The 56,178-nt window shown below is 65.2% G+C and carries 53 protein-coding genes and 1 pseudogene (1 of these 54 only partly in view); 34 read left to right on the plus strand and 20 right to left on the minus strand.

Translation table 11 applies throughout. The features are described from left to right. Positions 1 to 221 precede the first annotated feature (221 nt). The gene (locus tag HWX25_RS26110; RefSeq protein ID WP_175911296.1) at positions 222 to 1,079 is read right to left on the minus strand and encodes a putative phage abortive infection protein; all 858 of its coding nucleotides are present in this window, start codon (positions 1,077 to 1,079) and stop codon (positions 222 to 224) included. Positions 1,080 to 1,208: 129 nt separating this feature from the next. Beyond that, positions 1,209 to 2,111, minus strand: coding sequence for an HNH endonuclease signature motif containing protein (locus HWX25_RS26115; protein WP_175911298.1), 903 nt, complete (start codon positions 2,109 to 2,111; stop codon positions 1,209 to 1,211). A gap of 74 nt (positions 2,112 to 2,185) precedes the next feature. On the opposite strand from HWX25_RS26115, the gene HWX25_RS26120 reads away from it, so the two are divergent. Beyond that, positions 2,186 to 2,365, plus strand: a complete 180-nt coding sequence (locus tag HWX25_RS26120) for a hypothetical protein (protein WP_175911299.1) — start codon at positions 2,186 to 2,188, stop codon at positions 2,363 to 2,365. Positions 2,366 to 2,440: 75 nt separating this feature from the next. Here the strand turns inward: HWX25_RS26120 and HWX25_RS26125 are convergent, their stop codons facing one another. The 4 genes and pseudogenes from HWX25_RS26125 to HWX25_RS26135 form a co-directional block, all read right to left on the minus strand. Beyond that, the gene (locus HWX25_RS26125) at positions 2,441 to 3,313 is read right to left on the minus strand and encodes a hypothetical protein (RefSeq protein WP_175911300.1); all 873 of its coding nucleotides are present in this window, start codon (positions 3,311 to 3,313) and stop codon (positions 2,441 to 2,443) included. A 261-nt stretch (positions 3,314 to 3,574) separates the two neighbouring features. Then, positions 3,575 to 3,963: pseudogene (locus tag HWX25_RS33515) on the minus strand (integrase); the annotation flags it as partial. Between the two features lie 60 nt (positions 3,964 to 4,023). Beyond that, positions 4,024 to 5,115, minus strand: a complete 1,092-nt coding sequence (locus HWX25_RS26130; RefSeq protein WP_175911301.1) for an FkbM family methyltransferase — start codon at positions 5,113 to 5,115, stop codon at positions 4,024 to 4,026. 702 nt (positions 5,116 to 5,817) lie between these two features. Next, entirely contained in the window at positions 5,818 to 6,282 is a 465-nt protein-coding gene (locus tag HWX25_RS26135) for a hypothetical protein (protein WP_059818131.1), read from the minus strand. Positions 6,283 to 6,598: 316 nt separating this feature from the next. On the opposite strand from HWX25_RS26135, the gene HWX25_RS26140 reads away from it, so the two are divergent. After that, positions 6,599 to 7,006 carry a hypothetical protein gene (locus HWX25_RS26140; protein ID WP_175911302.1) on the plus strand — a complete coding sequence of 136 codons (408 nt, stop codon included), beginning with the start codon at positions 6,599 to 6,601 and terminating at the stop codon, positions 7,004 to 7,006. 811 nt (positions 7,007 to 7,817) lie between these two features. On the opposite strand, the gene HWX25_RS26145 is transcribed toward HWX25_RS26140, so the two are convergent. Beyond that, positions 7,818 to 8,561, minus strand: a complete 744-nt coding sequence (locus HWX25_RS26145; RefSeq protein ID WP_059691771.1) for a DUF695 domain-containing protein — start codon at positions 8,559 to 8,561, stop codon at positions 7,818 to 7,820. Between the two features lie 203 nt (positions 8,562 to 8,764). Between HWX25_RS26145 and HWX25_RS26150 the strand changes: the two genes are divergently transcribed. Beyond that, complete coding sequence (locus HWX25_RS26150) at positions 8,765 to 9,073, plus strand: phosphatidylserine/phosphatidylglycerophosphate/cardiolipin synthase (protein WP_175911303.1); 309 nt, start codon at positions 8,765 to 8,767, stop codon at positions 9,071 to 9,073. Positions 9,074 to 9,194: 121 nt separating this feature from the next. Continuing rightward, positions 9,195 to 9,668, plus strand: coding sequence for a VOC family protein (locus HWX25_RS26155; RefSeq protein ID WP_175911304.1), 474 nt, complete (start codon positions 9,195 to 9,197; stop codon positions 9,666 to 9,668). 76 nt (positions 9,669 to 9,744) lie between these two features. On the opposite strand, the gene HWX25_RS26160 is transcribed toward HWX25_RS26155, so the two are convergent. After that, entirely contained in the window at positions 9,745 to 10,716 is a 972-nt protein-coding gene (locus HWX25_RS26160) for a sensor domain-containing diguanylate cyclase (protein WP_175911305.1), read from the minus strand. An 82-nt stretch (positions 10,717 to 10,798) separates the two neighbouring features. On the opposite strand from HWX25_RS26160, the gene HWX25_RS26165 reads away from it, so the two are divergent. Together HWX25_RS26165 and HWX25_RS26170 are read left to right on the plus strand one after the other, a co-directional pair. Next, on the plus strand, positions 10,799 to 10,975 hold the full coding sequence (locus HWX25_RS26165) for a hypothetical protein (protein WP_175911306.1): 177 nt from the start codon (positions 10,799 to 10,801) through the stop codon (positions 10,973 to 10,975). Between the two features lie 33 nt (positions 10,976 to 11,008). Beyond that, entirely contained in the window at positions 11,009 to 11,227 is a 219-nt protein-coding gene (locus HWX25_RS26170) for a hypothetical protein (protein WP_175911308.1), read from the plus strand. Positions 11,228 to 11,407: 180 nt separating this feature from the next. Here the strand turns inward: HWX25_RS26170 and HWX25_RS26175 are convergent, their stop codons facing one another. Then, positions 11,408 to 12,031, minus strand: a complete 624-nt coding sequence (locus tag HWX25_RS26175) for a phospholipase D family protein (RefSeq protein ID WP_175911310.1) — start codon at positions 12,029 to 12,031, stop codon at positions 11,408 to 11,410. Between the two features lie 207 nt (positions 12,032 to 12,238). Then, positions 12,239 to 12,709, minus strand: a complete 471-nt coding sequence (locus HWX25_RS26180) for a helix-turn-helix domain-containing protein (RefSeq protein WP_175911311.1) — start codon at positions 12,707 to 12,709, stop codon at positions 12,239 to 12,241. Between the two features lie 169 nt (positions 12,710 to 12,878). Here HWX25_RS26180 and HWX25_RS26185 point away from each other — a divergent pair, with 169 nt between their 5' ends. Then, complete coding sequence (locus HWX25_RS26185) at positions 12,879 to 13,316, plus strand: PaaI family thioesterase (protein ID WP_175911313.1); 438 nt, start codon at positions 12,879 to 12,881, stop codon at positions 13,314 to 13,316. A gap of 202 nt (positions 13,317 to 13,518) precedes the next feature. Then, positions 13,519 to 14,571: an NADP(H)-dependent aldo-keto reductase gene (locus HWX25_RS26190; protein WP_175911314.1), complete on the plus strand. Its 1,053-nt coding sequence runs from the start codon at positions 13,519 to 13,521 to the stop codon at positions 14,569 to 14,571. Between the two features lie 64 nt (positions 14,572 to 14,635). Here HWX25_RS26190 and HWX25_RS26195 read toward each other — a convergent pair whose 3' ends face one another. Then, positions 14,636 to 15,922, minus strand: coding sequence for an MFS transporter (locus HWX25_RS26195; protein WP_175911315.1), 1,287 nt, complete (start codon positions 15,920 to 15,922; stop codon positions 14,636 to 14,638). 35 nt (positions 15,923 to 15,957) lie between these two features. Further along, positions 15,958 to 17,379, minus strand: a complete 1,422-nt coding sequence (locus HWX25_RS26200) for a M20 family metallopeptidase (protein ID WP_175911316.1) — start codon at positions 17,377 to 17,379, stop codon at positions 15,958 to 15,960. 165 nt (positions 17,380 to 17,544) lie between these two features. Between HWX25_RS26200 and HWX25_RS26205 the strand changes: the two genes are divergently transcribed. The 4 genes from HWX25_RS26205 (at position 17,545) to HWX25_RS26220 (ending at position 21,391) form a co-directional block, all read left to right on the plus strand. After that, entirely contained in the window at positions 17,545 to 18,498 is a 954-nt protein-coding gene (locus tag HWX25_RS26205; protein WP_059818151.1) for a LysR family transcriptional regulator, read from the plus strand. Between the two features lie 64 nt (positions 18,499 to 18,562). Further along, complete coding sequence (mnmH, locus tag HWX25_RS26210; protein WP_175911317.1) at positions 18,563 to 19,690, plus strand: tRNA 2-selenouridine(34) synthase MnmH; 1,128 nt, start codon at positions 18,563 to 18,565, stop codon at positions 19,688 to 19,690. Continuing rightward, positions 19,687 to 20,745: a permease gene (locus HWX25_RS26215; protein WP_059818156.1), complete on the plus strand. Its 1,059-nt coding sequence runs from the start codon at positions 19,687 to 19,689 to the stop codon at positions 20,743 to 20,745. The genes mnmH and HWX25_RS26215 overlap by 4 nt, the downstream gene beginning before the upstream one ends. Before the next feature lie 223 nt (positions 20,746 to 20,968). After that, a complete protein-coding gene (locus HWX25_RS26220; RefSeq protein ID WP_059691758.1) occupies positions 20,969 to 21,391 on the plus strand; it encodes a hypothetical protein in 423 nt (140 codons plus the stop codon). Between the two features lie 51 nt (positions 21,392 to 21,442). On the opposite strand, the gene HWX25_RS26225 is transcribed toward HWX25_RS26220, so the two are convergent. Together HWX25_RS26225 and nodI are read right to left on the minus strand one after the other, a co-directional pair. After that, positions 21,443 to 22,276, minus strand: coding sequence for an ABC transporter permease (locus HWX25_RS26225; RefSeq protein ID WP_175911318.1), 834 nt, complete (start codon positions 22,274 to 22,276; stop codon positions 21,443 to 21,445). Positions 22,277 to 22,282: 6 nt separating this feature from the next. After that, positions 22,283 to 23,197: a nodulation factor ABC transporter ATP-binding protein NodI gene (gene nodI, locus HWX25_RS26230; protein WP_244135223.1), complete on the minus strand. Its 915-nt coding sequence runs from the start codon at positions 23,195 to 23,197 to the stop codon at positions 22,283 to 22,285. Positions 23,198 to 23,527: 330 nt separating this feature from the next. Here nodI and HWX25_RS26235 point away from each other — a divergent pair, with 330 nt between their 5' ends. Further along, positions 23,528 to 24,025 (plus strand): universal stress protein, encoded by a 498-nt coding sequence (locus tag HWX25_RS26235; RefSeq protein WP_044843612.1) that lies wholly within the window; start codon positions 23,528 to 23,530, stop codon positions 24,023 to 24,025. Between the two features lie 90 nt (positions 24,026 to 24,115). Here the strand turns inward: HWX25_RS26235 and HWX25_RS26240 are convergent, their stop codons facing one another. Genes HWX25_RS26240 through lexA form a run of 3 tightly spaced genes read right to left on the minus strand, consistent with a single transcriptional unit; the run spans position 24,116 to position 25,853 of the window. Beyond that, a complete protein-coding gene (locus tag HWX25_RS26240) occupies positions 24,116 to 24,811 on the minus strand; it encodes a DUF2939 domain-containing protein (RefSeq protein WP_175911319.1) in 696 nt (231 codons plus the stop codon). A gap of 29 nt (positions 24,812 to 24,840) precedes the next feature. After that, the gene (locus HWX25_RS26245) at positions 24,841 to 25,179 is read right to left on the minus strand and encodes a hypothetical protein (protein WP_040144136.1); all 339 of its coding nucleotides are present in this window, start codon (positions 25,177 to 25,179) and stop codon (positions 24,841 to 24,843) included. Between the two features lie 26 nt (positions 25,180 to 25,205). Next, a complete protein-coding gene (gene lexA / locus HWX25_RS26250) occupies positions 25,206 to 25,853 on the minus strand; it encodes a transcriptional repressor LexA (protein ID WP_006754655.1) in 648 nt (215 codons plus the stop codon). Positions 25,854 to 26,117: 264 nt separating this feature from the next. On the opposite strand from lexA, the gene HWX25_RS26255 reads away from it, so the two are divergent. From HWX25_RS26255 to HWX25_RS26325, 15 genes are all read left to right on the plus strand, one after another. Then, on the plus strand, positions 26,118 to 27,155 hold the full coding sequence (locus HWX25_RS26255) for a sulfate ABC transporter substrate-binding protein (RefSeq protein WP_059818160.1): 1,038 nt from the start codon (positions 26,118 to 26,120) through the stop codon (positions 27,153 to 27,155). Positions 27,156 to 27,292: 137 nt separating this feature from the next. Then, a complete protein-coding gene (cysT, locus tag HWX25_RS26260) occupies positions 27,293 to 28,189 on the plus strand; it encodes a sulfate ABC transporter permease subunit CysT (RefSeq protein WP_175911320.1) in 897 nt (298 codons plus the stop codon). Then, positions 28,186 to 29,133 carry a sulfate ABC transporter permease subunit CysW gene (gene cysW / locus HWX25_RS26265; protein ID WP_175911322.1) on the plus strand — a complete coding sequence of 316 codons (948 nt, stop codon included), beginning with the start codon at positions 28,186 to 28,188 and terminating at the stop codon, positions 29,131 to 29,133. Before cysT ends, cysW begins: the two co-directional genes overlap by 4 nt. 13 nt (positions 29,134 to 29,146) lie before the next feature. Next, positions 29,147 to 30,205, plus strand: a complete 1,059-nt coding sequence (locus HWX25_RS26270) for a sulfate ABC transporter ATP-binding protein (RefSeq protein WP_059818164.1) — start codon at positions 29,147 to 29,149, stop codon at positions 30,203 to 30,205. A gap of 80 nt (positions 30,206 to 30,285) precedes the next feature. Next, positions 30,286 to 31,212: a CysB family HTH-type transcriptional regulator gene (locus HWX25_RS26275; RefSeq protein ID WP_059524472.1), complete on the plus strand. Its 927-nt coding sequence runs from the start codon at positions 30,286 to 30,288 to the stop codon at positions 31,210 to 31,212. A 375-nt stretch (positions 31,213 to 31,587) separates the two neighbouring features. Further along, positions 31,588 to 32,538, plus strand: coding sequence for a sugar ABC transporter substrate-binding protein (locus tag HWX25_RS26280; RefSeq protein ID WP_175911324.1), 951 nt, complete (start codon positions 31,588 to 31,590; stop codon positions 32,536 to 32,538). 139 nt (positions 32,539 to 32,677) lie between these two features. Next, a complete protein-coding gene (locus tag HWX25_RS26285; protein WP_175911326.1) occupies positions 32,678 to 34,291 on the plus strand; it encodes a sugar ABC transporter ATP-binding protein in 1,614 nt (537 codons plus the stop codon). Next, positions 34,288 to 35,307, plus strand: a complete 1,020-nt coding sequence (locus HWX25_RS26290; protein WP_059524466.1) for an ABC transporter permease — start codon at positions 34,288 to 34,290, stop codon at positions 35,305 to 35,307. The genes HWX25_RS26285 and HWX25_RS26290 overlap by 4 nt, the downstream gene beginning before the upstream one ends. Positions 35,308 to 35,345: 38 nt before the next feature. Beyond that, positions 35,346 to 36,377 carry a LacI family DNA-binding transcriptional regulator gene (locus HWX25_RS26295; RefSeq protein WP_175911328.1) on the plus strand — a complete coding sequence of 344 codons (1,032 nt, stop codon included), beginning with the start codon at positions 35,346 to 35,348 and terminating at the stop codon, positions 36,375 to 36,377. Continuing rightward, complete coding sequence (rbsK, locus tag HWX25_RS26300) at positions 36,374 to 37,303, plus strand: ribokinase (RefSeq protein WP_175911330.1); 930 nt, start codon at positions 36,374 to 36,376, stop codon at positions 37,301 to 37,303. Before HWX25_RS26295 ends, rbsK begins: the two co-directional genes overlap by 4 nt. A 277-nt stretch (positions 37,304 to 37,580) precedes the next feature. Next, complete coding sequence (locus HWX25_RS26305) at positions 37,581 to 39,347, plus strand: methyl-accepting chemotaxis protein (protein WP_175911332.1); 1,767 nt, start codon at positions 37,581 to 37,583, stop codon at positions 39,345 to 39,347. A 509-nt stretch (positions 39,348 to 39,856) separates the two neighbouring features. After that, positions 39,857 to 41,779 (plus strand): PrkA family serine protein kinase, encoded by a 1,923-nt coding sequence (locus tag HWX25_RS26310; RefSeq protein ID WP_059524460.1) that lies wholly within the window; start codon positions 39,857 to 39,859, stop codon positions 41,777 to 41,779. A 125-nt stretch (positions 41,780 to 41,904) separates the two neighbouring features. Then, entirely contained in the window at positions 41,905 to 43,173 is a 1,269-nt protein-coding gene (locus HWX25_RS26315) for a YeaH/YhbH family protein (protein ID WP_059524458.1), read from the plus strand. Then, positions 43,170 to 44,849 carry a SpoVR family protein gene (locus HWX25_RS26320; protein ID WP_059691750.1) on the plus strand — a complete coding sequence of 560 codons (1,680 nt, stop codon included), beginning with the start codon at positions 43,170 to 43,172 and terminating at the stop codon, positions 44,847 to 44,849. Before HWX25_RS26315 ends, HWX25_RS26320 begins: the two co-directional genes overlap by 4 nt. A 235-nt stretch (positions 44,850 to 45,084) precedes the next feature. Further along, positions 45,085 to 46,389 carry an MFS family transporter gene (locus tag HWX25_RS26325; protein WP_175911334.1) on the plus strand — a complete coding sequence of 435 codons (1,305 nt, stop codon included), beginning with the start codon at positions 45,085 to 45,087 and terminating at the stop codon, positions 46,387 to 46,389. Positions 46,390 to 46,688: 299 nt separating this feature from the next. Here the strand turns inward: HWX25_RS26325 and HWX25_RS26330 are convergent, their stop codons facing one another. Beyond that, a complete protein-coding gene (locus tag HWX25_RS26330) occupies positions 46,689 to 46,847 on the minus strand; it encodes a hypothetical protein (RefSeq protein ID WP_159085655.1) in 159 nt (52 codons plus the stop codon). Between HWX25_RS26330 and HWX25_RS26335 the strand changes: the two genes are divergently transcribed. The 3 genes from HWX25_RS26335 (at position 46,846) to HWX25_RS26345 (ending at position 49,215) form a co-directional block, all read left to right on the plus strand. Continuing rightward, positions 46,846 to 47,661 (plus strand): ABC transporter substrate-binding protein, encoded by an 816-nt coding sequence (locus HWX25_RS26335; RefSeq protein WP_175911337.1) that lies wholly within the window; start codon positions 46,846 to 46,848, stop codon positions 47,659 to 47,661. The genes HWX25_RS26330 and HWX25_RS26335 overlap by 2 nt on opposite strands. A gap of 106 nt (positions 47,662 to 47,767) precedes the next feature. After that, complete coding sequence (locus HWX25_RS26340; protein ID WP_175911339.1) at positions 47,768 to 48,490, plus strand: amino acid ABC transporter permease; 723 nt, start codon at positions 47,768 to 47,770, stop codon at positions 48,488 to 48,490. A gap of 2 nt (positions 48,491 to 48,492) precedes the next feature. Then, complete coding sequence (locus HWX25_RS26345; RefSeq protein WP_175911341.1) at positions 48,493 to 49,215, plus strand: amino acid ABC transporter permease; 723 nt, start codon at positions 48,493 to 48,495, stop codon at positions 49,213 to 49,215. A 110-nt stretch (positions 49,216 to 49,325) separates the two neighbouring features. Here HWX25_RS26345 and HWX25_RS26350 read toward each other — a convergent pair whose 3' ends face one another. Both HWX25_RS26350 and HWX25_RS26355 read right to left on the minus strand, forming a co-directional pair. After that, positions 49,326 to 50,591 carry a M23 family metallopeptidase gene (locus HWX25_RS26350; protein ID WP_244138795.1) on the minus strand — a complete coding sequence of 422 codons (1,266 nt, stop codon included), beginning with the start codon at positions 50,589 to 50,591 and terminating at the stop codon, positions 49,326 to 49,328. A 323-nt stretch (positions 50,592 to 50,914) separates the two neighbouring features. Next, on the minus strand, positions 50,915 to 51,580 hold the full coding sequence (locus HWX25_RS26355; RefSeq protein ID WP_175911346.1) for a TetR family transcriptional regulator: 666 nt from the start codon (positions 51,578 to 51,580) through the stop codon (positions 50,915 to 50,917). Between the two features lie 150 nt (positions 51,581 to 51,730). Here HWX25_RS26355 and HWX25_RS26360 point away from each other — a divergent pair, with 150 nt between their 5' ends. The 3 genes in view from HWX25_RS26360 to HWX25_RS26370 are tightly spaced (at most 19 nt apart) and all read left to right on the plus strand, a layout consistent with a single transcriptional unit that may run on beyond the window. Continuing rightward, a complete protein-coding gene (locus tag HWX25_RS26360; protein ID WP_175911348.1) occupies positions 51,731 to 52,918 on the plus strand; it encodes a MexX/AxyX family multidrug efflux RND transporter periplasmic adaptor subunit in 1,188 nt (395 codons plus the stop codon). Between the two features lie 19 nt (positions 52,919 to 52,937). Then, complete coding sequence (locus tag HWX25_RS26365; protein ID WP_175911350.1) at positions 52,938 to 56,075, plus strand: multidrug efflux RND transporter permease subunit; 3,138 nt, start codon at positions 52,938 to 52,940, stop codon at positions 56,073 to 56,075. Then, positions 56,072 to 56,178, plus strand: partial view of an efflux transporter outer membrane subunit gene (locus tag HWX25_RS26370; protein WP_175911352.1) — the 5' portion only. 1,360 nt of this gene lie beyond the right edge of the window; 107 of the gene's 1,467 nt are visible here — the first part of the coding sequence; its start codon is at positions 56,072 to 56,074; its stop codon lies beyond the right edge, outside the window. Before HWX25_RS26365 ends, HWX25_RS26370 begins: the two co-directional genes overlap by 4 nt.

The raw sequence follows: 56,178 nt of genomic DNA on the forward strand, positions 1-56,178 counted from the left end.
TCATGGTCATCGGGATCATCCCCAAACACCCTGCCTGAAAAACTAGCAGGATAGGTTGATTGCCCGGCTCAGTTTTCAGTCGGCGCGATCCCTACAAGTGGCTCAATTTCCGGTCGGCGTAAACATACAATTGAAACGGCCTTAAAATCTAGTCAGGTATCCCCGCATTCGCATGGTTCCAAGCGCAGGTTAAATTTCCGGGCTCGGCAGGGGCGAGCGGGTCAGGCGTCCTTGAAGATTTGAATAAATATCCTTCTTTTCCAAAGTTTAATTTCTTTGGTGGATAGTTTTTTGATTGTGCTCTGCCACTCAAATGATATTTCTGGAAATAGGGTGTCTATTGATGTTGGCTTGTCGAGCGTAAAAAACATTTTTGGAATATTTTTTATGACATCGTATTTTGATAGTAGGCCGCTCTCACTCCACGCTCGCCCAAGGTGCGATATGGAATTCATTGCTAGAAGCCCTTGCTCGTGATTGCTGAGTTTTGTTCGAACGACTTTGGCAAGAATTTGTTTGTCTCTCTTGTCGATGTTGGATGAGTCAATGAAACTATATATTCCATATAGATTTCTGTAATAATTTGAAAGTCGACTCTGATGACCTCTTAAGGAGGTTTGACGGTTTTCTGTCGACTTATCGCGCGTACGGGCAATTTCGTTCGAGATCAATCCGATCGATGAGTCATCGTAATTGGAGAGTTCCGCCCGAGCTAACCATGTTGGACCCAGTAGCATAAACGTATAGGCGATATCTATCTTCGAATGAAGATCCCATGGCATTGCCTTTGTGGACGATATTTTCGAAACAATTTTATACGCATAGTTAAACTCGCTTAAGAAAATCTTGAAAACATCTCTTCCGATGCAGTTGGAGTATGTTAGTGATTCAACTATTGAATCATGAGTTTTTGTCATTTCCGAAAATATGGAAAATATTCTTGACCTGTCCTCGGTTTTTCGTGTCAAAGAGAATGTTCTGTAGACGAAGAAAATCGTGATGGCCGTTCCGATAAGACTTATAAGTGTTCCCCAATATCCGCCGATGTAGTCCCCGATTGCGCCGAACTTGGCGGTCACCTCCGGGCTGTCCGTGTTGTTTGGGAAATGCGTAATAAAATCCGGGAGTGTCATAATTCTTATTTGATTTAAGTATTTGTTGGATCGTTTTTTGAAAATCGCCCGTATGTAAATTTAATTCGGGATGGTCTAGGCAAACTTGTACCGGGTGCGATGGCGGGCGAGGAAGATTCGGTTGCCCCTCGTGAGACTCCGCAGCGATGTATACCTGTCGAGCCCCAGGAGTTGTTGATCTCGTTCAGATAGGTTTGGCCCAATCAATAGACCACCGCCCTGGTCAAACGAGATCAGGCCTTTGTCAAAAAGCCGATCAATATGCGGGGCGAGCAACAATCCATTGTCAGGATCGATCCGCTCGTCGTTCGTGCTGAGGCTCCAGGCGTGGATATGTGAGGCGACGAGAAGGTCGGTGTTTGCAAGGCCCGTAAGCGAACATTGGTTGTTCCATCTCTTAAGCAGATCTGTCCGAAATTTTCCCTGGCCGACCCGGGCTTTCACAATTGCATCTCGGGTCGTTTTCGACACCTTCTTTCCGTTTCCACCATCGGTCACGAGCGCCTCTTCGAAGCGTTCGATCATCTGCGACGACTCGAGCAGGTACGTGCCGGCATCTTGCGGCAAACGCGCCATATAAATTTGCTTGAGCGTTCCGGCGCTTGTGAATAGAGGGGGTGACGTGCGGTGGTCGAACCGGGATATGAACTCACCCGAGACTTCGTCACGAAACACAGGCGTCTTTAGTTCCGTCAGTTCGACATCGACTCGGTGCCCACTGGCATTCCATTCGGAGAAGGAGCGGCTCGGGGGACGCGGAGCCAAATATGAATCCTTGACCGCCCTAGCGATATGAGAAATCCGTTGGCTATGGCAGCAGAAGATCAAGTCACCCGCTTTAACAGCCGCCACGTTGTCCCAGTGCTCTAAGCGCTGTTCCTTCCCGGACTGAGTGATCGTGTGTTGTGGTGCCCAGAGGAAATTACCGCTGAGAACTTCATTGATGGTCAGCCCGACGTTTACCCAGTAGAACTTCATTGCCCCGTAGCCCTGATTGTTGTGTTCGTGAGACGTTACCTCTCTTTACTCGAGAGTGGAAGGGGGCGGGCGGAATGAATGGCAACGTTCAGGCGGGTCGTTCGCCGCGTAATGCCCCGAATCCCATCACCCGATCGATCGGGATCCTGTGGCCGAAAGACTTGGAGGAAAGGCTGATGGCGTCGAACGCCGAAGTGGCTAGGGCGACGCTGCAGCTTTACCCGGCGGACGATACGGTGTTCGAGTCGAGCTGATACAGATTTATGCCGAATCCAACGGGACGCAAATTGTACATGTGGCGCTCGTTCGGCTGCGATAGCAAGAAATTATCACGCGCCGTTCTGCTGTGCCTGAAACTGCGCCTCAAATTTCGCTATCATTTCTGCGAGAAAGCGCTCTGCATTCGCTGCGTTTTGCGCGTATACATGTTGGAGTGTGGCCGGGTTGTCACCAGCAATAGAGAACTCTGCGCGGATAGCAGCGATAGCGGCTATGACCTTCCTAGCCACGTCGGGCTGAAATTGAAGTAACGATTTAAGAAACTCTATCTGAGCAGCACTCAATCTCAACGCTGATGCTTCGCGCCGAGCAGTCCAATGGTTGATCTGCTCCTGCGTGAAATTGATCTGTGCTTCGAGAAAACTGGCTTTCTGAGGATCCAGCGGCCCTTGAAACAACATGTCAGTCTGCATTTGCACCCAGCGTCCATGGTCGCCGATAGCCCGCTCGACAATTGAATTGTCAGCGACCATCTGATCGTGAGCTTGTAATAGCGGCTGACGGCTCACGAGAAGTTGGGTGAACATCAAACGCATAGCGTCGGCCAGACTGCCAAGTGCGGTGACGGTGTCGTGACTGCCGATAGCACTCGCCTTTGAAGTTTTCGCGACCATTTCGCTATACGAGTCTGTGACCTTCGCTTGCAATACAGCGGGATCGGACATTGACCCCATCGTGGTAAACGCTAATGAAATGGACTCGATAGCTGGAATGTAAATGTCTCTTCGCAACTGCATCTCGCGTTCAATCGCCTTCTGCCTGGTGTCGTGATCGAGTTGCTGTGTATGTCGCCGTGACAGGCCGAAGTTTGTTATCAAAACGCCCAGCACTGTGATGAGGGAGCCAACAATTCCTGACCAGACTACGTCGGGGATTGACGTCAGGGAACTATGGGCAGTGGCGATTGTTGTGCAGTCAGGCATCTACATTCCCCAATGACGGCAGCTTTTTCCGGATTAGATGGATCATATCTGAACCTTGGAGACAGGGGAAATCGATGGCTATTTTTGCTGGAAGATGGCCGAACTAGCCTACGCTACACAAGACTGAGCGATGGTCGCACGTTCCAACGTCCTTGCGTAATGCATTGATTTTTCGTGGGAATGTATAAGGATTGTGATTCCTGTTGTCGTGGGTTCGAGTCCCATCAGCCACCCCACCGAATGCATTAACAAAACAGGCGCTTAGGCGCCTGTTTTGCTTTGCGGGGGACAACTCGGGGACAATAGCGTCGATTCGAGCCTCGCCATCTCTAGAGCGTTCTGCTCACCATCCATCCATTTCGCGTACGTTGTCAGGAACATCCCGATGCTGTGCCCGAGCTGTTTCGCGCAAAAGGCTGAAGTCATTCCTGCCATCAGCATTGCCGTCGCGTAGCGATGCCGCATGTTGTAGGCCGGCGGTAGCGCATTCCGAGCCGTTTCAGAATCGGCGTCCAGAAACTTCGCCGGAATGCGCGCTCCTCTTCCCAACGGATGTTGTACCGCGGATCATGAAAGATTGCGGCGCCGGCGATCTGAGTGAATGAGTGCTGGCGGGTCAATACGGCCAAGGCCCGACTGTTTAGACGAACCGTGGTCGTCGCGACGATCGCGTATATCGGGCTGCAGGCGTACTATCGCCGCCGACGTAATCACGTGGATGAACCCGACTCCGCAGCGGCAGAGCTTTTTGTCGCAAAGAACCGTTTTATCGAGCGCAACGGTTGCGTGACTCGCCAACTTGATGACGTGAGAAGTGCGTTCCTCTCGCGCTCGAGTTCAGCGATTCGCTGCGAGTCTGCGACAACTTGCCTGCTGAGACAATCCCGTTCAGCTTCGAGCGAAGAGAGTTGCTGTCGAAGCTGATTCGAGTTGGCATCTACCGCCGCGGTGCGTGCCTCGGAATCAGCTGCAATGCGATGCGCCTCAGCGAGCACGTGTGCAGCGCGATCGAGAGTTGAAAGTCGCGCGATAAGATCGGACCGGTCGAATCCCGCAACGAGATTCGGGAATCGGAATTGCAGGGTGTGCTCGTAGCCGACAACGTACGCGTCGTTTTCCGAGGTCAGATCTAGATAACGCGTACCGTCGACGGCATATACGTAGGGGAAGATGCGCAGAAGTCGCTCACGAAACTCCGGATAGGTGATGCGCCGGAACATATTGAGGCAGAAATGGTTCATTTCTAGCACAACACGTGGCTTGAAGCGCTGCAGCGTCTCGCGACCACCTTCGAATACGTCGAGTTCGAATCCTTCCACGTCGATTTTAATAAAATCAATGTGGTCAAGTCCGAGCGAGGGGAATGCTTCGTCGAGTGTGCGCACCGGGACTTCAACTTGGAAATACCCGGCATTGGCGATTTGAAATTGATTGGCGACGAACGCGCCAGCTGAATCTCCTTCGGAGCCTTGCATGGGCACTGTTCCAGCCTGACTGCCGAGAGCGAAATTGTGTATTGCCACGTTGGAAAGCATGCCAACGTTCTTGGACAGATTCGCGAATGTGCGCGGCACCGGCTCGAAAGCGACTACTTTACCTTCACCGACTATCTGCGAAAGTGCGAGCGCAGTACAGCCGATATTGGCACCTATATCAAGCACCTGTGCGCCGTTGTCACACAGGACCGCGAGCATTGACACAAGCTGCGGTTCGAACGGGTCTGTCAGCTTTGCAATATAGCTGTCGTTCTCGTTGCCTTGGACGAGCCATCGCCGTCCGCCAATGCCAACACTGCGTTCCATAGATATCTCTCGAAAGAAATCGTTTGTGGACTGCCGTTGAAGCCGCTCGAAAGTATAACCTCAACACCGCCTCAAGCCGCCTCAAGGCGGCTTTTTCATTGCGGGCAATCAATGACGAGCGATCTCGCGGCGAGCGCTGCGAAGGTGGCGCACACAGTAGGCTGCAATTTTTGGCTGTGGCTGATCATCCACAGCGTCAATTGGTGGGTAGCCGTCGCGACGATCGCGTACGTCGGGCTGCAGGCGTACTACGTAGTCAAGAACAGTGGGAAGAGGGCATTGCTCGACGAGGCAACTGGACCGACCTGCAGATTGGCGGAATAGGCCAGTGTCTTGGCGCTAACCGCCAAAGCCTCACAGTCTTACGTTCATGTAATATTTCATTTCCTCGTGCCCTCAGCTTTGCAGGGCCGTTCGGTCCCGACAACCCGGAAGGCGTCGGGACATTTTTTTGCCTGCATGGCCGTCGTGCGACATCGCTCGCGACGCACGATTGCCGCACTTTCCCGGCCTCCATTACACATTGGTGAGCGACCTGCGCGTGCCGGCAACCCGAACCGTCACGCTGCGCAGCGCGACGTCACATGACGCGGAGCACATCGCTGGCGTGTGCACGTTGAACTGACAGAGCGCACATCGCCGCATCTTTCCGGCGGCATATTCGTCACGACCCGTTCCGCACAGGGTCGGGCGTCGCGTCCGTTATTCGCCGCAATACCGCACGAGCAAATCCGCCTCCGTTTCATGCACCTCGACCGGCAGGCTCGTCGCCCCGGCATACGCAAGATAGCGTGCGCGATGCTGACCGTTCCGGAACGACGCGACGCCGACTTTCGACAGGCCCGGAATGCCGAGGAGCGTCCGCGTTCTCGTCTCGCGAAAGGTGATGAAGGGCATCTCGGGAATACGGGGTTCGGCCGGGTCGAGGAAAGCGCGGATGCCGGCGGCCTTGCCGGGTGCCCAGTATTCAACCGAAGGCAGCACATAATCGGTCGTGTCGCGATCGGCGCAGGCGAGCAGCTTCGTCAGGTCGACCGTCACGACGCGATGGCGCGAGTCGTCGGAGGCGAATACCCGCTTGAGATGCGTGGAGGCATAGGCGGCATGTCCCGAAAGCGGGATGATCCAGACATCGACACCATCATGTTGTGCCCGGGCGAGTGACATTGTTTCCTTGGGTGGCGCAGTGATTATTGTGGCCCGAGTGTAGCAGCGCGACCGCGGCCGCGGAGCAGGCGGATACTCGGAATCGACAGGGCAAAATCGTGCGCGAAAAACCTCGGTGCGGAATCGATCGCGCAACGGATACCGGACGGGACGGCGGTGTATTTTCAGTCGAGATCGACAGCTCGCGAGAATATCGCGATACTGCCTGCCGGAATGACTTGCAGCCCCGAATTCACACAAGATTCACGCAGCGCGTGACGCCGGACTGGCGCAGCGCATCACAAGAAGCGAGAGGGCGGATTGGCCGGAGAAAGTCATGTCACCGGAACTTGAGATCGAATATCTCGATTACCGCTTCACGTCGACACTCGAAACGCGGGAAACGGGGCGGGTCGCCGTGGTCGACTGGCAACTGGATTCCATTTCGCGAGGCAAGACGTTCGCGTGGGTCGTGCTCGACCGTTTCCTTAAACGCAACGATTTCGCTGACGAGGACGACGCACGCGCCAATATCGTCGACTGGCTGGAGCAGCTGGTCAGCCCAAAGGGCGCGCCACTCGTCGAAATCCCCGCGTCGCAGGCGGCTGCCGCCGGTGCTGCAACCAGGGCAGTCGACAGCGATACTTCAACCGCAGAAGTCGTCAGCGATGTCGTCGTTGAAATCGTCAGCGATCTCGACTGGATCGACATGATTGCAGGATGGTTCACGGCCGACCCGGAGTAACGTCAGGTTCGCGCCGTTCCAAAGCGGGTGATTTCGATCGTGAAACGTCGTGTCACGAAAATCCGGAAAGAAAATCCGCTCATTCAAGGGAAGGCGGAATGACGCAACTTTGACGAGGTGCGCGTTGCCGGAGATTGACGCGCGATTAAAAAATCGCCGATATAAATCAAAAAATCCGGACTCGAAACATAAAAGGAAGAACGCTGCTGACTGCCGGCGTAATCGTCGCCGCCGTCATTCAGGTCGACGATTGCCTCACGAAGGGCGGCAAGGCCGTGCGCGTGCTCGCGACACCCGTCCCGCTGGCGGCCGACGGCGTGATGATGATCGGTGCCATCGTGTCGTTTCCGTGATCGTCGTGATCGCCGCACCGGCCGCCGGCGTCGCGCTCGGACCGTGACGTGCCGCACGCGGGACCAGGCACGCGAGCTTTCCGCTTGAAAGGGTGAGTTGCCGCACAGACGGTCGCACGGGCCACGATCACAATCTGGCCGGTTGACCGTTCTACCCCGGCCCGGTCAACCATTTCCCCGCTCGCTCGCGCAGGAGCGGGGGCTTTTTCCCCGCACGACGCATGCAAGCCGCGTCGGCGGAAACGGACAGGCGTTCGGCAGGCGGCGTTTCGCGCCACGGCATCCGTTCGCCTGATCCGCATGAATCGCTTTCCTCGTGCCTGGGCGGTTGCCTGGGCCCATCGCCGGTTACGGCCGGCGATGCCTTGGTCCCGGCGGCGCGCCGTCGCGCTACCGGGATGCTTTTTGTACCGAACCCGTCAAGGTCCGACACGCGCGCAACGCGCGTGCCGGCGGGGTCAGCCCGCCTGCTCGACGCTGGTTTCCCAGCCGTCGTATTCGCCGCCGAGCGAACGCACCTCGCGATTGATTTCGAGCGTATGGCGCGTGATGTCGGCCAGCGCCATCGTGCCTTCGTGCGCAAACCGCACGGCCGATTTGCCGTCTTCGGTCGGCGCGACCGATTCGACCAGATAGCCTTTCGACTCGGCCCAGTCGGCGAACTGGTGCGCATCGCTCGGTTCAGGGAAGTAAGCCCAGTGCATCACGCGCCGGCTCACGTCGCTCACGTCGCCTTTCTGCCGCAGCGCCTCGAGCACGCGCATGTCGCGCATCAGTTGCCAGTCGTCGTCGGTCGGGTAGAGCGTGCGCCAGTACGTTTCCTTGTCCGGATCGTCCTGGAATGCGTACTGAAGCGCGTAGGTCGTGCGCTCGGCCAGCGAGTCGACGATCTCGCCCGCGGTCTCCTCGTCGAACGGCACGTAGAACAGGAAATCCTGATTGCCGTCGACCGTGATGCGGCCAACCTGCACGCCGTTTTTCGCGGTCACTGCGGCGTCCAGCAGATCTTCGATGTTCGTGAGACCGGCGAACTCGTCGCTGCTCGGCAGGCCGTCGGGTGTCGGATGCTCGAGCGCGACACGCACGCTGAGCAGCGACGTGCGCGGATCGCTTTCGGCGATTTCCGCAAAGCCGTGATTGAAGCTGATGAAGGCCTGATGGTCGCCCATTCTGGCAGGGAAGGTTCCCCAGGCGTCGGTCATGTGTTTCTCCCGTGCACGATTGTCTGTTGACGGTTGCAAAGCGTCCCAATGTATCATCGAAAATCGCGTTGGCCGAAGCCGCGCGCGGGGATGATCGTGCGTCAGGCTGGCCTGGTGGCGGTTGAACTCGCGGGCTGTCGCGCCATCGTCGGCTTCCGTCGTCCGGCGTTCGTCCGGCCGCAACCGTTTCGAAGGAGATCCCGATGTCGATGTTCGCGGTGAATGGTGTCCGAATCGACGTGCGCAGCGCACGTGTGACGCACGTGCGCTGGGCGGCCGTCAATCCGGCGGACAGGTCGTGGGCGGCGACGCCGAGCGAGGCGTCGGTGGCGGAAGTTGCGCGCGCGCTTGCGGCCGGCGACGACGTTCGCGCCGTATTCGACGAAGCGGACGGGACGGCGGTGGGGCCGAGACTGAAGCGCGTGCTTTATCGCGACGCGTCGGAAGGGATCGAACTCGACATCGATGCGACGAGCGAGTCGCGTACGTTGCGTGACCTTCCGCAGATCTGAGAAAAAAATATCCGCAGGCGTGTCGATTTCGGTCGAGTCCGTCCGTCGTAGCATCGGAGGCGTGCGCATCGTGCGTCCGTCCTGATTTCCGATTCGATAACCGACTGAAGGAGCGACACCCATGGCCACGTCCGTCAACCCGATCCCGGAAGGGATGCGCACGCTGACCCCGCATCTGATCTGCGCCGGCGCAGCCGCCGCCATCGACTTCTACAAGCGTGCGTTCAACGCGACCGAACGGTTTCGCCTGCCGACCCCGGACGGCCGGCTTGCGCACGCGTGCCTCGCAATCGGCGATTCGACGCTGATGCTCGTCGATGAAATGCCGGAGCACGGCGCACTCGGGCCGAAGACGCTGAACGGCACGCCGGTCTGCCTCCACCTGTTCGTGCCGGACACCGATGCGGCGATCGTGCAGGCCGTCGCGGCCGGCGCGACCGTCAGAATGCCGGCCACCGATATGTTCTGGGGCGATCGCTACGGCCAGGTAGAGGACCCGTTCGGCCATCGCTGGTCGATCGCGACCCACCAGCGCGACTTGACGCCCGAGCAGATCGCGGAAGCGATGGCGAGTGCGCCGCCGTGCGGAAGCTGACCGAACGGCGCATATCGGACCAAGCGCGGCTGGCGGCAGCGGCGGAGGCGCGTATCGGCGAGCGGTTGATCCGCGCTCAGGCGCCGGCGGCTTTGCCGCGCTGCTTGTCCTCGTACATGCGGCGATCGGCCGATTCGAGCAGGTCGGCTACCGCACGATGTTGCGCGGGATCGTATGCGACGTAGCCGACACTGAACCGGATCGCATAGCCGCGTGCGTCGGCCGCGTTGCGCAGCGCGAGCGCCTGCGTGACGCGCTCGATCGGCTCGCCGACGTCGGCCGGATCGCTGGCGCTCAACAGCACGACGAATTCGTCGCCGCCGAGTCGGGCGATCACGTCGCTGTCGCGCAGCGCACCGGTCAGCGTGTCCGCGAAGGCCATGAGCGCGCGGTCGCCTTCGGCATGGCCGAAGCGGTCGTTGATCGCCTTGAAGCCGTTCAGGTCGAAGAACAGCAGTACCGCGTGCCGGCCCATGCGCTCGCACAGGCTCAGCACGTGGCGCCCGAGAATCTCGAAGCCTCGCCGGTTCGTCAGTTGGGTCAGCTCGTCGGTCGTCGCGAGATGCAGCGCCGCGATTTCGCGTTCGGTCATGTGCGCGAGATCACCGAGCAGCGCGAGTTCGTCGACGGAGAGGTCGCGCGGCCGCGTGTCGATCAGGCACAGCGTGCCGACGGGTGCGCCGTTCGGCGCGGCAAGCGGCCGGCCCGCATAGAAGCGGATGCCGGGCTGGCCGGTGACGAGCGGATTGTCGTGGAAGCGATCGTCGTTGCGCGCGTCCTGGATCACCATCGTTTCGTCGGCGAGCAGCGCATGTGCGCAGAACGAGACGTCGCGCGAGGTCTGCGTGGCGTCGAGGCCCGGATGACTCTTGAACCACTGGCGATTCTCGTCGACGAGGCTGACGAGTGCGATCGGAACGTCGAACAGCCGGCGCGCCAGGCGCGTGAGGCGGTCGAACCGTTCTTCCGGTGGCGTGTCGAGGATCGACAACGAATGAAGCGTCTCGAGCCGGGCCGCCTCGTCGACCGGTTTGGAAGCAATCTGCATTGGCCTTTGTCTCTGGTCCCGGCTGCGAAGCCGGTCATCGATCGTCTGGATGTCGCTCGGAGCGTGCGAAAGCCGTCGGCGCATGCTTGCCGAACTCGCCGCGCATGCCGAACAGTATCGCGCATTCGCCATCGCGCTGCACGTCGTGTTGTGCGGCGTTGCCATGTCGATGCGACACGAACGCTTCACATGTCATGCGTCGCTGCGGGACAAGCAATTTGAGGCCCGGCGGCTCAAGCTCTCCGGTGCGATGCCGTAAACAGGGCAAGATCAATCGCTCATCCACCGCACCATGGTCCGAATTCTCTACGCGGGATATCTCGCGTTGGCGCTGTATCTGCTCTATCCGATGATTCAGAACCCGCTGACCTTCAGTACGGACTGCGTACTCGGTGCGCTGCCGGGCGGGACGCGCGATCGACCGAAGCCTTCGGCCAGCGATGCGCATGCGCATGCGAGCCGGTGTGCCGCGACCACGCAGATCGCGGAGCGGTCGGCCGACATCCACTGATTTCATCAACCGATTCCACCGATCGCGGCGCCGTCGCGCCCGGTGTGCAGGCCATTCGGCCAGGTTGACCGGCATGCAATGCGCACCGATCATCGACGACATGACGGCGCGAATGCACGCAACGATGCGCGTCGGCCGCGCCGCATGCGAACGGCGCGTGGTGATCGCATGCGCGAAGGGTCAGTACGACGAGCGGTACGGCGTACCCTGGTCGAAGCGGCTTTGCCAATGCGCAAGGTAGCGCGACGCGAGTTGCGGATTGTTCCAGACCACGACGACGTTTTCGGAATTGCGGCTGGCTGCCGAGGCACTGTAGTTGAAAGAGCCCGTCTCGACGTGCTCGGCATCGACCACGACATACTTGTCGTGGTGGATCGCATAGGCGTCGATCGTGCGTGTGGGAATGCCCGCGTTGACGAGCAGGTTCAGTGCCTGCTTGCTGCTCTTCGCGCGATTGCCCTTGTCGTCCACGACGACCGCGACATTCACGCCGCGCCGCTTCGCGGCGAGCAGCGCGCGCGTGACGGGCGGCGACGTGAACGAGTAAGCGGCCACGCGAATCGAGGTGCGTGCGGCGCCGATTGCCTTCAGGACGAGCGCCTCGGCACCGCCGTCGGGCGAGAACGCAGATTCGACGACCTGCGTTGTGGGCGCCTCATGGGTCGGGGCCGGTAGAAGTTGCGCGATGAAGTCGATCGCTTGCTGCAGCAGCGATTCGGTTTGCGTCTTGCCGAAGGCGGCGAAGGGCGTGGCGAGCAGGGAAGCGGCGAGGCAGGCAGCAGCGAGGCGTTGGCGCGACAACATCTTGGACAGCGAATGGTTTTGAGACAGCGGGCCGTGAGTGTAACGCAGACACGGCGGCGCGGTCACGCCCGGATGTGAATGCGCGACATCGTGTGATAGTCCGGCGCGGTCGACGTGATGACGTTCATCGTGTCGAGCGGTATCTGCATCGGCTCCGTGATCGTGCGGCGCTGCCATGCGCGCTCGACCCTCGCTACGCGCCATGCGTCAGTCGGCCGCCTCGCGTGCGATCCATCCGGGCCCGGGCTCCGGCTGCACGTCGTGCGCATCGAGCGGCTCGCCGCATGCCGAGCACACCGCGACCGCATGCATCAGCTGACCGCAGGTGCGATGACGCAATTGCACCGGCGGCCCCTGGCCGTCGTCCTTCCAGCGATCGCCCCATGTCATCAGCGCGAGCAGGGCCGGGTAGAGGTCGAGGCCTTTTTCCGTCAACCGGTACTCGAAACGCGGCGGGCGCTCCTGATACGCGCGCTTGACCAGCACGCCTTCGTCGACGAGGCGAGCGAGCCGCTCGGCCAGGACGTGGCGCGTGAGGCCCAGTTGCGTCTGGAACGAATCGAAGCGGCGGCAGCCGAGAAACGCGTTGCGCAGGATCAGCATGGTCCACCGATCGCCGAGCACGGCGAGCGTGCGCGCGACCGAACAGTTCAGCGTGCCGATGTCATCCCATTTCATGATCGAGTCTCGTGCGACGGTTCAGCGAAGGAGCGGGTTCGATTATAGAACTTGCCTTCGGTTGCAACGGGCGGTGGCTGCGTTGACAAGCCCGGTGCGGTTGTCAATAATCAGTTCCAATTTAGAACTTACTCGCGCGGCAACGCGCTTTCAATCAGGAGACAACCCGATGAATCCGCTTTCCCTGTCCGGTCTGGAACTGCTGCGCGCGGCGGCGGCGGGCGATCTGCCGCTCGCGTCGATCTCGGAAACGATCCCGATGCGGCCGCTGGGTGTCGAGCTCGGCTACGTGAAGATGTCCGCGCGTGCGGACGGCCGGCACCTGAATCCGCTCGGTGGCGTGCACGGCGGGTTCGCCGCGACGGTGCTCGACTCGGTCACGGGCTGCGCGGTGCATTCGATGCTCGACGCGGGCGTCGGTTACGGCACGGTCGACCTCCACGTGAAAATGCTGCGCCCCGTGCCGCGCGACGTCGACCTGGTCGCGGAGGGACGCGTGATTCACCTGTCGCGTTCGCTCGGCGTGGCGGAAGGCACGCTGAAGACGCCGGACGACAAGATCGTTGCGCACGCATCGGCAACCTGCTTCATTCAGCGGCCGCAGTGACGCAGCGGGCCGGCGTCGTTACGCCGGCCCGGTTCGTCCGGCATGATCCGGACCGCGGCCGCGCCCGCGAAGGCCGCTGTACCCCGAATGGGCGAGCTCGAGCGCACATCGCAGGCGGCCTGTAAGCGAACGCACCGGCCATCTGAAGCGTTCGTTTCAATGTGATAGCGTTCCTGCTTTCCACTGACGCGACAGGAACAGCATGGAATACCGCACACTCGGCAATTCGGGCATCGAGGTCAGCCTGATCGGTCTCGGCACGATGACGTGGGGCGAGCAGAATTCTGAACGCGACGCCCACGAGCAGATCGATTACGCGCTCGGGCAGGGCGTCACGCTGATCGATGCCGCGGAAATGTACCCGGTGCCGCCGAAGCCCGATACGCAGGGGCGCACGGAGCAGTACATCGGCACCTGGCTCGCGCAGCATCGGGCGCAGCGCGACCGAATCGTGCTCGCGACGAAGATCGCGGGCCCGGCGCGGCAGCCGCACAATCCGCGTCATATTCGCGGCGAAGGCAACCAGTTCGACCGCAAGAACCTGACCGAGGCGCTCGACGGCAGCCTCAGGCGCTTGCAGACCGACTATGTCGACCTGTATCAGCTGCACTGGCCCGATCGCAGCACGACGACGTTCGGCCGCCCCGCGTATCCGTGGGTCGACGACGCGTACACGGTGCCGATCGAGGAAACGCTGGGCGTGCTCGCGGAATTCGTGAAGGCCGGCAAGGTCCGCGCGATCGGCGTGTCGAACGAAACGCCGTGGGGCGTCGCGCAGTTCCTGCGCGCGGCCGAGAAGCTCGGCTTGCCACGCATCGCCAGCATCCAGAATCCGTACAGCCTGCTGAACCGCACGTTCGAGAACGGCCTGTCCGAGTTCACGCATCGCGATGGCATCGGCCTGCTCGCGTATTCGCCGCTCGCGTTCGGCTGGCTGTCCGGCAAGTACGAGAACGGCGCGCGTCCGGCCGGCGCGCGCATCACGCTGTTCGAGCGCTTCCAGCGTTATAGCAAGCCGCAGGCCGTCGAGGCGACGTCGCGCTACGTCGCGCTCGCGAAACGGCACGGGCTGTCGCCCGCGCAGCTCGCGCTCGCGTTCGTCAACAGCCGGCCGTTCGTGCGCAGCAACCTGGTCGGCGCGACGTCGCTCGCGCAACTGAAGGAGAACATCGGCAGCATCGACGTGACGCTGTCCGACGAGATCCTCGCCGAGATCGACGCGCTGCACGAACGGCAGCCGAACCCGGCGCCGTAAACGGCGAGCGGCCCGCGCGGCACGGTGCCGCGACGGGCCGCGTCCGACGCGCATTGCCGCAGGGTCAGCGCATCCCGAACCGCGTGCGCGCGACCAGCAGTGCCACGAGACTCAGCACCGCGCAACCCATCAGGTACAGCGCCGGCGACAGCCGATTGCCGGTCGCGCTGATCAGCCATGTGATCACGAACGGCGCGAAGCCGCCGAACAGCGTGACGCCCGTGTTGTAGCTGACGGCGAGGCCGGTCGCGCGGGTCTGCGACGGAAACAGTTCGGCCATCAGCGCCGGCAGCGCGCCGCAGTACGTCGCCTTCAGCAGCCCGATCCACATCAGCGCCGCGAGCATCGTCGCGAACGACGCGTGATGCGTGAGCCACACGAACGTCGGCCATACGGTGGCGAGCATCAGCACGGCCGCTGCCGCCATCACGCGGATCCGCCCGGTGCGGTCGGACAGATGGCCGACGAGCGGTGTGACGAGCGTCAGCACGAAGCCGGTCGCGAGCGTCGCCGCGAAGCCCGTCGATGCCGGCAGCCCGAGCTGCTTGATCGCATACGTCGGCATGTACAGCACCATGTAGTTGATCGCGGTCGAGATCACGAGCACCCCGATCGCCAGCAGCACGCGCATCTTCTGGTCCGCGAACAGCTCGCGCACGGGCGCTTCGGAGCGCGCCTGCGTCTTGAACTCGACCCCCTCGTCGACGTAGCGGCGGATGTAGAGCCCCACCGGGCCGATCGCGAGGCCGAACAGGAACGGTACGCGCCACCCCCAGCTTTCGAGTTGCGCGACGCTCAGCGTCGACGTCAGCAGCGCACCGAAGCCCGATGCGAGCAGTGTCGCGAGGCCCTGGCTCGCGAACTGCCAGCTCGACATGAAGCCGCGCCGCTGCGGCGCGTGTTCGACGAGGAACGCGGTCGAGCTCGCGAATTCGCCGCCGGCGGAAAAGCCCTGCATCAGCCGCGACAGCATGATCCCGAGCGGCGCGAGGATGCCGATCGATGCATAGGTCGGCATCAGCGCGATCAGCAGCGTGCCGACCATCATCATCCCGATCGACAGCAGCAGCGACGCCTTGCGGCCCGCGCGGTCCGCGTAGGCGCCGAGCACGAAGCCGCCGATCGGCCGGATCAGGTAGGAGAGCCCGAACGTGCCGAGCGTGAGCAGCAGCGACGTCGCCTCGCTCGTCGTGGGGAAGAACAGCTTGGCGATCGTCACCGCGAAAAAGCCGTAGACGATCAGGTCGAACCATTCGAGCGCATTGCCGATCGACGCGGCGAAGATGATGCGCCGGATCTTCGCGGCGCTGGGTCGCGCGGCGTCCTGTGAGGTCAGGGTGGTCGTATTCATCGTGTGAGCAGGTCCCGAGAAAGGGGCGAAGCGCGTTACAGGGCGGCGCCGGCCGCGGCGGGTGCCGCGCGGCGAACGGGCGGCGCGGCCTCGCCGAGATCCCAGAAGAGGCCGGCCATCATCTGCAGTCCCTCGCGCACGACGCTCGCGAGCAGGTGCTCGTCGGGCGCGTGCTGCGAGCACGCCGGATACGAGTGCGGCACCCACAGCGTCGGCAGCCCCAGCGTATCGGCGAACACTTCGTTCGGCAGCGTGCCGCCGAGGTTCGGCAGGATCGCGGGCTTCTTGCCGGTCGTGCGCGCGAGCGACGCGACAGCCCAGCGGACCCACGGATCGTCCGGCGGCAGGCGCGTCGCCGGCGCGCCGCGTTCGACGTCGATCTCGATGTCGGCGAAGCCGTGCGCATCGAGATGCGCGCGCAGATGCGCATGCAGCGCTTGCCAGTCGGTGCCGACTACGAAACGCAACTGGCAGTGCGCGTATGCGACGGGCGGAATCGCATTGACCGGGTGATCGGGATTGCCGGCCTTGAACGCGAGAATCTCGAACGTATTCCAGCCGAACACGCGCTCGGCGGCCGAGAGGCCCGGCTCGCCCCAGTCGGCGTCGAGCGCCGGATCGCCGGGGCCGCCGCCGACGGACAGGTCGGCGAGCGCGGCGCGCACGGCGGCCGGGATCGGCGGCGGGCGCAGCCCGGCGACGCGGATCGCGCCGCGCGCGTCGACGAGGCTCGCGAGCGCGTTCGCGAGCACGGTCGCCGGGTTGCGCAGCAGGCCGCCCCAGTTGCCCGAGTGATGGCCGCCATCGCGTGCGCGCAGGCTCAGCTTGAAGTTGACCGAACCGCGCGAGCCGAGGAACACGGTCGGCCGTTCGGCGGTGAGGCGCGGCCCGTCGGACGCGATCAGCACGTCGGCCGCGAGCGCGTCGCGCTCCTGGCGGCACAGTGCGTCGAGGCCCGGCGACCCCGTTTCCTCGCCCATCTCGATCAGCAGTTTCGCGTTGAAGCCGAGCCGGCCGCCGCGCGCGGCGAGCACGCTCGCCAGCGCGGCCAGGTTGATCGTGTGCTGGCCCTTGTTGTCGGCACTGCCGCGGCCGTACCAGCGATCGCCGTCGACGGTCAGCGTCCACGGCGACAGCGGCGCGCGCCATTGCGCGTCGTAGCCGCGCACGACGTCGCCGTGACCGTAGACGAGCACGGTCGGCAGCGCGTCGTCCTCGTGGCGCGACGCCAGCAGGAACGGGCCGCCGCCGTCGACGGGGTTCTCGACGATGCGCGACGTAAAACCCAGACGCGCGGCCTCCGGCGCGATCTCGTCGGTCAGGTAGGCGCGCAGCGCGGCGCTCGAGCCGCTGTCCTGGCTTTCGGTGCGCAGGCCGACGCGGTGGCTCAGGGTCGTGAAAAACGCGCCCGATTCGAACTGGGTCAGCGCGTGCTGGATGGCGGCGGTACGGCTCAAGACGTGTCTCCTGTATCGGTTTTCCCGCGGGTGCGGGCGCGCACGGCCGAGAGTGCGATCGATTCTAGAAAGCCGTTTTTTTTGTCACAATGATCGAATTTCGAACATTTCTTTGCTGAAAAGGCAAAGCGGAGTGGCCTGGGTGACGGGCCCGGGGACAGAACGATGGCGGCTTTCCTGCATGGTCTTGCGTTGCGGTATTTCGTCGAAGTGGCGCGCACGGGGTCGATCAGCGACGCATCCGCGAGGCTGCACGTGGCCGTCTCGGCGATCAGCCGGCAGATCGCGAAGCTCGAGAGCGAACTCGGCGCGCCGCTGTTCGAGCGCCGGCCGCGCGGAATGGCGTTGTCGGAGGCCGGCGAACGGCTGCTGGGCTTCGCGCAGCGCAGCCTGCTGGAGGCCGAGCATGTGATGAAGGAAATCGGCGGATTGGAGGCGCTGCACGGCAGCCTGTTGAAGATCGCCTGCTCGGAAGGGTTCGCGATCGATTTCCTGCCGGGCGCGCTCGCGGGCTTCAAGGCGCGCCACCCGGGCGTCGATTTCTCGGTGTGGGTCGTGTCGCCGGCGGAGGCGACACGGCGCGTGCGCGACGGCGATGCCGACATCGGTCTGACGTTCAGCCTGGCGCCGGAGAAGGGCGTGCGTGTCGAACACACGGAGCGTGCGCCGGTCTTCGCGCTCGTGCGGCGCGATCATCCGCTCGCGGCGCGCGACTCGGTGTCGCTCGCCGATGTCGCGCGGCATCCGCACGTGCTGCCCGAGGCCGGTACGACGGTGCGCCAGCTGATCGACATCGCGTGCGTGCTCGACGGGCTCATGCTCGAGCCGGAACTGACCAGCAACAACACCGCGGCGATGTACCGCTACGCGCAGCGTACCGGCGCGGTGATGTTCACGGGGCTGCTATCGGTGCGGGACCGTTTCGACGCGGACGGCTTCGTCGTCTTGCCCGTCACGAATCCCCAGCTACGCGAGCGCAGCATCCAGGTGCAGACCATGGCGGGGCGCGATCTGCCCGCGTCGGTGCGCGCGTTTCGCGACCATCTGATCGACGTGATGAGCAGCGCGTCGCCCCCGCCGGTTGCCGTGCGCGGCCCGAGACGCCCGGGCATGAGATAATCGCGAATCCGCCTTCCGTGCCCGTGCGGCTCGCCGAGCCGCATCGCCCCTGTTCGACGCCAAATTGAAGAACCTGATTGTCACCCTCGATCGCGCCGGCGAGTTCGACGAGATCATCGACGTGCGCACGCCGCTCGAGTTCGCCGAGGATCATATTCCCGGCGCGCTGAACGCGCCCGTGCTCAGCAACGAGGAGCGCGTGATCGTCGGCACGATGTACCGCCAGGTGTCGCCGTACGAGGCGACGCGCGTCGGCGCGGCGATGGTCGCGCGCAACATCGCGCGCCATCTCGACACCACGTTCGCCGATCGGCCGCGCAACTGGCGGCCGTTGATCTACTGCTGGCGCGGCGGCAAGCGTTCCGGTTCGATGACGACCTGGTTCAACCTGATCGGCTGGCAGGCGCGCCAGCTCGAGGGCGGGTACAAGTCGTACCGCCGCTCGGTATGCGCGACGCTCGATACGCTGCCGACGCGGTTCCGCTACATCGCGCTCGTCGGTCACACGGGCTGCGGCAAGACGCGGCTCCTGAACGCGCTGCGCGACGAAGGCGCACAGACGCTCGATCTCGAGGCGCTCGCATGCCACCGCGGCTCGCTGCTCGGTGCGTTGCCGGGGGTGCCGCAGCCGACGCAGAAGTCCTTCGATTCGAGGCTCGTCGGCGCGCTCGAGCGTTTCGACCCCGCATGGCCCGTGTTCGTCGAATCGGAAAGCCGCAAGATCGGGCTCGTGCAGCTGCCGCTCGCGTTGCTGGACGCGTTTCACGCGGGGCCGTGGGTGCAGGTCGAGGCAGCGCACGACGAACGTATCGCTTTCCTGCTCGAGGATTACGCCCATCTGTTCGACGAGCCGGCAGTGTTCAAGGCGCAGCTCGAACGGCTGATCGGCCTGCACAGCCGTGAAGAGGTCGCGCGCTGGAGCGCACTGATCGATGCGAACGAGCGCACCGAACTGTTCCGCACGCTGATCGACAAGCATTACGATCCCGCCTATGCGCGCACCTATCGTTCGTCGCACGACAAGCCGAATCGCGCACTGACGTTCACTTTCCGGCCGAACGCGGCCGACGGGCGCCACCAGGCGCGCGCGCTGCTCGACGCGCTCGCGCAGGCGGGACTGCCGGCATCGCCCGCCGCCGGCGCGGCGGCGCGAGCCGACATCGACAACAACCCTACGATCACCACACGATGACGACCACACGCACCCAACCCAGTCCGGCGCTCGGCTGGATGACTTTCCTGCTGATCGCGGTCGCGGGACTGTTCTACGTGAAATGGTTCCCGTATTACAACAAGGCGTTCGTCGCCGCCGAGCATCATTCGATCGGCCAGTCGATCCTGATGGGCACGTCGGCGAGCGCGCCCGAGCCGTCGCTGAAGGCGGCGCTCGACTACGCGTGGGCGTACGGCAAGGCGATCTGGCAGGCCATGGTGCTCGGTCTGCTGCTCGGTTCGGCCGTGCAGGCGCTGCTGCCGGCGCACTGGGTCGCGCGCGTGCTCGGCCGCACGGGCTTCGGCAGTGTCGCCGCGGGCGGCCTGCTGTCGCTGCCCGGCATGATGTGCACGTGCTGCGCGGCGCCGGTCGTCGCGGGCCTGCGCGCGCGGCACGCGTCGCCGGGCGGCGCGGTCGCGTTCTGGCTCGGCAACACGGTGCTGAATCCGGCCGCGCTGGTGTTCATGGGCTTCGTGCTCGGCTGGCACTGGAGCGCGCTGCGGCTCGTGCTCGGCGTCGCGATGGTGTTCGGGATCGGCTATCTGCTGAACCGTATCGCGCGTCCCGAGGATCGCAGCATCGACGATGCGCAACTCGCCGCGCTGGTGGCCGAGCAGGCCGCCGCGGGCAATCCGTTTGTCCGCTGGATGAAGCTGCTCGCACGCATGGCCGTGCGGCTCGTGCCCGAATACATCGTGCTCGTGCTGCTGCTCGGCGCGGCGCGCGCGTGGCTGTTCCCGCATATCGGCCCGGACATCGGCAATCATCTCGGCTGGATCATCGCGTTCGCGGTCGCGGGCACGTTGTTCGTGATCCCGACGGCCGGCGAGGTGCCGATCATCCAGGCGATGCTGTCGCTCGGCATGGGCGTCGGCCCGGCCGCTGCGCTGTTGATGACGCTGCCGCCGATCAGCGTGCCGTCGCTCGCGATGCTCGCGCGCTCGTTCAAGCCGTACATGCTGGCGATCGTCACGGGCCTCGTCGTCGTGTTCGGGATCGTGAGCGGGCTGCTCGCGATCGCGTTCGGGTTCTGACGGACACGCGGGCGGAACGGCGACCGGGCGCGACGGCCGGACAAGTCCGGCGCGTGTGCCCGGTCGGGGCGCGGGGCACGACTTGCCCGGCTGCCGGCGACCGGGCCTGTGCGATGGCAGCAGTGCCGCGCGCCGACCGATCCCGCCGCGCGACCGTCGTATTCATCCGGCGCCGCCGCTTCACGCGTGCGGTGCCCTTTACAAGAAGCAAACAGGAAAACGCATGACCCAACCGAAGATTCATCCTCGACTCGAAAAGGCGCTGACGCGCGGCGATCTCGCGATCCGCCAGGCCAATTCCGCGCGGGCGACTGCCGTGCTGAACGCACTCGGCACGATGATCATCGAAGCCTCCGCCACGATCGGCGTCGAGGCCAGCATCGACATTCCGCAGGGCGACCGCATTTACGATCCGGTGAACGGCCTGTGGCCGCAGAAGATGCTGGTGTCGTTCGACGGTCCGGTCGACGAGGCCGACGCGGAAGAGCTGCGCGCGGTCTATCTCGTCGCCGACGATCCGGGTACGCAGTTTCGCGTCGAATGGCATCGCGCGGACGGCAAGCTCGGCCGCCAGGAAGGCGGCCCGTTGGCGACCGTCGCATTCCTGACCGACGTCGAGATCCCGTGGAGCGACGACGACGAGTAACGTCGTCGCCATTTCATCGCAGCATCGCGCGGGCGCCGTGCGCGCCGGCCGTCAGCGCATCATCCGCCGCCGGAACAGCCACGCGGAGACCACGAATCCGCCGACCGCATAGCCGGCGAGCACCGCGAGATGCAGGCCGACGTCCGCCGACGGCCGGCCGAGCATCGCGGGGCGGATCAGTTCGACCGCGTTCGCGAGCGGCAGCATGTGCGCCGCATGCTGCGCGACCGGCGGCAACTGCGTAATCGGGAAGAACACGCCCGACAGCAGCAGCATCGGCGTCAGCACGAGCGTCTGATAGAACATGAAGAAGTCGTAAGACGGCGCGAGCGCGGTGACGATCATCGCCGTGCTCGCGAACGCGAGGCCGGCGAGTGCGATCACGGGCAGCGCCGCGAGCATCGACGGAAACCGCGCATAGCCGAGCAGGCCCGCGACGAGCATGATCGCGACGCCGGACAGCAGCGCCTTGCTCGCCCCCCAGACAATCTCCCCGAGCACGATGTCACCCAGCGCGAGCGGCGTGTGCATGATCGCTTCCCAGGTGCGCTGCACGTGCATTCGCGAGAAGCCCGAATACATCGATTCGAAGCTCGCGGACATCATCACGCTCGAACCGACCGTGCCGGCCGCGAGGAACGCGATATACGACACGCCGTCGACGTGGCCGAGCATCAGGCCGAGCCCGAACCCCAGCCCGAACAGGTAGATCATCGGATCGGCGAGGTTGCCGAACAACGAGGCGAGCGCGAGCTTGCGCCACACGAGGTAGTTGCGTCGCCACACGGCAATCCAGTTGGTGGCATTCGCGGGCAACGCGATCGCGAAGCGTGATTCGCGTGGCGGTGCGGACGGCGCGGCGGCGGAATAGTTGCGTACGTCCATGATCGATCAGTCCTGCATTTCGCGGCCCGTGAGCCGCAGGAACACGTCCTCCAGATTGGCCGGACGATGCAGATAGCGCAATCCCGTGCGACCCTTGAGTCGCGCACTGAGCGGCTCGGGATCGGTCACGTAGCAGAACAGCGTCTCGCCGCTGATCTCGGTGTGCTTCGCGAACGGCGCCAGTTCGTCGCGCAGCGCGACCGGCTCCGGCCCGTAGATCTCGATCACGTCGCAGCCGATCTCCGATTCGATCAGCGCGTGCGGCGCGCCTTCGGCGATCTTGCGGCCTTCCTCGATCACGCACAGCCGGTCGCACAGGCGCTCGGCTTCCTCCATGAAATGCGTGGTGATCAGGATCGTCTTGCCGCGCGCGAGCAGCGACCGCAACCGCTCCCACATCAGGTGCCGCGCCTGCGGATCGAGACCCGTCGTCGGTTCGTCGAGCACCAGCACGTCGGGATCGTTGACGAGCGCGCGTGCGAGCGTCAGACGGCGCTTCATGCCGCCCGACAATTCGCCGACCTTCGCATCGCCCTTGTTTTCCAGCTTCGCGAATTCGAGCAGCGGTTGCACGAGCGCGCGTGCGGCGTGTGCCGACATGCCGAAATAGCGGCTGAACACGAGCAGGTTCTCGCGGACCGTAAAGTCCGGGTCGAGGTTGTCGAACTGCGGGACGACGCCGACGCGCTGGCGCGCATGTCGCGCGCGTGACGGAACCGGCTCGCCGCAGAGTGAAATGGTGCCGGCGTCGGGATACGCGAGGCCGAGCAACATCTTCAGCGTGGTGGTCTTGCCGGCGCCGTTCGGCCCGAGCAGGCCATAGCATTCGCCGGCCTGCACGTGGAAGGACAGGTCATTGACGACAAGCTTGTCGCCATAGCGCTTTTCGACGTTCCGGAAATCGATCGGTGCAACGGACATGGGCAGGTTGTCGTTGTAATCAGCGGACGCGGACGCGTTTCGCGGCCGGTCGGTCGGGCACGCCGGCCGGCGAACGGATCGGATGAATGCGTGTCACATGCGCATGACCGAGGCGAACGCACGTCGACGGCACGAACGGGCCATTCTAGTGCATCGGCTGCGTCTCTTCAGGGCGGCCACGCGCGGCACGGTGCATGCGCGCACGGATCGTGCACCGCATCATCGCCGACGCGCCCCGCGTGGCGAATCAGCGTTTTCCATCCCTTGCGTCCGGAATTGCGGCGCACCATGATGAGTGCATAGGGTACGTAGTCGCGACAGGGAGGTTTCATGGCTAGCTACAACAAGATTCTGCTGTGCTACGACGGCACGCTCGAAGGACGCAAGGCATTGCGGTGCGGTGCCAATCTCGCGCTGGACCTGAAGGCGGAAACGCATTTGTTGTCGGTCGTCGACATGCGCTCGAGCATCGCGCAAAGCGCCGGGCTGCTGACCGACGTCGCGTGCGGCCGCTTCGAGGAAACCGCGCGCGAGATCCTGCAGGAGGGCGTGAACTGGCTGCGCGAGCGCGGCGTTCAGGCGGAAGGCCATTTCGCATTTGGCTATCCGATCGACGAAATCGCGAATCTTGCGACGGAATTGAAGGCCGACCTCGTCGTCGTCGGCCATCGGTGCCGTAGCGGGTTGTCGAGATGGTGGATGGGGTCGGGCAACACGCAACTGCTCGATCGCGTGAACTGCAGCATTCTGGTCGCATGTTCGTCGGCGGAAGAGCAAAAGGCCGAGATTGCACGCGAACGCGAAGCGGCCACCGCGAGCGGCAAGTAATGCAATGATCGTGAGACCGGCCGGGTCGTACTGCGATTCGGGCCGGTCGCGCGCCGTGCCGCTAGCGGCAGCTACGCCGAGTGCGACCGCTCAGGCGTGCAGGTCGATCGCCGACAGCTTCCACGAGAACAAGCCGAAGCGGTGAAAGATCGCCGCATAGCGTGTGCCGTCGGCGCTGCGCTGGTAGGTCACGACAAATTCGTCGATATTCCGGTAGCCGGCGCTCGTTTGCTGCGGATGACCCGCCTCCCCGGAGGCGGGTGCGGGCGCGATGGCGGGCGCAGCTGCGGCCGACGCGGGGGCATTGCCGCTCGGCGCGGGTGCGTTCGCCGGATTGACCGGCGGCGCGGCCGGTGCGTTGCCAGGCGCAGCGCCTGATGGCGGGCCCGACCATTCGGGCGGCCGTTCGCCCGGATTGCCGCGCGGAGGAATGCCGCTCATCAGCGCCGCTACACCTTCCGGTGTCGCATAGGCATCGACCAGCGGGCCGAGCAACGCAGATCCGATCAGCGCGCCAATCACCGCGAACGGGTTGTCCTTCTTCACCGCGTCGATCCGGCGCATCAACTCTTCCGTCACCTGCTGCTTCAGGCTGATGCGCAGCGACGGAAAATCGACATATTCGCTGACCGCTTGCGCATCGCGCGCGTCGATCGCCGATTTCAGGCGACCGAGCGCGACGTACGGCGATGCGTACGCGTAACCGATCGCCATCAGAACGGCGACGGCCAGCACGACAATCAGCAAGGGCTTGAGCCGCCACGCGCGGCCCGAAGATCCAGTCACGACGCCTCCGGTGCGGACAGGTTCCGCAATCAGAGACCGCCGTGCGTGGCCGATCGTTCCTCGGCGATGCAGCGATCGATCATCCGGCACACGGCATCGATCGTCCCGACCATGATCAGGCGCGACCGGCCGTGATAGACGCGCACGGGCGCACGGCGCGCCGGCTCCGCGTGATTCAGGCCGGCGTTCAGCGAAACCCGCGCGAACGCGGGAAGCGCTGACGGCAGCAGCGACGCCTGCCGTTCAACTGCGACTTCTTGGCTCACCACGGGCGCCGCGGCGGACAGCGGCGCGCAGGGCGTGCGGCCGCGCAGGTGACGCAGGCGGCCGAATTGACGGAAAGGCAGCAGACGGGAAAGGCGTTCCATGATGTTCTCCTCAGCGAGACCGATTGTCAGAGTTCGCCCGAGCGGATCAGCCCGACGGCGATGCCTTCCAGCGCGAATTCCGCGCTGCCGGCCTTGACGAAGATGTTTTCGTAATCCGGGTTCTCCGCGATCAACTCGAGGCCGCCGGGCCGGCGCATCAGGCGCTTGACCGTGACGTCGTCGCCGAGGCGCGCGACGATGATCTGGCCGTCCTTCGCTTCCGTGCGCTTCTGCACGGCGAGCAGGTCGCCGTCGAGAATGCCGGCGTCGCGCATCGACAGGCCGCGCACCTTCAGCAGGTAATCGGGCTTGCTGGTGAACAGCGCGGGATCGCACGCGTAATGCTGCGAGATGTGCTCCTGCGCGAGGATCGGGCTGCCGGCCGCCACGCGGCCGACGAGCGGCAGCGACAGTTGCATCAGGCCGGCGTGCGGCAGCGTGAACTGGTGCGGGGCGTCGTCGATGCCGAGCAGGCGGATGCCGCGCGACGCGCCGGCGGCCAGCTCGATCACACCCTTGCGCGCAAGCGCACGGAGGTGTTCCTCGGCCGCGTTCGGCGAGCTGAAACCCAGCTCTGCCGCAATCTCGGCGCGCGTGGGCGGGAAACCGGAGCGTTCGATCGCGCGGCGGATCAAGTCGAACACTTGCTGCTGACGGGCGGTGAGTTTGGTCATGGCTGAACTGTATGGATAGACAGTGAGCTGTATTTTTATACAGTACTTCGCGAATTTCAAGTGTTACTTGAGGTTCGACGCGATCGCGCCGGTTCCGGCGCGATTTCGCGACGCCCGGACGCCGGTTTGTCCGCCGCAACCGTCCGTCCCGTCTGCGTTAGCACTTTTGAGTATTAAAAAATGAAGAACGATTATTTTTAATCATGTAACCCGTTCGCTAGACTGGCCCGACATCGCAATACCGACAACACTGGAGAACCAAGGATGGCGAAGCGCAATACGGGGCTGGTGGGCGGAGTGGGCCGCCTGATCGCAACACTCGCGCTGGGCGCGGCGGCAGCGCTGGGCGTGGCGACGCACGCCCAGGCCGATACGACGTTCCTGAACGTGTCCTACGACCCGACGCGCGAGCTGTATCAGGACTTCAACCAGGCGTTCGGCAAGGAGTGGAAGGCGAAGACGGGCGAGACGGTCAACTTCAAGCAGTCGCACGGCGGCTCGGGCGCGCAGGCGCGCTCGGTGCTCGACGGCCTGCAGGCCGACGTCGTGACGCTGGCGCTCGCCTACGACATCGACGCGATCGCCAACAAGGGGCTCGTCAACAAGGACTGGCAGAAGCGCCTGCCGGACAACGCATCGCCGTACACGTCGACGATCGTGTTCCTGGTGCGCAAGGGCAACCCGAAAGGGATCAAGGACTGGGACGACCTGACCAAGCCGGGCATCTCGATCGTCACGCCGAACCCGAAGACGTCGGGCGGCGCGCGCTGGAACTACCTGGCCGCATGGGCATACGCAGTTCACAAGCCGGGCGGCAACGAGCAGAGCGCAAAGGAATTCGTGACGAAGCTCTACAAGAACGCGGGCGTGCTCGACTCGGGCGCGCGCGGCGCGACGACGAGCTTCGTGCAGCGCGGGATCGGCGACGTGCTGATCGCGTGGGAGAACGAGGCGTTCCTGTCGATCAAGGAATTCGGCACGGACAAGTTCGAGATCGTCGTGCCGTCGGTGAGCATCCTGGCCGAACCGCCCGTCGCGGTGGTCGACAAGGTGGTGGACAAGAAGGGCACGCGCAAGCTGGCCGAGGCCTACCTGAATTTCCTGTACAGCCCGCAGGGCCAGGAAATCGCGGCGCGCAACTACTACCGCCCGCGCTCGAAGAACGTGCCGGCGGAGCTGACGAAGCAGTTCCCGAAGTTGAAGCTGTACACGGTCGACGACACGTTCGGCGGCTGGACGAATGCGCAGAAGACGCATTTTGCGGACGGCGGCGTGTTCGACTCGATCTACAAGCCGCAGTAACGCCCCGCAGCAACAAGCCATAACGACAGCGGCGCGCCACGAGAGCGCGCCGCATCCCCGACGGCCCGCCGGCGCGACTCCCCGCGCCGGCGTTTGCGTCGGGCCCATGAGCAGCAACGACCCAGCAAGAGCATCCGATGACGACGTACACCTTTCGCAAGCCGAGCGCGCTGCCCGGTTTCGGCGTGACGCTCGGCATCACGGTGGCCTATTTGAGCCTCGTGGTGCTGATTCCGCTCGCCGCCACGTTCCTGAAGACCGCGACGCTGTCGTGGGACCAGTTCGTCACCGCCGTCGCGTCGCCGCGCGTGCTCGCGTCGTACCGGCTGACGTTCTCCGCCGCGCTCGGCGGCGCATTGATCAACGCCGTGTTCGGCTTTCTCGTCGCGTGGGTGCTGGTGCGCTACACGTTCCCGTTCAAGCGCCTCGTCGACGCGATCGTCGATCTGCCGTTCGCGCTGCCGACGTCGGTCGCCGGCATCTCGCTCGCGGCCGTCTATGCGACCAACGGCTGGGTCGGCCAGTATCTCGCGCCGTTCGGCATCAAGATCGCGTTCACGCCGATCGGCGTGCTGGTGGCGCTGACCTTCATCGGGCTGCCGTTCGTCGTGCGCACCGTGCAGCCGGTGCTCGAGGATTTCGAGCGCGAGCAGGAAGAGGCCGCCGCATGCCTCGGCGCATCGCGCTGGCTGACGTTCCGCCGCGTCGTGCTGCCGGCCGTGCTGCCGGCGCTGCTCACCGGCTTCGCGCTGGCGTTCGCGCGCGCGCTCGGCGAGTACGGCTCGGTCATCTTCATCGCCGGCAACGTGCCGATGAAATCCGAGATCACGTCGCTGCTGATCATCACGAAGCTCGAGCAGTACGACTATGCGGGCGCGACCGCGCTGGCGGTCGTGATGCTGGTCGTGTCGTTCCTGATGCTGCTGTTGATCAACTCGCTGCAGTGGTATCTGCAGCGCCGCACGAGCAAGGGCGCGAGCGGCCCCGCGCCGGCGACCGTCACCGTTGCCGCAGCAGCAGGAGGCCAGCAATGACCCAGGAGTCCAACGCCGTGCTGAACGACCCGTCCGTCGCGCGCGTGCGCGCCGCGAAGCAGCTCGACCCCGTCAGCGAGCCGCGAGCCGTGCGCTGGCTGCTGATCGGCGTCGCGCTGACGTTCCTTGCGTTCTTCCTCGTCGTGCCGCTCGCCGCGGTGTTCTTCGAGGCGCTGCGCAAGGGCGTCGGCTTCTATCTCGAATCGCTCGCCGATCCCGACGCATGGTCGGCAATCAAGCTGACGCTGACCGTCGCCGTGATCGCGGTGCCGTTGAACCTCGTGTTCGGCGTGTGCGCATCGTGGGCGATCGCGAAGTTCGAATTCCGCGGCAAGGCGTTGCTGACCACGCTGATCGACCTGCCGTTCTCCGTGTCGCCGGTGATCTCGGGCCTCGTCTACGTGTTGCTGTTCGGCGCGCAGGGCTGGCTCGGGCCGTGGCTGCAGGACCACGACGTGCAGATCATCTTCGCGGTGCCGGGCATCGTGCTCGCGACGATCTTCGTCACGTTTCCGTTCGTCGCGCGCGAGCTGATTCCGCTGATGCAGGCGCAGGGCACCGACGAGGAAGAGGCCGCGCGCGTGCTCGGCGCATCGGGCTGGCAGATCTTCCGGCGCGTGACGCTGCCGAACGTGAAGTGGGGCCTGCTGTACGGTGTGATCCTGTGCAATGCGCGTGCGATGGGCGAGTTCGGTGCGGTGTCGGTCGTGTCGGGCCACATCCGCGGCGTGACCGACACGATGCCGCTGCAAGTCGAGATCCTGTACAACGAATACAACTTCGCGGCGGCGTTCGCGGTGGCGTCGGTGCTGGCGCTGCTCGCGCTCGTCACGCTCGCGCTGAAGCTGCTCGCCGAACGTCACCTCGCCGCCGAACTGGCCGGCGCACGCGATGACGTTCCCGCTCATGCCGGCCCCGTCGCCGCCATTTCGTCGAAATCGTAAAGAGGCAACCAGAATGGGTATTACCGTCCGTCACCTTCAGAAGCGCTTCGGCGATTTCACCGCGCTCGACGATGTGTCGCTCGACTTTCCGCCGGGCGAGCTCGTCGCGCTGCTCGGGCCGTCGGGCTGCGGCAAGACCACGCTGCTGCGCGTGATCGCGGGCCTCGAGCACGCGGACGCCGGCCAGGTCGTGCTGCAGGGGCTCGACGTCGCGTCGGTCGGCGCGCGCGATCGCCAGGTCGGCTTCGTGTTCCAGCATTACGCGCTGTTCCGCCACATGACCGTGTTCGAGAACGTCGCGTTCGGGCTGCGCGTGAAGCCGCGCCGCGAACGGCCGTCCGAAACCGTGATCCGCGAGAAGGTGCACGAGCTGCTGAAGCTCGTGCAGCTCGACTGGCTCGCGCAGCGCTACCCGTCCGAGCTGTCGGGCGGCCAGCGCCAGCGGATCGCGCTGGCCCGTGCGCTCGCGGTCGAGCCGAAGGTGCTGCTGCTCGACGAGCCGTTCGGCGCGCTCGACGCGAAGGTGCGCAAGGAACTGCGCGGCTGGTTGCGGCGCCTGCACGACGACCTGCACATCTCGACGATCTTCGTCACGCACGACCAGGAAGAGGCGCTGGAAGTGGCCGACCGGATCGTCGTGCTGAACCGCGGCCACGTGGAGCAGGTCGGCAGCCCGCAGGACGTCTACGATCATCCGCAAAGCGCGTTCGTCTACGAGTTTCTCGGCGCAGCGAACCGGCTGCCCGGCACGGTCGCCGGGCGCGGCTTCGTCGCCGAGGGGGCGGCTGCGCCGATCGCGGTCGACGCCGATTTCGCGGGCCCCGCGAACGCGTACGTGCGACCGCACGACCTGCAGCTGTGGCCGGCCGGCGACGGCCATCGCGACGGCATCGCGGTCGACGTGCGCCGCGTGATCCCGCTCGGCGGCTCGGTGCGCGTCGAGCTCGAGGCCCGCACGGGCGGCGCACTCGAAGCGGAACTCGATCGCGACGCGTGGCGCGCGCTCGCGCTGCAGGTCGGCGACGGCGCGACGGCCGTGCCGCGCGCGGTCCGCGTATTTCCCGCACACTGACGCCCGAGCCCGGTAAAGAGAAGAGGGCGGATACCGCTCCGGATCGACATTCGAACAACGACAGCCCAAGAGGCATACCCATGAATTTTCAGCAATTGCGTTTCGTGCGCGAAGCCGTGCGCCAGAACATGAACCTGACGGAAGTCGCGAACGTGCTGTACACGTCGCAGTCGGGCGTGTCGAAGCAGATCAAGGATCTCGAGGATGAACTGGGCGTGGACATCTTCATCCGGCGCGGCAAGCGGCTCACGGGGCTCACGGAGCCCGGCAAGGCCGTGCACCAGCTGATCGAGCGGATGCTGCTCGACGCGGAAAACCTGCGCCGGGTCGCGCGCCAGTTCGCGGACCAGGACAGCGGTCACCTCGTCGTCGCGACGACGCACACGCAGGCGCGCTACGCGCTGCCGAAGGTGATCCGCCAGTTCACCGACGTGTTCCCGAAGGTGCATCTCGCGCTGCGACAGGGCAGCCCGCAGCAGATCGCGCAGATGATCCTGAACGGCGAAGCCGATCTCGGCATCTCGACCGAGGCGCTCGACCGCTATCCGGACATCGTCACGTTCCCGTGCTATTCGTGGCACCACACGGTCGTCGTGCCGAAGGGGCATCCGCTCGTCGGCCGCGAGAACCTGACGCTCGACGAAATCGCCGAGTACCCGATCATCACGTATGACCAGGACTTCACGGGCCGCTCGCACATCGACCAGGCATTCGCGCAGGCCGGCGCCGTGCCCGACGTCGTGCTGACCGCGATCGACGCGGACGTGATCAAGACCTACGTCGAGCTCGGGATGGGGATCGGCGTCGTCGCGGCGATGGCCTTCGATCCGCAGCGCGACACCGGGCTCGTCGCGCTCGACACGCAGCATCTGTTCGAGGCGAGCACGACGCGCGTCGGGTTGCGCAAGGGCGCGTTCCTGCGCGCGTATGCATACCGGCTGATCGAGATGTTCGCACCGCACCTGAACGAAGCCGAAATCGCCTCGCAACTGCGCGAAGTGGCCTGATCATCGAGCACATGATGTTTCGGGGGCAAGGCAGGCGCCCGTCGGACGACCGCGACGAAGCGGCGCCGCCGCACCCCGAGTAACGCGCCGCAATCGGAGCGCGCAACCGCGCGCTCCGAATAAACCCTTAAATATTGATCAGACGGGTTGCGCGTCGACCCGAAACGGTACAGCATAGCCTTCACTCCGCCGGCGTCCCCGCCGGCGGTGGCGCGTCGACGACAGCACGCGCCAGGCAGTCGGCCGTCTGCCCCGCTTCCATTCCGTGGTACCGACAAGCAGCATCGATGGCCAATGCCCGGGTAGTGTGGCGCAAACGTTTGCTCACATTAAAACAACAGTCCGGCCCTTTGGGCCAGTCGCCAGGAGATGTGTATGAATGTCCGCTTTCGCCGTCGCTTCCTGACCGCCGCGCTTGCCGCCGTCGCGGTCATCGCCGCACCGGTCGTCCATGCCCAATCGGCAGGCAAGCCGAAGGTCGCGCTCGTGATGAAGTCGCTCGCCAACGAGTTCTTCCTGACGATGGAAAACGGCGCGAAGGAATACCAGAAGCACAACGCCGGCCAGTTCGACCTGATCACGAACGGGATCAAGGACGAGACCGACACCGCGAACCAGATCCGCATCGTCGAGCAGATGATCGTGTCGAAGGTCGATGCGATCGTGCTCGCGCCGGCCGATTCGAAGGCGCTCGTGCCGGTCGTGAAGAAGGCGGTCGACGCGGGCATCATCGTCGTGAACATCGACAACCGGCTCGATCCCGACGTGCTGAAGTCGAAGAACCTGAACGTGCCGTTCGTCGGCCCCGACAACCGCAAGGGCGCGCGCAAGATCGGCGACTACCTCGCGAAGCGGCTGAAGGCGGGCGACCAGGTCGGCATCATCGAAGGCGTGTCGACGACGACCAACGCGCAGCAGCGCACGGCCGGCTTCCAGGATGCGATGAAGGCGGGCGGGATGAAGGTCGTGTCGGTGCAGTCGGGCGAATGGGAGATCGACAAGGGCAATGCGGTCGCGTCCGCGATGCTGAACGAATACCCGAACCTTCGGGCGCTGCTGTGCGGCAACGACAACATGGCGATCGGCGCCGTGTCGGCCGTGCGGGCGGCGGGCAAGCAGGGCAAGGTGCTCGTGGTCGGCTACGACAACATCAACGCGATCAAGCCGATGCTGAAGGACGGCCGGGTGATCGCGACCGCCGACCAGTACGCGGCGAAGCAGGCCGTGTTCGGCATCGACACGGCGCTCAAGGCGATCGCCGAGCATCGCAAGCAGGCCGACATGACCGGCGTGGTCGAGACGCCGGTGGATCTCGTGACGAAGTAACGCCACGCCGCCACGGCCGCCGCGCTCAAGAATCCGGGCCGGCGGCCGTTATCCGGAGTTAGCGCGATCACGGCCACTGCAAGCACTTGTGAGCGTCATACCCGCGCGCCGCGTGCGCGCGGCCGCAACCAGGATCGCGATGGAACCGACCTTCCAACCCTCCCGTTCAGCCGTTCCCGTGCTGTCCGTCTCCGGCGTGGGCAAGACCTACGCCGAACCCGTGCTCGCCGACGTCACGCTGACGCTCGCGCCGGGTGAGGCGCTCGCGCTGACGGGCGAGAACGGCGCAGGAAAGAGCACGTTGTCGAAGATCATCGGCGGGCTCGTCGACCCGACGACCGGCACGATGCAGCTCGGCGGCCAGGCGTATGCGCCGGCGAGCCGCACGCAGGCCGAGGCGCTCGGCGTGCGCATGGTGATGCAGGAGCTGAACCTGCTGCCGACGCTGACGGTCGCCGAAAACCTGTTTCTGAACCGTCTGCCGCGACGCTTCGGCATCATCGATCGCGCGCGGTTGCGCGACGACGCGCGTGCCGCGATGGCGCAGGTCGGGCTCGACGCGGTCGACCCCGATACGCCGGTCGGCGCGCTCGGCATCGGCCACCAGCAGATGGTCGAGATCGCGCGCAACCTGATCGGCGACTGTCGTGTGCTGATCCTCGACGAGCCGACCGCGATGCTGACCGCGCGCGAGGTCGAACTGCTGTTCGAGCAGATCGACCGGCTGAAGGCGCGCGGCGTGGCGATCGTCTACATCTCGCACCGGCTCGAGGAGCTCGCGCGCGTCGCCGAGCGCGTCGCGGTGCTGCGCGACGGACGGCTCGTGCATGTCGGCGACATGGCCGCGACGACGTCCGACGGGCTCGTCACGCTGATGGTCGGTCGCGAGCTCGGCGAGCACATCGATCTCGGCGTGCGCCATATCGGCGCGCCGCGACTCGTCGTGTCGGGCATGACGCGCGGCACGGCCGTGCAGGACGTGTCGCTCGAAGTGCGCTCGGGCGAGATCTTCGGCATCTCCGGGCTGATCGGCGCGGGGCGCACCGAGCTGCTGCGGCTGATTTACGGCGCGGATACGCCGGACGCCGGGATGATCGCGGTCGGCGATCCGCTGAAACCGGCGCACATCGGCTCGCCCGTCGACGCGGTGAAGCACGGCATCGCACTGATCACCGAGGACCGCAAGGGCGAAGGGCTGCTGCTGTCGCAGTCGGTCACGTCGAACGTCTCGCTCGGCCAGCTCGACCGGCTCGCGCGCGGCGGCATCGTCGATACGACGCGCGAGACGGCGCTCGCCGAGCGGCAGATCGACGCGTTGCGGATCCGCACGCACGGCGCCGCGCAGGCGGTCGGCGAACTGTCGGGCGGCAACCAGCAGAAGGTCGTGATCGGCCGCTGGCTCGCGCGCGACATGGGCGTGCTGCTGTTCGACGAACCGACCCGCGGGATCGACGTCGGCGCCAAGTTCGAGATCTATACGCTGATGGGCGCGCTCGCCCGCGAGGGCCGTGCGCTGGTGGTCGTATCGAGCGACCTGCGCGAGCTGATGCTGATCTGCGACCGGATCGGCGTGATGTCGGCCGGCCGCATGACCGCCGTGTTCGAACGCGGCAACTGGACCCAGGATGCGCTGCTGGCCGCGGCGTTCGCCGGCTTCGGCCGCGAAGCGCTGCCGGACGGCGTGCGGCATCCGGATGCGGAAGGCGCGCCGCGCGCGGCTTCCGGCACTTCGACCACAGGACAACAGCAATGACCCAGCCTCCCGTATCCCCGAGCGACGCAGGCGCGCAGCAGACCGTGACGGGGCGCCGCGCGCGCACGCTGTCCGGCACACGGCTCGGTGTATCGAACTATCTCGGGCTCGCCGGCGCGCTCGCCGCGATGATCGCGCTGTTTTCGGCGCTGAGTTCGCATTTCCTGACCTACGATACGTTCAGTACGATCGCGAACCAGATCCCCGATCTCGTCGTGATGTCGGTCGGGATGACCTTCGTGCTGATCATCGCCGGCATCGACCTGTCGGTCGGCTCGGTGCTCGCGCTGGCCGCGTCGATGGTCAGCGTGGCCGCGCTGAAATGGCAGTGGGGGCCGCTGCCGGCCGCGCTGATCGGGATCGCGGTCGCGACCGCGACGGGCTCGCTGACGGGCGCGATCACGGTCGGCTGGCGGATTCCGTCGTTCATCGTGTCGCTCGGCGTGCTCGAGGCCGCGCGCGGCGTCGCATACCAGCTGACGAATTCGCGCACGGCCTACATCGGCGACGCGTTCGATTTCCTGTCGAACCCGATCGCGCTCGGCATCTCGCCGGCGTTCCTGATCGCGGTCGCGGTGATGATCGCGGCACAGTTCGTCCTGACGCGCACCGTATTCGGACGCTATCTCGTCGGGATCGGCACGAACGAAGAGGCGGTACGGCTTGCCGGGGTTAACCCGCGTCCGTATAAAATCGTCGTATTCGCACTGATGGGCGCGCTCGCGGGGCTCGCGTCGCTGTTCCAGATCTCGCGGCTCGAGGCCGCTGATCCGAACGCGGGCGCGGGCGTCGAGCTGCAGGTGATCGCAGCCGTCGTGATCGGCGGCACGAGCCTGATGGGCGGGCGCGGTTCGGTGATCAGTACGTTCTTCGGCGTGTTGATCATCTCCGTGCTGGCCGCGGGGCTGGCGCAGATCGGCGCGAACGAGCCGACCAAACGGATCATCACCGGGGCGGTGATCGTGGTCGCGGTCGTGCTCGACACGTATCGCAGCCGGCGCGCGCGCGCCCGGTAGAACTACTACACGGAAAGCAGACCAGAGAGAAACGGGAAATGGCGACGATCAAGGATGTGGCAGCCATGGCGGGCGTGTCGTTTACGACCGTCTCGCACGTGGTGAACAATTCGCGGCCGGTGTCCGCGGATGTGCGTGCGAAGGTCGAGGGCGCGATCCGCGAGCTGAATTACGTGCCATCGGCCGTGGCGCGCTCGCTGAAGGCGCGCTCGACGGCGACCATCGGCCTCGTCGTGCCGAACAGCACGAATCCGTACTTCGCGGAGCTTGCGCGCGGCATCGAGGACCAGTGCGCGGCCAACGGCTATTGCGTGTTCTTCTGCAACTCGGACGACGATCCCGTGAAGCAGCGCAACTACCTGCGCGTGCTGCAGGAAAAGCGCATCGACGGGCTGATCGTCGCGTCGGCCGGCGAGGACACGGTGCTCGCGCAGACGCTTGCGGACGCGCATGCGCCGCTCGTCGTCGTCGACCGCAACATCGAGGGGCTCGCGGCCGACCTCGTGCAGATCGACCACGAACGCGGTGCCTACCTGGCGACGCGTCACCTGCTCGAACTCGGGCACGCGAAGATCGGCTGCATCACCGGGCCGACCGATACGGCGGTCAGCGCAATGCGCGTGCACGGCTTCATCCGTGCGATGGCCGAGCGCGGCATCGACATCGTGCCGGGCGCGATCGCGGAAAGCGATTTTTCGTGCCTCGGCGGTTACCACGCGGCATCCCGGCTGTTCGAGTCGGTGCATCCCAGCGCGATTTTCGCGGGCAACGACCTGATGGGCGTCGGCGCGCTGCGCGCGGCGGCCGAGCGCGGCATGCGCGTGCCGGACGACTGCTCGATCATCGGCTTCGACGACATCGAATTCTCCCGCTACACGTATCCGGCGCTGTCGACGGTCGGCCAGTCGGTGCGCGCGCTCGGCGAAATGGCCGCGCAGACGCTGATCGAGCGGATCGGCGGCGGTTCGACGGCCGCGCCGAGCCGTCGTCGCGTCGTGTCGCCGCGCCTCGTGCTGCGTGAATCGACGGCGATCTACCGCGAGCCGGCCGCACCGGGCGGTCGCCCATGACGGCGCGTGCGGCGGGCGCCGGCCGCGTGACGGTGGTCGGCAGCCTCAACATGGATCTCGTCGTACGGGCGCCGCGGCTGCCGCTGCCGGGCGAAACGCTTGCCGGCCATGCGTACGCGCAGGCCGCGGGCGGCAAGGGCGGCAACCAGGCCGTCGCGGCGGCGCGGCTCGGCGCGCAGGTCGTGATGATCGGCTGCGTCGGCGCGGATGCGCACGGTACCGCGCTGCGGGCCGGCCTCGAGGCCGAAGGCATCGACTGCTCGCGGCTCGCGACGAGCGCGACGGCGTCGACCGGTGTCGCGCTGATCGTCGTCGACGACGCGAGCCAGAACGCGATCGTGATCGTCGCGGGCGGCAACGGCGAAGTGACGACCGATACGGTGGCGCGGCACGAGGCCGCGCTTGCCGCGACCGACGTGCTGATCTGCCAGCTCGAGACGCCGCCGGGCGCCGTGTTCGCGGCGCTGTCGGCCGGGCGGCGGCTCGGCCGCACCGTGGTGCTCAATCCGGCGCCGGCCGTGGCGCCGCTGCCGGACGGCTGGCTGCCGCTGGTCGATTACCTGATCCCGAACGAAGTGGAAGCAGCCGCGCTGACCGGGCTGCCGGTGCGCAATCCGGCCGAGGCGGAAGCCGCAGCGCGTGCGCTGCACGCGGCCGGCGCGCGCAACGTGCTGATCACGCTCGGCGCGCGCGGCGTGTTCGCGCTGACGGCCGACGGCGCGGCGCGCCATTATCCGGCACCCGTCGTCAAGGCAGTCGACACGACCGCGGCCGGCGATACCTTCATCGGCGGTTTCGCCGCGCGGCTCGCGGCGGGCGAGGCCATCGACACGGCCATCCGCTTCGCGCAACGTGCGGCGGCGCTGTCGGTCACGCGCGCAGGCGCGCAGCCGTCGATTCCTACCCTCGCCGAACTGGCCGAATAGGGCTGGATCGCGCATCCCGGCCGGCGCATGCGGAAGCAGGCGCCGGCCATTTTCCCCCGATTGCCCGATCGAGATGCCTGCCACGCGCTTTCGCGAGGCGGGCCTGCGATGCTTCGACCCAATTGTTCAGAAATCTGTAATGAACTAACGAATTGCTGAAAAAAATGACGTGAATACCATCAAGCTGCGCAACATCCGGTCGTAAATACATCAAGACGAAACGCTGTTTCGAAAAATGGGCCTTGCCCGTTCATGACGACGCAATACAGGAACAATGATGGTGATCGGAAACCTGACGATACGTGCACGCATCGGTTTGACGATGGCATTTCTCGCGATACTGCTGGGGGTGATCGGCGTGCTGGGCGTGTACGGGATGACGCGTTCGAACGACGCGACGCGCGAGATTTTCACGAACCAGATGCCGAGCGCGGTCGACGTGGCCGTGGCCGAAATGTACGCGGCGCGCGAGCGCCTGGCGCTCGATCGCGCCGCGCTGCTGGTGGGGACGCCGGAATCGGCTGCGGCGGTGGAGCGTAGCCGCGCGATGCGCGCACAGTCCGATGTGTGGTGGAAAAAGTACCTTGCGCTGCCGCGCGATGCGGACGAGGATCGTCTCGCGCAGGACGTCGCCGCGAAGCGGCAGGCGCTACAGCGCGGTTGCGACGCGTTCGGCGGCCTTGTCGCGACGGGCGACCACGACCGGATCGGCGAAGGCGCCAAGCAACTCCAGACGCTTTACAACGATCTCTCGGTGGCGAGCGAGGCGCTGCGCAATTTCCAGTTCAGCGCCGGGCAGTCGAGCTTCGATCATTCGGAAGCGACGTTCGATACGCTGCGCGTGGTGTCGATCGTGCTGCTGGCGGCTGGTCTGGTTGCTGCGGTGCTGTCGTGGTTGACGCTCAGCCGTGCGATCGGCCGCCCGCTCGCGGACGCGCTCGCGCATTTCGACGCGATCGCCGCGGGCGACCTGCGCCGCTCGATCGTGGTGCAGCGGCGCGACGAAATGGGCCAGCTCCTCGACGGTCTCGCGAAGATGCAGCGCGGGCTGGTCGACACGGTGCGCACCGTGCGCGGCGGCAGCGAGTCGATCGCGACCGCGGCGCGCCAGATCGCCGCCGGCAACATCGACCTGTCGTCGCGCACGGAAGAACAGGCGTCCGCGCTGCAGGAAACCGCGTCGAGCATGGAGCAGCTGACCGGCACCGTGAAGCAGAACGCGGACAATGCGCGGCAAGCAAGCTCGCTGGCCGCGAACGCGTCGGAGATTGCAAACAAGGGTAATACGGTGGTCGGCCAGGTGGTCGGCACGATGGGCGAGATCAACGACAGCTCGGCGAAGATCGCGGACATCATCGCGATCATCGAGGGAATCGCGTTCCAGACCAACATCCTGGCGCTGAACGCGGCGGTCGAAGCCGCGCGCGCCGGCGAGGAAGGCCGCGGCTTCGCGGTCGTCGCGGGCGAGGTGCGCAGCCTCGCGCAGCGTTCGTCGAGTGCGGCCAAGGAGATCAAGGCGCTGATCGACGCGTCGGTGGAGCGCATCCGGACGGGCTCGACGCTGGTCGACGAAGCCGGCCGCACCATGAGCGACGTGATCAGTGCGGTGCAGCGCGTGACGGACATCATGGGCGAGATCGCGGCGGCCTCCGAGGAGCAGAGCGGCGGCATCGACCAGGTCGCGCGCGCGGTCGCGCAGATGGACGAGGTCACGCAGCAGAACGCCGCGCTCGTCGAGGAAGCGGCGGCCGCCGCGCAATCGCTCGACGAGCAGGCCGCGCGCCTGCGCGAAACGGCGTCGGTGTTCCGGATCGACGACGATGCGGCGAAGCCGGCAGCCGCCGTTGCGCGTCAGGCGCCGCGCGCGGTGGCCGCGCCGGCAGTCGTGCCGTCCGTCGTGCCTGTTTCGCCACCCGCACCGGCCGCGGCGCGCAACGATCGCGACGCTGCGCCGAAGCGCCCCGCGCCGGCTCGCAAGCCGGCGGCCGCTGCACCCGCACCGGTGGCTGCGTCTGCCGGCGCCGACGACTGGGAAACGTTCTGAGTCGCGCGCACCGCGCATCTATCCCCATTTGGCAGCACACGACGCCCGCGACATGCGGGCGTCGTCGTTTCGGCGACCGGTGAAATGTGACAGCGCGCGTGAACGTGCGTGCGTCGCCGCGCGTTGCATGTGCGCATCCGCGCTACGGGTATCTCCGGACGATGGGAGAAAAATTTGTAACGGTGCGCGCAGCGTGTCGTCGAAAACGTCTGCTCGAACGTCTAGGGATGAAGGGGAGAGTGAAGGGCGCGGCGACGACGGCGGAGGCATCCAACGCACGAGACGTTCCGATGCTCGACGAGACGCGGAGGATGCAGTTTCTGCGGCTCGGGAGATCGATTGTAAAGCGTCGAAATGCGTTGTCCAAGCGGTGTTGTCGAGAATGACGAACTTCATACGAAGAGTTCGTGAAAAAAAATAAGAAAGGGTTTAGGATGAATTCGAACGCGCTTGCTTCTGCGCAGTCATAGAAGGCAGGCACGTCTTCAGACTCAGGCGAGGGAGGTAGCATGGATATTTACAGCAGCTTCGCGAACCGCTTCGAAAAAACGCGAGAGGAAGAGTTCTCGCTGGAGGAGTACCTCGCGCTCTGCAAGAACGATCCGTCAGCGTACGCCACGGCTGGCGAACGCATGCTGGCTGCAATCGGGGAACCGGAACAAGTCGATACCCGCAACGACCCGCGCCTGTCGCGGATCTTCGCGAACAAGGTTATCAAGGTCTATCCCGCGTTCCGTGAGTTCTACGGAATGGAGGAAGTGATCGAGCAGGTGGTCGCGTACTTCCGCCACGCTGCGCAAGGGCTCGAAGAAAAGAAGCAGATTCTCTACCTGCTCGGGCCGGTGGGCGGCGGCAAGTCGTCGATCGCCGAGCGTCTGAAGCAACTGATGGAGCGCGTGCCGTTCTATGCGCTGAAGGGTTCGCCCGTCAACGAATCGCCGCTCGGGCTGTTCGACTACGACGAGGACGGCCCGATCCTCGAAGAGCAATACGGCATTCCGCGCCGCTACCTGAAGAGCATCCTGAGTCCGTGGGCCGTCAAGCGCCTGCACGAATACAACGGCGACATCCGCCAGTTCCGCGTGGTGCGCCGCTTTCCGTCGATCCTTCGGCAGATCGGCATCGCGAAGACGGAGCCTGGCGACGAAAACAACCAGGACATCTCGTCGCTCGTCGGCAAGGTCGACATCCGCAAGCTCGAACAGTACGCGCAGGACGATGCCGATGCGTACAGCTATTCGGGCGGCCTGTGCCTGGCGAACCAGGGCCTGCTCGAATTCGTCGAAATGTTCAAGGCGCCGATCAAGGTGCTGCATCCGCTCCTGACTGCAACGCAGGAAGGTAACTTCAAGGGCACCGAAGGATTCGGCGCGATTCCGTTTGACGGCGTGATCCTCGCGCACTCGAACGAGTCGGAGTGGAAGGCATTCCGCAACAACCGCAACAACGAGGCACTGCTCGACCGGATCTTCGTCGTGAAGGTGCCGTACTGCCTGCGCGTGTCGGAAGAGACGAAGATCTACGAGAAGCTGATCCGCAATTCGTCGCTGGCCGAAGCCGTGTGCGCGCCGGGCACGCTGAAGATGATGTCGCAGTTCTCGGTGCTGTCGCGCCTGCACGAGCCGGAGAATTCGAGCCTGTTCTCGAAGATGCAGGTGTATGACGGCGAAAACCTGAAGGACACCGATCCGAAGGCGAAGTCGTATCAGGAGTATCGCGATTACGCCGGCGTGGACGAAGGGATGACGGGCGTGTCGACACGCTTCGCGTTCAAGATCCTGTCGCGCGTGTTCAACTTCGATTCGAGCGAGGTCGCGGCGAACCCCGTGCACCTGATGTACGTGCTCGAACAGCAGATCGAACGCGAGCAGTTCCCGCCGGAGACCGAGCAGAAATACCTGTCGTTCGTGAAGGACGTGCTCGCGTCGCGCTATGCGGACTTCATCGGCAAGGAGATCCAGACGGCTTACCTCGAATCGTATTCGGAGTACGGGCAGAACATCTTCGATCGCTACGTCACGTATGCGGACTTCTGGATCCAGGATCAGGAATTCCGCGATCACGACACGGGCGAGAGCTTCGACCGCGCCGCGCTGAATGCGGAACTGGAGAAGATCGAGAAGCCGGCCGGGATCAGCAATCCGAAGGATTACCGCAACGAGATCGTGAACTTCGTGTTGCGCGCGCGGGCGGCGAACGCCGGGAAGAACCCCGTGTGGACGAGCTACGAGAAGTTGCGCGTCGTGATCGAGAAGAAGATGTTCTCGAATACCGAGGAACTGTTGCCGGTCATTTCGTTCAACGCGAAGGGGTCGGCGGAGGAGCAACGCAAGCATGAGGACTTTGTGAACCGGATGGTCGCGAAGGGCTATACGCCGAAGCAGGTGAGGCTGCTTTGCGACTGGTACCTGCGCGTGCGCAAGTCGTCATGACGCGCGCGGTACCGCGCCCGTACGGCGAGTCCGTACGGGCACCTTCAGAGGCGCCGCCCGCATGACGGCAGACGGCATGCGCGGCGAGTGCCCCGGCAGATCGACTTTCGAGCGGGAGACCGGGAGTGCTTCATCAAATCATCGACCGCAGGCTGGCCGGCAAGAACAAGAGCATCGCCAACCGCGAACGCTTTCTGCGTCGCGTCAAGAACTACATTCGTCGTGCCGTGTCCGACGCGGTGCGCGACCGTAGCATCAAGGATATCCAGAGCACGCAAAGCATCACGATTCCGCGCAAGGACATCGCCGAACCGAATTTCCGGCATGCGCCTGGCGGGCGTCGCGAATACGTGCACCCGGGCAACGAAGACTACGTGCGCGGCGACAAGATCCCGCGCCCGCAGGGCGGCTCGGGCGGCGGCGGCAGTCAGGCGAGCAACGAGGGCGAAGGGCAGGACGACTTCGTGTTCGAGTTGTCGCGCGACGAATTCATGCAGTATTTCTTCGACGATCTCGAACTGCCGCGCCTCGTGAAGACGCACCTGCTGACGGTGCCGAGCTGGAAGAACGTGCGCGCGGGCTGGTCGGCGGAAGGCACGCCGAACAACATCGACGTCGTGCGCTCGCTGCGCAGCGCGCTCGGCCGGCGCATCGCGCTCGGCTCTCCGCTCGTCAACGAGTTGCGCGAGCTGGAGGCGCAGCTCGAGGCGCTGAAGATCGACCCGGAAGACCGCCGCGCGGAAATCGCGACGCTCGAGGCCGAGATCCATCATCTGAAGGGGCGCATCTGGCGGATTCCGTTCATCGATCCGTTCGACCTGCGCTACATCAACCGCGTGAAGCAGCCGCAACCGTCGAGCCAGGCCGTGATGTTCTGCCTGATGGACGTGTCGGGCTCGATGGACGAGCAGCGCAAGGATCTCGCGAAGCGCTTCTTCATCCTCCTGTACCTGTTCCTGAAGCGCAACTACGAGCGCATCGAGGTCGTGTTCATCCGTCACCACACGCGTGCCGAGGAAGTCGACGAGGACACCTTCTTCCATTCGACCGAAAGCGGCGGCACCGTCGTGTCGAGCGCGCTCGAGCTGATGCGCAAGGTGATGAACGAGCGCTACTCGCCGACGGAATGGAACATCTACGGCGCGCAGGCGTCCGACGGCGACAACTGGACCGACGATTCGCCGAAGTGTCGCAAAATCCTGGAAGAGGATATCCTCACCAAGACGCGTTACTTCGCGTATATCCAGGTCGCGCCCGAAGAGCAGAACCTGTGGCTGGAGTACGCGCAGCTGGCGTTGTCGCAGCCGCATCTCGCGATGAAGAAAGTCGAATCGGCTGCGGATATTTACCCGGTGTTTCGCGAATTGTTCGAAAAGCAGGTGGAAATGTCATGACGACCCGCCATCTGCACAACGAGTCGCGCGGCTACGCGCCGCGCCCTTCCGGCGACGACACGGCCGGCCCTGCCGCATCGCAGCAAAGCGGCCGGACCGAGCCGGCGGCGCCGGCCGCCGACTTGCCCGCTGCCGGGCAGAAGGAAGCGCGTATGAACGTGGCCGAACGCAAGCCGCTGCCGTGCCCGTCCGACTGGACCTTCGAACTGCTCGAGGAATACGACACGCACATCTCGCAGGTCGCAGAGCAGTACGAGCTCGACATCTATCCGATCCAGCTCGAACTGATCAGCGCCGAGCAGATGATGGATGCGTACGCGTCGGTCGGGATGCCGGTCAACTATCGCCACTGGTCGTTCGGCAAGCACTTCCTCGCGACCGAGAAAAGCTATCGTCGCGGCCAGATGGGGCTCGCCTACGAGATCGTCATCAACTCGAATCCGTGCATCGCGTATCTGATGGAAGAGAACACGATGACGATGCAGGCGCTCGTCATCGCGCACGCGGCGTACGGGCACAACTCGTTCTTCAAGGGCAACTACCTGTTCCGGCTGTGGACCGACGCGCACGCGATCATCGATTATCTCGTGTACGCGAAGAACTATGTCGCCGAATGCGAGGAGCGCTACGGCCTCGATCGCGTCGAGGAACTGCTCGATTCGTGCCATGCGCTGATGAACTACGGCGTCGACCGCTACAAGCGGCCGCAGAAGCCGTCGCTGTCGAAGGAGGCCGCGCTGCGGCGCGAGCGCGAGGCGTATCTGCAGTCGCAGGTCAACGAGCTGTGGCGCACGCTGCCGGGCAAGAAGCCCGAGCAGATGGAGGAGCAGGAGGAACGCTATCCGCCGGAGCCGCAGGAGAACCTGCTGTATTTCGCGGAGAAGAACGCGCCGCTGCTCGAGCCGTGGGAGCGCGAAGTGATCCGCATCGTGCGCAAGATCGGCCAGTACTTTTATCCGCAGCGGCAGACGCAGGTGATGAACGAAGGCTGGGCGACGTTCTGGCACTACACGCTGCTCAATACGCTGTACAACCAGGGCAAGCTGGAAGACGGTTTCATGATGGAGTTCTTGCATTCGCACAGCAACGTGGTCTATCAGCCGCCCGTCACGAAGCCGTACTACAGCGGGATCAACCCGTATGCGCTCGGCTTCTCGATGATGAGCGACATCCGGCGGATCTGCGAGGCGCCGACGGAAGAGGACTACAAGTGGTTTCCGGAGATCGCGGGCACGCCGTGGCTGCCGGCGATGCACTACGCGATGCGGAACTTCAAGGACGAGAGCTTCATCGCGCAGTACCTGTCGCCGAACCTGATCCGCGAGATGCGGCTGTTCTCGGTGCTCGACGACGACATGCGCGATTCGCTCGAGGTATCGGCGATCCACGACGAGTCCGGCTACCAGTACGTGCGGCAGGCGCTGTCGCGTCAGTACGACATCCATCACCGCGAGCCGAACATCCAGGTATGGGCGGTGAACACGCGCGGCGACCGCAGCCTCACGCTGCGCCACTTCATGACCGACAACCGCCATCTGTCGAACGACAGCGAGGAAGTGCTCAAGCACATGGCGCGGCTCTGGCAGTTCGACGTATTCCTGGAAAGCGTCGACGAGGCCGGTACCGTGCGCAAGCGCTACGAGTGCCGCTACGTGCCGCCGGAGGTGCGTGTCTGAGCACCGAGACCGGAAATAGTTTGCACCGGACGCCAGCCTCGCGGCTGGCGTTTTCATATGACGAACGCGTGGCGCGAGAAAAATTTTCTACATCCGGACGAACCCGGAAAGCCCGTTACTTTACATTTCGCTAAAATCCCGTAGCGCCGTGCGCCGGAACCGGTGCCACGTGCGACCGCACGCGGCGGCCCCCAGCCGTCTCGCCCAGAAAGCACTAAAAGGAACAGACCAACCCATGGACGTCCAGACCGACCAAGCTGCGCTGTCCGCGCATGACACCCGGCGGCGCGTGTTCGCCATCGTCGGCGCCTCGTCGGGCAACCTCGTCGAGTGGTTCGACTTCTACATCTACTCGTTCTGCGCGCTGTACTTCGCACCGGCGTTCTTCCCGAGCGGCAACACGACGACCCAGCTGCTGAACACGGCCGGCGTGTTCGCGGCCGGCTTCCTGATGCGTCCGATCGGCGGCTGGCTGTTCGGCCGCATCGCCGACCGTCATGGCCGCCGCACGGCGATGATGATCTCGGTGCTGATGATGTGCGGCGGCTCGCTCGTGATCGCGGTGCTGCCGACCTATGCGCAGATCGGCGCGCTCGCACCGGCGCTGCTGCTGGTCGCGCGGCTGTTCCAGGGCCTGTCGGTGGGCGGCGAATACGGGACGAGCGCGACCTACATGAGCGAGGTGGCGCTGAAGGGCCGCCGGGGCTTCTTCGCGTCGTTCCAGTACGTGACGCTGATCGGCGGCCAGCTGTGCGCACTGCTCGTGCTCGTGATCCTGCAGCAGACGCTGTCGGGCGACGAGCTGAAGGCGTGGGGCTGGCGCATTCCGTTCGTGGTCGGCGCGGCGGCTGCGCTGATCTCGCTGTACCTGCGTAAATCGCTCGACGAGACGTCGACGAGCGCATCGCGCGACAAGAAGGATGCGGGCACGATCCGCGGCGTGTGGCAGCACAAGGGCGCGTTCTTCACGGTGGTCGGCTTCACGGCCGGCGGCTCGCTGATCTTCTACACGTTCACCACGTACATGCAGAAGTACCTGGTGAACACGGCCGGCATGCATGCGAAGACCGCCAGCAACGTGATGACCGTCGCGCTGCTCGTCTACATGCTGATCCAGCCGGTGTTCGGCGCGCTGTCCGACAAGATCGGCCGCCGCACGTCGATGATCCTGTTCGGCGTGTTCGCGGTGATCGGCACGGTGCCGCTGATGCACGCGCTGAAGACCGTGACGAGCCCGACGGCCGCGTTCGTGCTGATCACGATCGCGCTCGCGATCGTCAGCTTCTACACGTCGATCAGCGGCCTCATCAAGGCCGAGATGTTCCCGCCCGAAGTGCGCGCGATGGGCGTCGGCCTGTCGTATGCGGTCGCGAACGCGATCTTCGGCGGCTCGGCCGAGTACGTCGCGCTGTGGTTCAAGTCGATCGGCAGCGAGGAAACCTTCTACTGGTACGTGACGGTGCTGTGCGCGATCTCGCTGATCGTGTCGTGGCGGATGCGCGATCCGAGCAAGGAAGGGTATCTGCGTCACGAACCGTGATCGGCGGGGCAGCCTCGCGAGGCTGCCCGCATCGACCGGCAACGTGCAACGGGACGGCGCTCCGCCACACAGGCGGCGCGCCGTTTTTTTCATGCGCGCCGTCTTCGCATGGACACGCGCAAGCGCATCGCGGGACGCGCGATATCGATATCGGAATCGCTTCGTTGTCCGTCGCGTGCGATGCCTTTATTCTGAACCCGTAGTTCGTGTGACACCTCCTTGACTGGGATTCGCGCCCGCTGCGTGCAGCGGGCGTCTTTTTTTGAAGCGCGCCATGGGGCACGCAGTCTCGAGCGTCATCACGAAACCCGCAGAGCAAAGCACCAATTGTTGGTTCGGAATTGCCGCACGCGCTGATACGTTAGCGGCTTCGCGACGACACACTCCGTCGCGATGTTCCTCGAACCGGCCGTCGCGCGATCCGCGGCGGCCTTCATGAAAAACCAGGTCGTGCTCATGAAACTCCACACTCTCGCTACGTGGCTCGTCGGGGCCGCGCTCGTCACGACCGGCACGGTCGCGCACGCGGACCGCCTCGACGACATCAGGAAGGCCGGCGTGCTGCGCGTCGCGACCTTCGACAGCAATCCGCCGTTCGGTTATGTCGACGGCAAGAGCAACCACATCGTCGGCCTCGACGTCGACTATGCGAAGGCGCTGGCCGACAAGCTCGGCGTGAAGCTGCAACTGCAGCCGACCAATCCCGCGAACCGCATTCCGTTCCTGACTTCCGGCAAGGTCGATCTGGTGCTCGCGAACTTCACGATCACCGACGAGCGCGCGAAGCAGGTCGACTTCAGCATCCCGTACTTCTCGTCGGGCCAGCAGTTTCTCGCGAAGAAGGGCGTGCTGAAATCGGCCGACCAGCTGAACAGCCTGCGCGTCGGCGCGGACAAGGGCACGACGAACGAAATCACGCTGCGCGAGAAATTCCCGAAGGTGACGATCGTCGCATACGACGACACGCCGTTCGCATTCGCCGCGCTGCGCGCCGGCAACGTGCAGGCGATCACGCAGGACGGGCCGAAACTGATCGGCCTGCTCGCGAACGTGCCCGACAAACAGAACTACGAGATCCCGGCGTTCACGATCTCGAATGACTACATGGGCGTCGGCGTGCCGAAGGGCGAGACGCGCCTGCTCGGCTTCGTCAACGACACGCTGAAGGGCCTCGAGGCAAACGGCCGCGCCACGCAGATCTACGACGCGTGGTTCGGGCCGACGACGAAGACGCCGCTCACGCGCATCTTCCGCATCGGCGACAAGACCTGAGTCGCACGCCAGGTGCGCCGCGTTCCGCCGCCGGCTACGCCGGTGCGCACGGATCGCGGCGCTTTCCGTTTCTTTTCGATCGCGCGCTTCGCGCCCGCACCACGGCATGCTCGGGTTGGCTCCCAAATATCTGTCCTGGCTCTGGCAGGGCTTCCTGCTGACGCTCGGCCTCGCGGCCGCGTCGGCGCTCGCCGCGACCGTCGGCGGGCTGCTGCTCGCCGTCCTGCGGCATGCGCGCGGCAAGGTGCCGCGCACGCTGGCGGCCGGTTATGTCGTCGCGTTCCGCAACACGCCGCTGCTCGTGCAGTTGTTGTTCTGGTATTTCGGCGTCGCGTCGTTGCTGCCCGAAACGTGGGTCGCATGGCTGAACGCGCGCCATCAACTCAGCGCGGGCCCGTTCACGCTCGCGTGGCCGTCGTTCGAGTTCGTCGCGGGCTGGTTCGGGTTGAGCGCGTACACGGCCGCGTTCGTCGCCGAGGAATGCGAAGCCGGGCTGCGCGGCGTGCGCCGCGCGCAGCATGACGCGGCCGCGGCGCTCGGCCTCACGCCGATGCAGTCGCTGCGCTACGTGGTGCTGCCGCAGGCCGTGCGCATCGCGCTGCCGCCGTTGTTCGGCCAATACATGAATCTCGTGAAGAACTCGTCGCTCGCGATGGCGATCGGCGTCGCCGAGCTGTCGTATGCGTCGCGGCAGGTCGAGACGGAGACGTTCAGGACCTTCGCTGCGTTCGGTGTCGCGACCGTGCTGTACATCGTCGGGGTGGCCGCGATCGAGGCCGGCGCATATGCGGCCACGCAATGGCGTGACCGGCTCGGGGCGGGGCGCTGACGATGGACATCTCGCTGCTGCTCGACAACCTGCCGTACCTGCTCGTCGGCGCGTTCCCGGACGGCCCGCTCGGCGGTGCCGCGCTGTCGCTGGTGCTCGCGATCGCGTCGGCGATGGCGTCCGCGGTGCTGGGCGTGGCGCTCGGCGTCGCGATGGCGCTCGCGCGCGGCCCGCTGCGCGTGCTGCTGCTCGCGTTCATCGGCTTCTTCCGTGCGATTCCGGTGCTGATGCTGATCTTCTGGACGTATTTCCTGATGCCGATGCTGCTGCACATGGACGTGCCGGGGCTCGCGACGGTCGTGTGCGCGCTGGCGCTGATCGGCGGTGCCTATCTCGCGCATGCGGTGCATGCGGGCATCGTCGCGGCCGGCGACGGGCAGTGGCAGGCGGGGCTGTCGCTCGGACTCACGCGCTGGCAGACCGTGCGCTACGTGCTGCTGCCGCAGGCGATCCGGATCATGACGCCGTCGTTCGTCAACCAGTGGGTCGCGCTCGTGAAGGACACGTCGCTCGCGTATATCGTCGGCGTGCCGGAATTGTCGTTCGTCGCGACGCAGGTGAACAACCGGCTGATGGTGTATCCGGCGCCGATCTTCCTGTTCGTCGCGGCGATCTATCTCGTGTTGTGCACGTCGCTCGACGGCGCGGCGCGCTGGCTGCTGTCGCGTCGTCCGCGTGCGAAGCGCCTCGCGCGCGCGGCGGAGCGCACGGAGCCGGCGCGGTGACGGCGGGCCGCATGCGATGAATGCGACGCACGCGCGGTGATGAGGCGTGGTCGCCCGCGTCGTCGCCGCTCGAGCGGCGACGGACGTGCTGATGCTTCGGCGCGTCAGCCTCAGGACGCGCTGTAGTGCGTATCGAAGACCGCGCGCAGCGTCGACGGACCGGCCGCGAAGTCGCCCCACAGCGGGCCGTCGGTCTGCGCGAATGCGAACGGCGTCGTACTGATCGACGCGAGGCGGAAGCGCCATTGCGCCGCTTCCTGGCGGAACGCGGTGAGCTGCATGTCGGACAGCCCCGTCTGCGCGCTTGCGAGCGTGACGAGCGGATCGACCGGATCGTTCGCGACGCGCACCTCGAAGTGCAGGTGCGGCCCGGTAGCGGCGCCGGTCATCCCGACCGAGCCGAGGCGCTGGCCCTGCTTCACGGTTTCACCGGTCTTCAGCCCGCGCGCAAACGCGGACAAATGCGCGTAGTAGGTCGAATAACCGTCCGCGTGATCGACGATCACGTAGTGGCCGTAGCCGCCCGGATCGGTGCCGACGAACGACACGACGCCATCGGCCGCCGCATTGACGGGCGTGCCGGACGGCGCGGCGAGGTCGACGCCGGTATGGAACGCCATCGCCTGCGACAGCGGGTGGACGCGTTCGCCGAAGAACGAACTGATGCGCGTCCATTTGACGGGCATCGTGAACGCCGCTGCTTCGAGCGGCGCGCCATCGAGCGTGTAGTACGCGCCGTGGTCGGCGCCCGGCGCGCGGAACCAGATCGCGCCGAACGTGCGGCCCGCGACGCGCAGTTCGAGCGCGGTGAGGTGCGGCGTGCCGTTGTTGGTGTCGTACGCGACGCGGTAGTAGTCGCCGCGCTGGGCGCTGGCGCGCATCGCGACCTTGCCGGTGACGAGATCGCCGAGCTGGATGCGCACCTCGGGCGGCACGTCGAGACGGTTCAGCGTATCGGACAGCGTGAGTTCGATGTCGCCCGCGCGCATTCCGTGTTGCTGTTCGGGCGCCGCGAACTGGAACAGGTTCGTATAGCCGAGCATGTCGTTGCGATGCGCGCTGAGCGGCGCGAACAGGCCCGGCTGCAGGCTGCGCTCGCCGCGTTCATCGAGTTCGTTGCGCTCGCCGATCGTGCGCGCGAGTTCGCTCGTCACGAAATGCTGCGCGGTGGGAAACGGCGTGTCGGACAGCACGCGCTGCGGCAGCGCGGCCGTGCCCGAGTCGACGGCGCCCGGCAGTTGCGAGACGGCCGGCAGCGCGGCGGCGAGACCGAAGGCGGCGAGGGCGCCGAGCACGGCGGCCGGCACGAGCGCGCGCACGAGGCGCTGCGCGCGGCCGGGCGCGAAAGCATCAGGGGTTGCGGCAGGCTTGACCAAGGGTGTCCACATCCAGGAAAGCGGTTCAAAGAGGTGTGGGCGGGAGCCATCGGCGGCATATCCGTCGGGTGGCGACGGGGCGGGCGACGGGCGTGCAACAAAACAGGCCCCGCCAGGGGCCTGTGTCGTTTCCGTTCGACCCAACTCGCGGGCAGACCCGCTTCGAACGGCGGCGTGAACTTTCCGGGTCGCACCCGGATTATCACGAAGACGCTAAAGAAAGATGACAGCGTCAGTCTACCGATGTTCCGCGAAACGTTAAAAATTTTAAAGAGGGTCAGCGCATTCGTTTCGCACTGCGGTAAATCGGGTTAAAGCAGCATTTATTGCGCGGCTTTGGGTTCGGCTGGCAATTTTTGCGCGCGCACGCGCAACGCGGCAGATGTCCGGACGGCGTCGAAGCCCGCGTCGAGCATCGCTTCCGCGTCGGCCCACAGATTGCCGCGCAACCGGTTGGTCCAGATCATCGACGCGAACACGCCTTCGAGCAGCGACACGAGATAGACGGCCGCCAGATGCACGTCGAGATCGGCGGCGAGTTCGCCGGACGCGATCGCGCGGCGCAGCAGCGCCTTGGTGATGCGCAGCATCTGCAGTTCGAGCAGCATGCGGCGCCGCTGCAGCGCGCCGTTTTCCTCGCTTTGTTCGCACTTCGTATAGAGGATCACGAGCACGCGCTGCATCGCGCCCGGCTCGCCGCATTGCTGCAGGTAGTGCGACGCCGCGCGGCGCAGCGTGGCGAACGCGGGGAGGTTGTCGACCGCGTCGAAGCCTTCCGACGTGCGCGCGAACGCGCGGTCGCACATCGCGAGACACACTTCCATCTTGTTGCGGTAATGGCCGTACACGGCGCCCCGCGACATTCCGGCGGCCTCGGCGAGGTCCGCCATCGCGGTTTGCGCGACGCCTTTTTCGAGCAGGACGAGCTCGGCGGCGTCGAGGATCCGGTGCTTGATGGCGAGCGATTCTTCCCGGGTCTTGCGGGCCATGTCGTGAATTTCCTTACAGTTCGCTGTCGTTTTATTGAGACAGTAAGGCGGCCCGATTGCAACCGCCTGTATTTAATCAGTCGTGACTGATTATAATCGGCCACCCTGAGCCGCCGCATTGTATCGGCGGCGAACGATCCGAGGTCATACATGAATAACAAACGCTCCCTGGGGCGCCGCCTTCGGCTGGCGTCGTTCGCGCTCGCGGCCATGCTGCTCGTGACCGGATGCGGAAAGGGCGAACAGGACAAGGCGCCGGAGGCCATTCAACGCGCGACGGTCGTCACGGTGCGTCCGACGGCCGTGCCGATGACCGTCGAATTGCCCGGCCGGCTCGACGCGTATCGGCAAGCGGAAGTGCGCGCGCGGGTCGCGGGCATCGTCACCGCGCGGACTTACGAAGAAGGCCAGGAAGTGAAGCAGGGCGCGGTGCTGTTCCGCATCGACCCCGCGCCGCTGAAGGCCGCGCGCGACGCCGCACAGGGCGCGCTCGCGAAGGCGCAGGCCGCCGCGCTCGCCGCGAGCGACAAGCGTCGCCGTTACGACGACCTGGTGCGCGACCGCGCGGTCAGCGAGCGCGATCACACGGAGGCCGTTGCCGACGACACGCAGGCGAAGGCCGGCGTCGCTTCGGCGAAGGCCGAGCTCGCCCGCGCGCAACTGCAGCTCGACTACGCGACCGTCACCGCGCCGATTTCGGGCCGCGCGCGGCGCGCGCTCGTCACCGAAGGCGCGCTCGTCGGCCAGGACCAGGCAACGCCGCTCACGACCGTCGAGCAGCTCGATCCGATCTACGTGAATTTCTCGCAGCCGGCGGCCGACGTCGATGCGTTGCGTCGCGCGGTGAAGAGCGGGCGCGCGACGGGCATCGCGCAGCATGACGTCACGGTGACGCTGCTGCGCGCCGACGGCACCGCGTATCCGCTGAAGGGCAAGCTGCTGTTCAGCGATCTCGCGGTCGACCCGACCACCGATACCGTCGCGATGCGCGCGCTGTTCCCGAATCCCGAACGCGAACTGCTGCCGGGCGCGTACGTGCGGATCGCGCTCGACGCGGCCGTCGATCAGCGCGCGATCCTCGTGCCGCGCGATGCGCTGCTGCGCACGGCCGACCGCACGTCGGTGCGCGTGGTCGGCGCGAACGGCAAGGTGCAGGACGTCGAGGTCGTCGCCGACCGGATGAGCGGACGCGACTGGCGCATCACGCGCGGCCTCGCCGGCGGCGAGCGCGTGATCGTCGACAACGCCGCGCAGTTCGCGCCCGATACCGCCGTCAAGCCCGTCGAGCAGGCAACGCCGACGAAGGCCGCGTCACAGGCGGCCGCCCGTCAAACCTGACCGGTTCACCGAGACCAACATGGCACGTTTCTTCATCGATCGCCCCGTCTTCGCGTGGGTGATCGCACTCTTCATCATGCTCGGCGGCGCGTTCGCGATACGCGCGCTGCCCGTCGCGCAGTATCCGGACATCGCGCCACCCGTCGTCAGCATTTATGCGACGTACCCGGGCGCGTCCGCGCAGGTCGTCGAGGAATCGGTGACCGCGCTGATCGAGCGCGAGATGAACGGCGCGCCGGGGCTGCTCTATACGTCCGCGACCAGCAGCGCCGGCGCGGCGTCGCTGTACCTGACGTTCAAGCAGGGCGTCAACGCCGATCTCGCGGCCGTCGAGGTGCAGAACCGGCTGAAGACGGTCGAGGCGCGGCTGCCCGAACCCGTGCGGCGCGACGGCATCCAGGTCGAGAAGGCCGCCGACAACATCCAGCTCGTCGTATCGCTGACGTCGGACGACGGCCGGATGACCGACGTGCAGCTCGGCGAATACGCATCGGCGAACGTCGTGCAGGCGCTGCGCCGCGTCGACGGTGTCGGCCGCGTGCAGTTCTGGGGCGCCGAATATGCGATGCGGATCTGGCCCGACCCGGTGAAGATGGCCGGGCACGGCCTCACTGCGTCGGATATCTCGTCGGCCGTGCGCGCGCACAACGCGCGCGTGACGATCGGCGACATCGGCCGCAGCGCGGTACCGAACAGCGCGCCGATCGCCGCGACGGTGTTCGCCGACGCGCCGCTGAAGACGCCGGCCGACTTCGGCGCGATCGCGCTGCGCACGCTGCCGGACGGCGCCGCGCTCTACCTGCGCGACGTCGCGCGCATCGAGTTCGGCGGCAACGACTACAACTATCCGTCGTACGTGAACGGCAAGGTCGCGACCGGGATGGGCATCAAGCTCGCGCCGGGCTCGAACGCGGTGGCCACCGAGAAGCGCGTGCGCGCGACGATGGACGCGCTGTCCGCGTATTTCCCGCCGGGCGTGAAATACCAGATCCCGTACGAGACGTCATCGTTCGTGCGCGTGTCGATGAACAAGGTCGTCACGACGCTGATCGAGGCCGGCGTGCTGGTGTTCCTCGTGATGTTCCTGTTCATGCAGAACCTGCGCGCGACGCTGATCCCGACGCTCGTCGTGCCGGTCGCGCTCGCGGGCACGTTCGGCGTGATGTATGCGGCCGGTTTCTCGATCAACGTGCTGACGATGTTCGGCATGGTGCTCGCGATCGGCATTCTCGTCGACGATGCGATCGTCGTCGTCGAGAACGTCGAGCGGCTGATGGTCGAGGAGGGGCTCGGGCCGTACGACGCGACCGTCAAGGCGATGACGCAGATCAGCGGCGCGATCGTCGGCATCACGGTCGTGCTGACGTCGGTGTTCGTGCCGATGGCGTTCTTCGGCGGCGCGGTGGGCAACATCTATCGGCAGTTCGCACTCGCGCTCGCGGTATCGATCGGCTTCTCGGCGTTTCTCGCGCTGTCGCTGACGCCCGCGTTGTGCGCGACGCTGCTCAAGCCGGTGTCCGGCGACCATCACGAGAAGCGCGGCTTCTTCGGCTGGTTCAACCGCTTGGTCGCACGTGCGACGCAGCGTTATGCGGCACGCGTCGGCACGATGCTGAAGAAGCCGGTGCGCTGGCTCGTCGTGTACGGCGCGTTGACGGCGGCGGCCGCGCTGATGCTCACGCAACTGCCGACCGCGTTCCTGCCCGACGAGGACCAAGGTAACTTCATGGTGATGGTGATCCGGCCGCAGGGCACGCCGCTCGCGGAAACCATGCAGAGCGTGCGCGAGGTCGAGTCGTATGTTCGCCACAACGAGCCGGCCGCGTACACGTTCGCGCTCGGCGGCTTCAACCTGTACGGCGAAGGGCCGAACGGCGGGATGATCTTCGTCACGCTGAAGAACTGGAAGGAACGCAAGGCCGGGCGCGATCACGTGCAGGCGATCGTCGCGCGCATCAACGAGCGCTTCGCGGGTGCGGCGAACACCACGGTGTTCGCGATGAACTCGCCGGCGCTGCCCGATCTCGGTTCGACGAGCGGTTTCGACTTCCGGCTGCAGAATCGCAGCGGGCTCGACTACGCGACGTTCAGTGCCGCGCGCGAGCAACTGCTCGCGGCGGGCGGCAAGGATCCGGCGCTCGCCGACCTGATGTTCGCCGGCACGCAGGACGCGCCGCAGCTCAAACTCGACATCGATCGTGCGAAGGCATTGGCGCTCGGCGTGTCGATGGAAGAGATCAACACGACGCTCGCGGTGATGTTCGGCTCCGACTACATCGGCGACTTCATGCACGGCACGCAGGTGCGCCGCGTGATCGTGCAGGCCGACGGGCTGCACCGGCTCGATCCGGACGACGTGAAGAAGCTGCGCGTGCGCAACGCGCGTGGCGAGATGGTGCCGCTTGCGGCGTTCGCGACGCTGCACTGGACGCTCGGGCCGCCGCAGCTCACGCGCTACAACGGCTATCCGTCGTTCACGATCAACGGTTCGGCCGCGCCGGGGCACAGCAGCGGCGAAGCGATGGCCGCGATCGAGCGGCTCGCCGCGAAGCTGCCGGCCGGCATCGGCCACGCGTGGTCGGGGCAGTCGTTCGAGGAGCGGCTGTCGGGCACGCAGGCGCCGATGCTGTTCGCGCTGTCGGTGCTCGTCGTGTTTCTCGCGCTCGCGGCGCTGTACGAAAGCTGGTCGATCCCGTTCGCGGTGATGCTGGTCGTGCCGCTCGGCGTGATCGGCGCGGTGCTCGGCGTCACGCTGCGCGCGATGCCGAACGACATCTATTTCAAGGTGGGGCTGATCGCGACGATCGGGTTGTCCGCGAAGAACGCGATCCTGATCGTCGAAGTCGCGAAGGATCTGGTCGCGCAGCGCATGTCGCTCGTCGACGCCGCGCTCGAGGCCGCGCGCCTGCGGCTGCGGCCGATCGTGATGACGTCGCTCGCGTTCGGCGTCGGCGTGCTGCCGCTCGCGTTCGCATCGGGCGCCGCGTCCGGCGCGCAGATGGCGATCGGCACCAGCGTGCTCGGCGGCGTGATTACGGCGACGGTGCTCGCGGTGTTTCTCGTCCCGCTGTTTTTCGTGAGCGTCGGTCGTCTGTTCGACGTCGGCCCGCGCCGGCGCGGCGGATCGCAACCGGCGACGATGGAGGGTTCGCAATGACGTTTTACCTGAAGGCGTGCGCGACGCCGCGGGCTCGGGTCGCGCTGGCCGCGGCACTCGCGTTCGCGCTCGCCGGCTGCTCGCTCGCGCCGCGCTACGAGCG

Source organism: Burkholderia sp. BCC1640 (genome assembly GCF_902833125.1).
Classification (GTDB): Bacteria; Pseudomonadota; Gammaproteobacteria; order Burkholderiales; family Burkholderiaceae; genus Burkholderia; species Burkholderia diffusa.

Bases quoted from the DNA above. Each gene is read 5' to 3' on its own strand.
- HWX25_RS26115 (WP_175911298.1), bottom strand. From the start codon at position 2,111: ATGAAGTTCTACTGGGTAAACGTCGGGCTGACCATCAATGAAGTTCTC.
- HWX25_RS26120 (WP_175911299.1), top strand. From the start codon at position 2,186: ATGAATGGCAACGTTCAGGCGGGTCGTTCGCCGCGTAATGCCCCGAAT.
- HWX25_RS26125 (WP_175911300.1), bottom strand. From the start codon at position 3,313: ATGCCTGACTGCACAACAATCGCCACTGCCCATAGTTCCCTGACGTCA.
- HWX25_RS26130 (WP_175911301.1), bottom strand. From the start codon at position 5,115: ATGGAACGCAGTGTTGGCATTGGCGGACGGCGATGGCTCGTCCAAGGC.
- HWX25_RS26135 (WP_059818131.1), bottom strand. From the start codon at position 6,282: ATGTCACTCGCCCGGGCACAACATGATGGTGTCGATGTCTGGATCATC.
- HWX25_RS26140 (WP_175911302.1), top strand. From the start codon at position 6,599: ATGTCACCGGAACTTGAGATCGAATATCTCGATTACCGCTTCACGTCG.
- HWX25_RS26145 (WP_059691771.1), bottom strand. From the start codon at position 8,561: ATGACCGACGCCTGGGGAACCTTCCCTGCCAGAATGGGCGACCATCAG.
- HWX25_RS26150 (WP_175911303.1), top strand. From the start codon at position 8,765: ATGTCGATGTTCGCGGTGAATGGTGTCCGAATCGACGTGCGCAGCGCA.
- HWX25_RS26155 (WP_175911304.1), top strand. From the start codon at position 9,195: ATGGCCACGTCCGTCAACCCGATCCCGGAAGGGATGCGCACGCTGACC.
- HWX25_RS26160 (WP_175911305.1), bottom strand. From the start codon at position 10,716: ATGCAGATTGCTTCCAAACCGGTCGACGAGGCGGCCCGGCTCGAGACG.
- HWX25_RS26165 (WP_175911306.1), top strand. From the start codon at position 10,799: ATGCTTGCCGAACTCGCCGCGCATGCCGAACAGTATCGCGCATTCGCC.
- HWX25_RS26170 (WP_175911308.1), top strand. From the start codon at position 11,009: ATGGTCCGAATTCTCTACGCGGGATATCTCGCGTTGGCGCTGTATCTG.
- HWX25_RS26175 (WP_175911310.1), bottom strand. From the start codon at position 12,031: ATGTTGTCGCGCCAACGCCTCGCTGCTGCCTGCCTCGCCGCTTCCCTG.
- HWX25_RS26180 (WP_175911311.1), bottom strand. From the start codon at position 12,709: ATGAAATGGGATGACATCGGCACGCTGAACTGTTCGGTCGCGCGCACG.
- HWX25_RS26185 (WP_175911313.1), top strand. From the start codon at position 12,879: ATGAATCCGCTTTCCCTGTCCGGTCTGGAACTGCTGCGCGCGGCGGCG.
- HWX25_RS26190 (WP_175911314.1), top strand. From the start codon at position 13,519: ATGGAATACCGCACACTCGGCAATTCGGGCATCGAGGTCAGCCTGATC.
- HWX25_RS26195 (WP_175911315.1), bottom strand. From the start codon at position 15,922: ATGAATACGACCACCCTGACCTCACAGGACGCCGCGCGACCCAGCGCC.
- HWX25_RS26205 (WP_059818151.1), top strand. From the start codon at position 17,545: ATGGCGGCTTTCCTGCATGGTCTTGCGTTGCGGTATTTCGTCGAAGTG.
- HWX25_RS26215 (WP_059818156.1), top strand. From the start codon at position 19,687: ATGACGACCACACGCACCCAACCCAGTCCGGCGCTCGGCTGGATGACT.
- HWX25_RS26220 (WP_059691758.1), top strand. From the start codon at position 20,969: ATGACCCAACCGAAGATTCATCCTCGACTCGAAAAGGCGCTGACGCGC.
- HWX25_RS26225 (WP_175911318.1), bottom strand. From the start codon at position 22,276: ATGGACGTACGCAACTATTCCGCCGCCGCGCCGTCCGCACCGCCACGC.
- nodI (WP_244135223.1), bottom strand. From the start codon at position 23,197: ATGTCCGTTGCACCGATCGATTTCCGGAACGTCGAAAAGCGCTATGGC.
- HWX25_RS26235 (WP_044843612.1), top strand. From the start codon at position 23,528: ATGGCTAGCTACAACAAGATTCTGCTGTGCTACGACGGCACGCTCGAA.
- HWX25_RS26245 (WP_040144136.1), bottom strand. From the start codon at position 25,179: ATGGAACGCCTTTCCCGTCTGCTGCCTTTCCGTCAATTCGGCCGCCTG.
- lexA (WP_006754655.1), bottom strand. From the start codon at position 25,853: ATGACCAAACTCACCGCCCGTCAGCAGCAAGTGTTCGACTTGATCCGC.
- HWX25_RS26255 (WP_059818160.1), top strand. From the start codon at position 26,118: ATGGCGAAGCGCAATACGGGGCTGGTGGGCGGAGTGGGCCGCCTGATC.
- cysT (WP_175911320.1), top strand. From the start codon at position 27,293: ATGACGACGTACACCTTTCGCAAGCCGAGCGCGCTGCCCGGTTTCGGC.
- cysW (WP_175911322.1), top strand. From the start codon at position 28,186: ATGACCCAGGAGTCCAACGCCGTGCTGAACGACCCGTCCGTCGCGCGC.
- HWX25_RS26270 (WP_059818164.1), top strand. From the start codon at position 29,147: ATGGGTATTACCGTCCGTCACCTTCAGAAGCGCTTCGGCGATTTCACC.
- HWX25_RS26275 (WP_059524472.1), top strand. From the start codon at position 30,286: ATGAATTTTCAGCAATTGCGTTTCGTGCGCGAAGCCGTGCGCCAGAAC.
- HWX25_RS26280 (WP_175911324.1), top strand. From the start codon at position 31,588: ATGAATGTCCGCTTTCGCCGTCGCTTCCTGACCGCCGCGCTTGCCGCC.
- HWX25_RS26285 (WP_175911326.1), top strand. From the start codon at position 32,678: ATGGAACCGACCTTCCAACCCTCCCGTTCAGCCGTTCCCGTGCTGTCC.
- HWX25_RS26290 (WP_059524466.1), top strand. From the start codon at position 34,288: ATGACCCAGCCTCCCGTATCCCCGAGCGACGCAGGCGCGCAGCAGACC.
- HWX25_RS26295 (WP_175911328.1), top strand. From the start codon at position 35,346: ATGGCGACGATCAAGGATGTGGCAGCCATGGCGGGCGTGTCGTTTACG.
- rbsK (WP_175911330.1), top strand. From the start codon at position 36,374: ATGACGGCGCGTGCGGCGGGCGCCGGCCGCGTGACGGTGGTCGGCAGC.
- HWX25_RS26305 (WP_175911332.1), top strand. From the start codon at position 37,581: ATGGTGATCGGAAACCTGACGATACGTGCACGCATCGGTTTGACGATG.
- HWX25_RS26310 (WP_059524460.1), top strand. From the start codon at position 39,857: ATGGATATTTACAGCAGCTTCGCGAACCGCTTCGAAAAAACGCGAGAG.
- HWX25_RS26320 (WP_059691750.1), top strand. From the start codon at position 43,170: ATGACGACCCGCCATCTGCACAACGAGTCGCGCGGCTACGCGCCGCGC.
- HWX25_RS26325 (WP_175911334.1), top strand. From the start codon at position 45,085: ATGGACGTCCAGACCGACCAAGCTGCGCTGTCCGCGCATGACACCCGG.
- HWX25_RS26335 (WP_175911337.1), top strand. From the start codon at position 46,846: ATGAAACTCCACACTCTCGCTACGTGGCTCGTCGGGGCCGCGCTCGTC.
- HWX25_RS26330 (WP_159085655.1), bottom strand. From the start codon at position 46,847: ATGAGCACGACCTGGTTTTTCATGAAGGCCGCCGCGGATCGCGCGACG.
- HWX25_RS26340 (WP_175911339.1), top strand. From the start codon at position 47,768: ATGCTCGGGTTGGCTCCCAAATATCTGTCCTGGCTCTGGCAGGGCTTC.
- HWX25_RS26345 (WP_175911341.1), top strand. From the start codon at position 48,493: ATGGACATCTCGCTGCTGCTCGACAACCTGCCGTACCTGCTCGTCGGC.
- HWX25_RS26355 (WP_175911346.1), bottom strand. From the start codon at position 51,580: ATGGCCCGCAAGACCCGGGAAGAATCGCTCGCCATCAAGCACCGGATC.
- HWX25_RS26360 (WP_175911348.1), top strand. From the start codon at position 51,731: ATGAATAACAAACGCTCCCTGGGGCGCCGCCTTCGGCTGGCGTCGTTC.
- HWX25_RS26365 (WP_175911350.1), top strand. From the start codon at position 52,938: ATGGCACGTTTCTTCATCGATCGCCCCGTCTTCGCGTGGGTGATCGCA.